Consider the following 57,671-nt stretch of genomic DNA (forward strand, 5'->3'; position numbering starts at 1 on the left):
TCATGACCGATGCCGATGTCGATGGTGCCCACATCCGTACACTGCTTCTGACATTTTTCTACCGGTTTATGAAACCGCTGATTGAACAGGGCCATGTATATATTGCCCAGCCGCCGTTATACCAGGTACGCAAGGGAAAACAGGTATGGTATCTCTATACGGATGAAGCGATGAATGCCAAGTTGGAAGAATTGGGAAAAGACAGCTCGGTTGTCGTACAGCGGTACAAAGGGTTGGGTGAAATGAATCCGGAACAGCTCTGGGAAACGACGATGGATCCGGCGAATCGCACTATGCTTAAGGTACACCTGGAAGACGCTGTAGAAGCCGATAAGATTTTCTCCGTCCTCATGGGAGATAAGGTGGAACCGCGTCGTAAATTTATTGAAGAAAATGCAAAGAAAGTCCGCAATCTGGATTTGTAAGAGATTTCCTTGAGGGGGGGATGTCTGATGAAACGAATTTGGCATGTAAGTCTTTGCACAGCGCTGTGGTGCGCCTGTACGCTTTCTGTGCTGGCGTCTGGTACGGTGTTGCCGGCTGAGGCGGCACCGTCTGTGGCAGAACAGATACAGCCGGTCGTCATTACCGATCCGGCTGTACATATGAAAAATACAAACAAGTATTATGTTACATCAGGCCGCGTATATAATGCCGTCACAGGAGCTGTTGAGGGAATTTCCCGTGAAAAGACAGGACTCCCACAAGATACGGGACGATACTATTACCGGGTAGAAAAAAATCTTACTGGTGACTATTTCTATAGTGTCAAAGCATATGATACGGACAGTCACATCCTTATAGGCAGTTATTTTGTTGCTAAAGATGATTCCTGTGTCTGGAAATTACAGGATAATGATGATGCCGTACTCATTCTGGGAACGCCGGAAAAGTTGCTCGATAAGGCAGAAGTGACGGTATATCCAGGTAAAATACCGATGGGAAGCTATGGCATCCTGCGCGTCCGCATGCCGGGACGACTGCCCTATGATATCAAAATTACCAGTCTGAATCCTTCTGTAGCCGATATTTCTGAAAAAATGAATATCGTGTCTAAATCGGAAGGGAAGGCAGACCTTGTTATCGATTTACGCATGGGTAACACGGTACGTACCATTACCCGGACCGTTAAAGTCATTGAGCCTGCTGATTCATCGAATCACGATTCCGGACGCAGGCCGATTGGCATCGGTATCGGTGTCGGATGGGGCGGCGGATGGCATCACCATGGCCACGGCGGCATTGGAATCTGGGTATGATAAAAAAAATTGAGACCGCTCATTCAGCGGTCTCTTTTTTTGTTACCAGAATTTTATCGACGCGGAGATTATCCATATCCATGACTTCAAAAGTGAAGTTTTTCCAGCTGCATGTATCCGTTTCAGTAGGGATACGGCCTATTTTATACGTAACGAATCCGGCCAGTGTTTTGTATAGATCGTCTTCTTCTCCGGGAAGGTCTTCATCGAGGTCAAAGAAATCTTTAAATTCTTCGATTGTGAGCAGACCTTCCATGAGCCATTCGCCGGGGCCGCGGCGGATGATGCGGTTGGCTTCTTCCTGCTTTTCCTCTTCACCGGCAGGCATGATTCCCAGTAGTTCTTCCAGAATGTCATGGAGCGTGACGATGCCGCTCAGGCTGCCATATTCATCGAGGACCGCCGCTTCATGGACACCGTGTTCGCGGAAAGTCTGGACGACTTTCATAATATCCATCGATTCGGGAACATAGATAGGCCGGCGCAGGCTGTCCTCCAGAATCTGTATCATCGACGGTGTATGCTGTTTAAGGACGGAAGCGTGATATTTGCCAAAAACATCGGTAATGGATACGACGCCGACAAAATCGTCGAGTGACCCACGTCCTACCGGCATGATCAGATGATGGCAGTCTAACATTTCTCTGATGACCGTTTCTTCCGGATCTTCCAAATCAATCCAGTCCACCTGGGTACGGTTAGTCATGATATCGCTTACATCCATATCGCCGAGACGGAATACGCGGTCTACCAGTTCCGGCTCTTCTTTGGCAAAGGCACCCAGCTCGGCTCCCTGTTCGAGGAGCAGCTTGATTTCGTCTTCTGTGACGGGTTTCTTTTGTGGATGACCGGCCCCCATGAGTTTCATAACGGCTGCCGTCGAAGCAGACAGAAACCATACCAGCGGTGTACAGAGAGAAGAAAAATACAACATGGGGCGGGCCAGAAAACAGGCAATCCGTTCTGGATTATCAATAGCCAGACGTTTAGGAACCAGTTCTCCCAGAATCAATGTCAGATAGGTAATGGCAATGACCAGCGTTGTCAGGCTAACTGAGTAGGCATAAGGAGCTATAGGCGGATAGAGGTCTATGAGAGAATGGGACATGGGCTCTGCCATGGCTGTACCGCCATAGACACCGGTGAGCAGGCTGACCAGAGTCATGCCGAATTGTACGGTAGAAAACATTTTATTCGGGTTTTCCCGCAACCGGATGACAATACGGGCAGAATTGTTTCCTTCCTCTACCAAAGCCTCCAGACGGGCCTGACTACAGCTGACGATGGACATTTCCAGCATAGAAAAAATGCCATTCCCGATGATGAGCAATACGATGACCATAAATTGTTCCCCTAGCGAGACATCCAAATCTGATAGCAACTCCTTTTTAAATTCAAAATATGGGTATTTGATGAGTATTATAACGTGTTTATTCTGTTTAGGCAAGGTGATAGCGGAAACATTCCGTTTCATTATTCTGGTCTATACTGGCAGGCCGGGGCAGACTCTGGTATGATAGAAAAAGAAACATTATTTCAAGGAGGATGATAGGCGATGATTTATACAGGGGATGAAATGGAAAAAAAAGCCGTTCTGGAAACGGCGGCCCGCATGTGTGCAGCAGCCAGGACAGCGCCGAAAACGCGGCATATTGATGGTATCCATACGCTGGTCGTTACGGGAGAAGAAAAGGATGCGCTGGCTGATAAAATGGAAGAAATCGGAAAGAAATATTTTGGTGATTCCTGGCAGCACTGGTATGGACGGGATGCAGGCAATGTACGGCAGGCCGACGCCGTAGTTCTCATCGGTATTGAAAAAAGCTACCGCGGCCTGGCTCACTGTAATTTCTGTGATTTTGGCGATTGCGGCAGCTGCCGGGAAGCCGGTGGCAATTGTGCGTATATCTACGTCGATCTGGGCATTGCCTTGTCTTCCGCTGCGCTGGCGGCACACCGGGAGCTGACCGACAGCCGGATTTATGCGTCTATTGGAAAAGCGGCAGGTGAAATGCCCTATGGTTGTGAATATAAGTGGCTGGGTATTGCCATATCCGTTTCTGGAAAGGATCCCTTTTTTGACCGGTAAAAAGTATAAACTGATAGTTCACATTTTTTCTGTATCTGCTATACTAGATACGGATTGAAATACAGGGAAAGAAGGAAGTATCATGAAGTTTCAGCAGATTTTGAAAAAAGTATGTATTCTCGTTACAGGAGCCGTTATGAGCGCCTCGGTCTGTCTGGCTGCTATACCATATGACCAGGTCCTTGTCGGTGGCATCGGTCCCGGCTCGGCTGTTAGTTATATGAAGAGCCTTTATGGCCAGCCTGATTCAACGAATTTTGATACGCCGACGCAGGCAACCTACACCTATGGCAATTCTTTTGTCGTTACATCGAATCCTTCTGATGTCAGCACTGTTTTTACTGTCCTTTCTTCAGGGCATAATGGACTGAATACGCCGGCTGGTGTCGGCGTCGGTATGGATGAAGCCGTCATTACAGAAAAATACGGCCCCTGCGAAAGAAAAGGGGAAGTCAATGGCGTCACCTACTATCATTACGCTATGGAACCCAATCCGTCCCTGCCCAATGCGTTTGGCGGATATAGTTTCGGTGTAGAAAATGGCAAAATCATTTCTATCTGGGCTGGTGTCGTAGCCGATGACAATGGAGCGGCGGCAGCGGCGGCAGTAGCAGGCGGTACAGCAACTACCGTGGATGGAACAGCACAGGCTTCACAGAATACCTCTACACAGGAACCAGCACCTACACCGGTCGTTGCTCCTGTCAGTCCGGCTGATGCCAAGACGATAGCGGAACATAATGCGCCGGAACAGAAAGAAACGGCTCCGGATACGACATCCAAAGTTACAACAGACAATGGCACGACGGTCACTATAGAAAAGACGGAATAAGATATTTGTATACCGTTGGATATAGTTTCTGTGCATTATAAAAACAGGCTGCTGCATGAAGCAAATACTGCTTTATGCGACAGCCTGTTCTTTATGACCGTAATCCGGGACTTATTCTTCTTTCTGGGAACGAAGGAAGAGCGTACGCAGTTCTTCTGCCGGATCTTTGTGCTGGAAAAGGATATCATAAATAGCCTGTGTAATAGGCAGCTCTACCTGCCATTGAGCCGATAAATCCATGAGTGCTTCACAGGTATATACTCCTTCGGCTAATTTATGAAATGGTTTCTGTAAAATGAAATCTTCACCGAACCGCCGGTTGTTGCTGTGCTGGGAAAAAAGAGTCGCTTCGTAGTCTCCCAGGTGGCTCAGGCCGTATACGGTCATGGCACTGCCTCCCATAGCGGCGACGAGCCGGGATAATTCATGGGTACCTCTGGCCATGAGAGCGCCTTTGAGGCTGCTGTAGTGGAACCCGTCGAGCATGCCGGCAGCGATGCCATAGACATTTTTAGCGGCTGCACCGATTTCCGTGCCTAATAGATCCGTGCCATAATAAAAGCGGATCAGGGGACTGCTAAAAATATCGGCAATGCGCCGTGTCCGTTCTTTATTATCTGATGCCATGACCATGCAATTCGGCATACCGGAAAGGAAATCCTGTACATGACCCGGACCCACCCATACGACAGTACGTGCGTCTTCGCCCAGTTCTTCTTTCATGATTGTAGAAAGTCTCTTACCTGACCCTGTTTCCAATCCTTTCATGCAAAGGACGAAGGGCATGTGGGTCAGGCGCGTAGCCCTGATCTGTTTGGCCAGACTGCGCAGCTGCTGGGCGCTGATACTGATAATGACGATATCGGCACCGGCCAGGGCGGCGGTCAGGTCGGCCGTAAGAGCAATGTCAAGAGGCATATGAAGGTATTCATTCTGACGTTGTGAAATAAGTTCTGCCAGATGGGGAGAACCGGGACGGCCCCAGAGAGTGACATTATGGCCAATGCGGTGAGCATACCAGGCATGAAAAGTTCCCCAGCGGCCACAGCCTAAGACAGTAATATTCATAAAGAGAAAACCTCCGGATGATACAATATTCGACATAACAGGATATATCCCTGTGCTTTTATATTATACCATGAATCATAAGCAGGTTAAAATTAGGCAGGGCATAGGATTCATGATACAATACGTATGTAGACATTTCTGAACGACGAAAGGAGTCCTTATTATGAGTTTACATATTGAAGCCAGAGATGGAGAGATTGCAGACCGTATATTACTTCCCGGAGATCCTTTGCGGGCAAAATATATTGCTGAAACCTTTTTGGAAGGCGCCCGGTGTTTTAACAGGGTGCGAAATATCCTGGGATATACCGGCACCTATAAAGGGCAGCGTGTTTCTGTCATGGGAACGGGTATGGGGATTCCGTCTATTTCTATTTACGTCCATGAACTCCTTGAAAGTTACGGTGTAACGAAATTGATCCGCGTCGGTACATGCGGTGCCATGCGGGAAGATATCCATCTTCGCGATGTTCTCATCGCCCAGGGAGCGACGACGGACTCATCGATTATCCGGAATATCTTTGGCCCGTCTATCAACTATGCTCCTTTGGCTGATTTTGACCTTCTCCGCACAGCCTATGAAAAAGCCAGAGAACATAACCTTTCGGTCCGCGTCGGCAATATCGTCTCCGTAGACCGGTTTTATGATGAAGAAATCGATAATAAAAAACTCACCGATTATGGCATCATGGCCGTAGAAATGGAAACGGCCGCTCTGTATATCATGGCGGCAAAATATAAAGCCCATGCCCTGGGGATTTTTACGGTCAGTGACCATCTCCTGACGGGGGCTGCCTGCACGGCAGAAGAACGGCAGACTTCCTTCAATGACATGATCCGCATTGCCCTCGATACGGCAGTAAGCGAATGAGATGATTAGTTCGGCAGAAGGCAGTGATATGACTATGTTACATGATGACCTGATTTATGAAATCCTTTCTGTGGTCAGCGAAATACCGGAAGGACGGGTCGCTTCTTACGGACAGATTGCACGGCTCATTGGCAGAGATAATAATGCCCGTCTGGTAGGAAAAGTCCTGAGTATGGCGGAATATTATGGCAGATATCCCTGCCATCGGGTTGTCAATAGTGCCGGCAGACTGGCACCTTCTTTTTCATCACAAAGGAAACTTTTGGAGAAAGAAGGCGTTGTATTTAAGAAAAATGGCTGTGTAGATATGAAAATATTTCAATGGAATGAAGGTATGACTTAAAAAGAAAATCACGATATAAAAAAGCGATGTATCTGTCATGATAGCCATTACAGATACATCGCTTTTATCATATCTTCTGTTTTAAAACTTGGCGATGATAGCGTCGCGGTATTCTTCCGTTTTAGCTGTTCCACCCAGGTCAGGAGTAAGGTATTTCCTTTCGGCCAGCACGTCGTCAACGGCACGGCGGATAGCTTTGGCCGTGTCTGTTTCGCCTATGTATTCGAGAAGCATGCAGGCCGACCAGAGAAGGGCTGTCGGATTGGCGATGTGTTTGCCGGCAATATCGGGAGCACTGCCATGGACGGCTTCGAACATGGCATAGTCACTACCGATATTCATGGACGGAAGAAGTCCCAGTCCGCCGATGAGGCCGCTTGTCAGGTCGGAAATGATATCGCCGTATAGATTGGGCATGACCATGACATCGAAATTTTCCGGATGCATGACCAGCTGCATGCACGTGTTATCTACGATTTTGTCATCACTTTCAATCTGGGGATATTCTTTGGCAATTTCGCGGAAAATAGACAGGAACATGCCATCGCTGAGTTTCATGATATTGGCCTTGTGGACACAAGTCACTTTATGGCGGTTGTGGGACAGGGCATATTCAAAAGCGGCGCGGATGATGCGGCTGCTGGCATGACGGGTGATGATTTTGATGGAATGCATTTCATCATCACTTATCTTTTCTTCCACGCCGGCATATAAATCTTCTGTATTTTCACGGAATGTTACCAGATCGACGTTGGGAAATGGTGTCTTGACGGCCGTATTGGATTTTGCCGGACGGATATTGGCAAAAAGATCGTATTTTTTGCGCAGCATGACGTTGATGGAACGGAATCCCGTGCCAATAGGCGTTGTAATTGGTGATTTGAGCAGGATATGCGTCTTTTCAAACGACTGGAATGCGTCATCTGGTACGAGGGCACCGTGCCGTTCGTATTCGGCAGCTCCTACGTTGAAACATTCATATTCCAGCGGTGCCTTGGCAGCTTTCAAGATATCTATGACAGCGTCAGTGATTTCAGGGCCGATGCCATCGCCTTTAAATACAGTAATAGTTTTCATGGTTATCGATCCTCCATAGGAATGTATTCGCGGATTTCGCCGACATACTTGGCAGCCGGGCGGACGATGCGGTCGTCGTACTGTTTGTGTTCGATATTATGAGCCAGCCAGCCGACGAAACGGCTGATGACAAAGAGTGGCGTGTACAAATCACGGGGGATGCCCAAAAGCTGATAGGCAAAGCCGCTGTAGTAATCGACATTGCTGCACATATGGGTCCCTTTTGCTTCGGAAAGAGTCTTTATGGCTACCTTTTCAAAGCGGCGGTAGAAATTGTATATTTCATCCATGCCCTTTTCTTTGGCGACGATGCCGCAGAAGTGACGCATGATTTCCGCACGGGGATCGGAAAGAGTATAGACAGCATGACCAAACCCGTAGACCAGACCGCTGTGATTCTTGAATTTTTTCTGCAGGATTCTATGTACGACATCTTCCATCTGGGCATCGGTCGCTTTGATGCCGATGGCATCAATGATGCGCTCCATCATGATGGAAACTTTGACATTGGCACCGCCGTGACGAGGTCCCTTGAGGGCTGCCACAGAAGCGGCCATGGCAGAATAGATATCTGTATTGGTAGAGGATACGACGAGGTTGGCAAAGGTCGAGTTGGTACCACCGCCGTGATCGGCGTGGAGAAAGAGAAGAATATCGAGAAGATGTGCTTCTTCTTCGGTAAATCTGCCATCCAGGCGGAGCATGGAAAGAATATTCTGAGCCGTCGAGTAATCTTTGCGGGGATAGTGGATGACCAGACTCTGCCTGTTGTAATAGTGTACTTTGGACATATAGGCGTAAACCGCAATAGAGGGCAGTTTACTCATAATATTGAGCCCTTTACGCAAGGTCTGATAGACATCGATATTGTCCGGATCGGGGTCATAATTGTACAATGTGATGAGCGCATGCTGTAATTTATTCATCAGGTTTTTGCCGGGCAGACGCAGGAGATTCATTTCCAGAAATTCGTCAGGCAGGTCGTAGCCGCTCTGCAGGACTTTACAGAATGCATCGAGTTCTTCCCGTGTCGGCAGATAGCCGAAAAGAAGGAGAAAACAAGCCTCTTCATAGAGAAAACCGTGGTAATCTTCCCGTTCGATGAGAGTACGAATATCAATTCCGCGGTAGTACAGGATACCGTCACAATCTATTTTATTGCCATCGGCGTCGCGTTTATAGCCGACGACATCGGCAACCCGGGTCAGACCGACTAATACGCCTGTATGGTCTTCATTACGCAGACCCCGTTTGACGCCAAATTTAGGGAACCAGTCACGCGGAATCTGTGTGTAGTTTTGTGATTTGCCATAAAATTGCGCCAGATAAATATTCTTATCCATGAAATTCCTCTCTTTCCGATACGGTATAAATAACGAAATGAAAATTTTTAAATATTTATCATTTTTTTATATTTATACATTCATAGATTTACTCCGCCAAGCTCTCTGAGAGTATAAGTTATTATAGCATAATTACGGGAAAAGTAAAACGAATGACGAAAATAATTTTCCCATTTCTGACACTAGGCAGGATAAGAATAATTATGATATAATATGGACGTAACGAATAATATTTTCACTATATGAAAATTATTTACGTTAATTTCAATATCAGCAAACACAAACAATTGTACAATAAGGGAGGAATCAAGGCGATGATAAAGCTATTTGACGGTGGTGCCTGGCTCATCCATGGGACAGAAGTCGTTCCGGAACAAGAAGAAAAAAGGGCAGAGACTTTGGCCGGTCATGCTCTTTCTAAAAAAGAAGGAAAGAAAGGGACTATTGCCTATTCTATTTTAAAACAGCATAATACGGCTCCGGATATGGATCATCTGAAAATAAAATTTGATGCCATGGCTTCCCATGACATTACCTTCGTAGGTATTATCCAGACTGCAAAGGCATCGGGCATGACGAAGTTTCCACTGCCGTATGTCATGACCAACTGTCATAATTCCCTCTGTGCAGTCGGTGGCACGATCAATGAAGATGACCATCTCTTTGGACTGTCAGCGGCTAAAAAATACGGTGGAATCTATGTACCGCCCCATATTGCCGTCATCCATCAGTATATGCGGGAAAAAATGGCCGGCTGCGGCCGCATGATCCTGGGCTCAGATAGCCATACCCGGTATGGTGCCCTGGGGACGATGGCTATGGGGGAAGGTGGCGGTGAACTGGTCAAACAGCTTCTCTGTGACACCTATGATATTGCCTATCCCGGTGTCGTCGGCGTATATCTGACGGGCCGTCCCCGTCCCGGCGTAGGGCCCCATGATATTGCGATTGCCATTGTCGGTGCCGTGTTCAAAAACGGCTATGTCAAAAATAAGGTCATGGAATTTGTCGGACCGGGTGTCGCTTCTATGACGACGGATTACCGCAACAGTGTCGATGTCATGACGACAGAAACGACGTGTCTGTCATCCGTATGGCGTACTGACGACGATACGAAAGCCTATCTTACCCAGCATGGGCGTCCCGATGCGTATAAAGAATTAAATCCGTCTGATGTGGCATATTATGATGGGTTTGTCGAAGTAGATCTTTCAACGATCAAACCGATGATTGCCCTTCCATTCCATCCGAGCAATGCCTATGAAATCGACGAATTCAATCAGAATGCCGGTGATATTCTGAGGGAAGCAGAAAAACGGGCACAGGAACTCATCGGAGACAGGGATATTCCCTTCAGTCTGACCGATAAGCTCGTCGATGGCCGGTTGCATGTCCAGCAGGGCGTCATAGCTGGTTGTGCCGGAGGCAACTATGTCAATGTCATGGCAGCAGCTCACATTTTGAAAAACGCGTCGTGTGGCAATGGCGTATTTTCTCTCGATGTGTATCCGTCCAGCCAGCCGGTCTATATGGACCTCGTAAAAAAAGGCGCCGTTTCAGAACTTCTGGCAGCGGGGGCTGTCTTTAAGACAGCGTTCTGCGGTCCCTGCTTTGGCGCAGGCGATACGCCAGCTAATAATACACTCAGTATCCGTCATACGACGCGGAATTTCCCGAACCGTGAAGGCAGTAAGCCAGGTCAGGGACAGTTTTCTGCCGTGGCGCTGATGGATGCCCGTTCTATTGCGGCAACAGCTGCCAATGGCGGTGTCCTCACATCAGCTGAAGTGTATGCTGATGACTATGAAGTACCTCCTTATGACTATGATGACAGTGCCTATGCAGCCCGCGTATACCACGGATTTGGCAAAGCGGAAACCAGTGCAGATCTCATTTATGGCCCGAACATCAAAGACTGGCCGGCTATGGAATCGCTTGCTGATGATATCCTTCTCCGGGTATGTTCCAAAATCACTGATGCGGTCACGACGACAGACGAACTGATTCCGTCTGGCGAAACGAGTTCATACCGTTCCAATCCTCTGGGACTGGCTGAATTTACTTTATCCCGCCGTGATCCGGCATACGTAGGACGGGCCAAAGAGGTCCGGAAACTGGAACTGGCACGTCTTTCCGGACAATGCCCGGCAGGAGTAGATTCTGATATAAAAGCTGTTTATGAAAAAATCGGTCAGCATTTTCCGAAAGCTTCCATGAAGACGACGGAAATCGGCAGTATGATTTACTGTACCCGTCCCGGTGACGGTTCTGCCCGTGAACAGGCAGCCAGCTGCCAGCGCGTCCTCGGAGGACTGGCCAATATCTGTCAGGAATATGCGACAAAACGATATCGTTCCAATGTCATGAACTGGGGTATGCTGCCGTTCCAGATGCGGGGAGAACCGGAATTTGAAGTGGGCGATTACATCTTCATTCCTAATGTACGTCAGGCCCTTTCCGGTGATCTGCAGCATATCAGGGCTTACGTCGTCGGATCGTGGAAAGAGATGGATCTCTACATTGCGCCTATGACGGATACGGAAAAAGAAATCGTCAAAGCCGGATGTCTTATCAATTTCAATCGCAACCGCTGACATATCCATAGTATGTGAGATTATTCCGTAAAATCTGAATCGAGGATTTGATTGCCGTGTTTGGGAGCAATGGCATATTGCTTTTTCCAGGCCCGGTAAAACGTGGAATAATGAGTGAAACCGCAGTCGTAACATACGGTCGTGAGAGCCCGCCCCTCTTCGATGAGGTGGCGGGCTTTTTGCAGCCGTTTCGTCGTTATATATTGGCCGATGGAAAGTCCCGTTTCTTCTTTAAACAGATGCATAATGTAATCCGGACTGAGAAAACAGGCCTGGGCAATAGATGGAATGGTCAGTTTTTCTGTCAGATGGGCGGTTATATAATCCATGACTTGTATGATTTTTTCATTTTTTTTGTTCTGATGGACATAGCCTATTTTCTTTTCGTTGACGGCCTGGGTAAGATATATGAGAAATTCCGTAAATATGGCTTCTTTCAGGATATCACCGGCTGTTCCGCTGACCATCCAGGCCTGGCGGAGCCGGCAGGCTGTACTGTATACGCTGCCTGCTTCCTGATGCTGACGCAGAATCGGTGAAGGTGTCTGAAATACAGGAAGGACGGGAAAACCGCGGCGGGCAAAGGTATCAATAAAGGAAGGAGACAAATAGGCGATGATCCGTTCATAGACGGCATCACCGGCGATGACCGGACGGTGAATCTGACCGGCAGGAATGACGACGACATCGAAGGGCTGCAGTACATACGATGTGCCTTCAATATCATATGTGACATGTCCCTGTAGGAACAGCGTGATTTTATCGAAGTCGTGATAATGGTACGGACAGGTCCAGGCCTTTTTATCGCAGACGTGGAACAACCGGAACTTTTCATGAAGATATCCTGTTTTTTCTGCCATCACTTTCTCCTTTTTTTTAATGAATGTATTTTCTTCGACTAAACAGTATTTGCAATATATATAGCATTATTTACATATACTTGTCACTTTCGGTTATTGTATAATACTAGTTGTGAGATTTCAAGAAAAAGTGAATGTGTCTGTATAGGAATAGATAGAGTTTGGGAGGTATATCCTATGAAATTTGTAAAAATGCACGGCTTAGGCAATGATTTCGTATTTCTGGAAGATAAAAATGGCGCCGATAAAGATTTTTCCGGTCTTGCCAGAAAGATGTGTGCTCCTCATACGGGAATTGGCGCTGATGGCATCATCGTGATCGTTCCCAGCGATATAGCCGATGTACGCATGCGGATCATCAATGCCGATGGCAGTGAAGCGGAAATGTGTGGTAATGGTATCCGCTGCTTTGCCAAATATGTGTATGATCACGGCATTATCCAGAAGAAAGAATTTGCTGTAGAAACACTGGCAGGCATTATGAAACCGAAAGTGACCATAGGAGAAGATGGCAAAGTCAGCCTGGTCACTATCAATATGGGTAAACCGTTTACAGACCGTGCCCAGATTCCTATGGAAGGCCCGGCAGGCCCCGTCATTGATGAACCCGTTGAAATCGATGGCAAAACCTATCATATTACCAGCCTTCTCATGGGCGTACCCCACACGATGACCTACGTCAAAGATGTCGAAGCCGTCAATCTTCCCGAACTGGGGCCTAAATTTGAAACGTACAAAGCTTTTCCCCGTAAGACGAATATGAATTTTGTACAGGTCATTGATGACCATACAATCAAAGTCCATACATGGGAACGCGGCGCTGGCGCTACTCTGGCCTGCGGGACCGGTTCCTGCGCCTGTGCAGTCGGTTCTTTCCTCAATGGCTTTACCGGACGCAGTGTCGATGTCCAGTTATATCTGGGTACGCTTCATATTGAGTACAATGAAGAAGATGGCAACGTATATATGACGGGTCCGGCCGCCGTTACCTTTACCGGTGAATGGCTTGAAGATTAAAAGAGTATAAGAGAAATGAAAGGGCTGTCTTAGGGATAGCTCTTTTTTCGTGTCTCCGGGGCAGGAAATATGCTATACTAGAAAAGAATGCCAGTCAGATTTTACCGATATGGGAAAGGATGTGTGCCTATGAATTATATATGTGCCGATATCCGCACGGATGTGGTTGTTTATAGTCTGTCCGATGAAACGGGACAGATGTCGGAATCCAGGGAAATACCAATAACGGAGGGAGATTGGAAATCGGTAGTACAGGCACTCCATGCTATTGTCCGTTCCTATGACGGGGAAGAAACACTGGGCGGTCTGGCTTTATCCGTTCCCTGTTTGGTCGAACCGGGAGAGGGAATTATTCTTTCGGGAGAAGAAACAGACATAGAACAGGATTACCCACTGGCAGAGTCCATGTCGGCAGCCTGTGGACTTCCCTGCAGCGTGGAAAATACAGTCAAGTGCACGGCTCTGGGGGAATACTGGCTCGGTGCCGGACAGCGGTCTCATCTTCTGTTCTGCCTGAGTATGGGAAATCGCATCAGCGGTGCCGTTGTCATCGATGGATGTGTGCTCCACGGCGCCTCGTTCAGTGCCGGAGAAATCGGCTATATGAAAATCGGTTCATCCGCAACTTTTGGTGAGGCTGCTTCTATACAGGCACTGCTTCAGAACGTCGCTGCAGCCCGTCAGGTTCCGGCAGCATCGCTGGATGAAAAAAAACTATTCCGTCAGGCAAAAAGCGGTGATGTCGTGGCAGTCATGGCAATCCGCCGTCTTATCGATCATATGGCCGCCGGAATTGCCAATATCTGTTATCTTTATAACCCCGATATGGTCATCATCGGTGGCAGTCTGGCTGCTCAGATGCGGTATATCCGCCCTCTTTTGACGGAGGAACTCAAAAAACGTCTCCGGCCAATAGTATATGAGCATACACGCGTCACCTTTGCCCATTTGGGAGAAACGGCAGCTCTGAGTGGCGCTTTATACTGGTTATTACAGAAAGTACGTCATCATGATATATAACGAACCTGTAGAAATTGGATATTTTATCAGCCGTCCCAACCGGTTCATCGCTTTTGTGTCTATTCATGGCAAAGAAGAACGCTGCCACATGCCTAATCCGGGACGGATGTGGGAATTATTGTACCCGGGTACAAAGCTCTATGTCCGGCACAGTGCCAAACCGGAACGGCGGACGGCCTGGGATGTAGTGGGCGTAGAACGAGACGGTGTGCCCATTCTCCTCGACACACAGTACAATAATGATACGGCAGCCCGCCTGATTACCGAAAAAAAGGTTCCAGGATGGGAAGACTGGAACCTTTTGCGCCGGGAAGTAACGGTCGGGGACAGCCGGTTTGACCTGCTCCTGGGCCGGGGGAAAGAATTATTTTATGTAGAAGTTAAATCGTGTACTCTGTTCAGCCGCACGGGAGCCATGTTTCCCGACGCTGTCACGGCGCGGGGGCGCAAGCATATTTTGGAACTGGCATCCATGCATCGTCAGGGTATTCATACAGGACTTTTGTTTCTCGTACACTGGGACCGGGCCCGATGGTTCCTGCCGGATTATCATACGGACCCAGATTTTGCTTCGGCATTCATGGAAGCAGCACCGGAACTGGACTGGAAGGCACTGGCCCTTTCCTGGACTCCGTCCTTTACGGAACCGGTGCCTGTGCGCCTTCTTTCGTATCCTGAAGCGGTACTTGTAAGAGAAAATCATGATAGTGGTGACTATCTCTTTGTCATGCATCTGGAAGAGACGATGGATATAGTCATTGGAGCCAGGGGGAACCTGCACTTTCCAGCTGGATATTATGTCTATACAGGATCGGCCCGGAAACATCTCACAGCCCGGCTGGCCCGTCATACAAGGCGCCGTAAGAATATGCACTGGCACATCGATTACCTGCGCCAGTATGCTGATACGGTTGCAGCTATTCCCATCCGTACATCTCAGGACCTGGAGCATGATCTGGCTCATGCTGTCGATGGCATTGCCGGATGGCGGATAGATGGTTTTGGCTGTACCGATTGTGATTGTGCCAGTCACTTATTCGGTTTTTCAGAGAATCCCATCCACCTGCCTTACTTTATCCAGATTGTCGAAGATTTCCGCATGAATCGTCTCAATCCGGATGTAGATGCCTGTATATAAATTAGAACTATGTTCTAAAAGTATAGAAGCCGTGGCAAAAAAATGCTGGCCACGGCTTTTTTCTATGATATAATGAATACTAATCTGATGTAAACACAAGGGGGTATATATAATATGGAAAGATCGGATGCAATTGCATTACTTCGTAAATATAACGGGGAACCGTTCCATATCATGCACGGCCTGACCGTTGAAGGCGTTATGCGCTGGTATGCCCAGGAACTGGGATATGGTGATGATGTTGATTTCTGGGGTCTCGTAGGCCTTCTCCATGATATTGATTTTGAAAAATATCCGGAACAGCATTGCAAGAAAGCGCCGGAACTCCTGGCTGAAATCCATGCCGATGACAAGCTCATCCACGGCGTCGTCAGTCATGGATACGGCCTGACGGTCGATGTCAAACCGGAACATATGATGGAAAAGGTACTCTATGCTGCGGACGAACTGACAGGCCTTATCTGGGCAGCTGCCAAGATGCGCCCATCGAAAAGCACCAAAGATATGGAAGTCAAGAGCCTGAAAAAGAAATTCAAGGACAAACGGTTTGCCGCCGGTTGCTCCCGGGACGTCATCAAAAACGGTGCAGAAATGCTGGGCTGGGATTTGAATGACCTTTTTGAAAAGACGATTCTGGCTATGCGTTCCTGTGAAGATTCGGCACGGAAAGAATGCCTGGAACTGACAGGAGTAGAAGAATAACTATCGTTTATGAATAGGGAGGAGATTGTCTGATGCCACGGCATCGGCAGTCTCTTTTTTATTCACTGTAATCCGGTACAGGCAGTGTCTTCAGGAAGTAGTATGAAGGCAGGGTTGCCAGTTGTTTGTCTTTTTCACAATCTTCATCAAAAATAGCAAAGAAAGAGGCCCGCACGTTTACGTTTTCCAACACGTTATGGATGGCAATAAAGGTTTTTCCCGTACTCGATACGTCGTCGAGAACCAGGACTTGTTTCCCCGCCATCATCCGGGCTTTATCTTCTGTCAGATAGAGGTGTTCCGGCCTGTTATGCGTACGAGACTGGTAGGTTCCGCTCCAGAAGGGACGCTGCTCTTCATCGGCAGACAAGGATTTACGGAGCATGATGACTTGGCAGCCGTTCATGAAAGCCAGCTGTGTTGCCAGGGTAATGCAGCGGCATTCCGGTGTCACGATGATATCAATATGATTGCTGATATTGTGATTCATGTAACGGTTAGCTTCCACTGCCGCATCGTACATTAAATATGGATTATGTATAAAATCGACTTTTACCAGGCTGATGCCGCCGGCTCCCGGGCAGACGGGCAGCGTATATGCGTGATGATTAAATTCTACTTGATATGTTGATTCTGATGCATAGACCATATTTTATCACCTCCTGGAGAATTCTATATTCAGTATACATTTTTTTTAATAATTATGCCATAGAAATGATAAATTTGTGGCATTTATTTTCTATATGTCCTATAATAAAAATATGCTATGACAATTGCTGGCATAGATGTAATATACTGCTGCGGAAAGGACCGTATGAAACAAAAAAAAATTTTTGGATTTGATTATACAAACAACGAATACATGAAATTGTTCATGTATCTTCTTGTCGGCGGCAGTGCAGCTCTCTTGGAATGGGGCCTTTTTTATTTGATTTTTCAGGTACTGACAGGAGCATCCATGTTTCCTCTGCAGACGCAGAATGTATTGGTGGCGACGACACTGGCTTTTGCCTTTTCGACGTTGTACCATTATATTCTCTGTAACGTCTTCGTGTTCGATAGTGGCAGCCGTTATCAGCGCGGTGCAGAAATTTCTCTCGTATTCCTCGTCAGTGTCATCGGGTTGGGATGGAATCTGCTCCTCATGTGGATTTTTACATCGCCATCTATTTTGGGACTGCCGCCGCTCCCGGCAAAGATCATGGCCAGTGCTATTGTAACCGTATGGAATTATTTGTCACGAAAAAAATGGATTTTCAAATAAAAAGGGGATGGGGTTATGGAAAAAAATCAGCGTGTACTGGATATCCTGAAAGAAATGATTGCCATTGACAGCGAAACGAATACGGAAAAAGAAGTCGATATGGAAAAATATCTGCAGAAAAAACTGTCTTCCATGGGGGAAATCGTAAGAGTCAGCCTCATGCGCGTTCCCAACGATCCGGCCGGCCGGTCTGTCGTCTGCGGGTTTATACCGGGGCGGAAAAAGGATACGGTCATTTTCCTCAATCATCATGATGTCGTCGGTACGGAAGCGTATGGCATTTTGCGGGATGACGCTTTTTCTCCGGAAAAACTTCTGCAGGAACTGATACAGTTCGAAAAAGACGAATCCGTCCTTTCCGATTTAAAGAGCGGAGAATGGATGGTCGGACGCGGTTCCTGCGATATGAAAGGCGGAGCGGCTGCCCAGCTGGCTGTTTTCGAAGAATATGCTGCCCAGGGTGGTGGTGAAGCCGGCCTGCTTTTTGTCTCCCTGCCTGATGAAGAATCATATTCGACGGGAATGCGGACAGCCGTTCCGGTATTGAAAGATCTGCGTGATACGTATGGGCTCATTTACCGCGTTCTCATCAATAGTGAACCTAACGAAAAGAAAAATGGGAAAATCGTGGCATTTACCGGGTCGGTAGGAAAGCTCCTACCTGTCGTCATCGTACAGGGAAAATCGGTCCATGTCGGCAATTATCAGCAGGGAATCAATCCACTGGGGGTATTGTCCCGGATCGTGGCGGAAACGGAAGGTGATGCGTCTCTGGCTGATACTTGTGGTGACGAAATGACGCCGCCGCCAGCCTGGATTTTCCAGCGGGACCGCAAGGATAAATACGATGTATCCCTGCCACAGCGTGCTGCAGGCTGTGCTAATTTCATGACTTATACGAAGACGCCGGAAGATGTCATGTATCTGTTGCGAAATGTGGCGCAAAAAGCCGTTTCCGATGCTTTGAGCCATGTCAGTCCCGCCCTTTCGATGGAAGTCATGACCAGTGCCGAACTACTGAAACAGGCAGAAGATTACCCGGGATTCGATGTATTCTATGAAAATGCCAAAAATAACAGCTTTATCCGATTACAAAAAGGTGAAACGTCTTATGCCCAGGAAACGATACGCCTTCTGGAAGCGGTCCTCGATTTTACCGGCATGAATCAGCCTATGGTCGTCATTGCCTTTGCACCGCCTTATTACCCTGCGGCAGACAGCCTGATTCTTCATGACACGCGGTATGACGGACTTCGGCAGATTATCGGCGAGATGACCGATGTTCGCTATGATCATTATTTTAATGGTGTCTCCGACTGCAGCTACTGCTGTGTCAATCCGGACATGGATGAATCCCTGCTGGAACATAATCTGCCGCTGTGGGGAAAATCCTATGGGTTTGATTTTGGCGCCATGGAAGAAATGCAGATTCCCTTCCTTCTTCTCGGCCCCTGGGGCAAAGACCTGCATGAACGGACTGAACGGGTCAATATAGACAGTGTATCCTCCCGGCTTCCCAATATATTGCGCAAAATTATAAGCTATGTAGGAGAAACGGCAGAATAGAGCAAACTGTAATTCTTTTTTATCGTACTTTCCAGAAAATTGTAACAAAACTGTAACAATCAAGTGGTAGTATAAAGACGTAACAAAGGTCCGTAATGATTTTTTATTAGAAATTGTTATGAATCAATGATGCATTTATTTATGAAAGCGTGGGATACTTATGATGAAAAAGAAAGTATTGACACTCGTTGCTGCTGCAGCGTGCGTATCTTCGTTTGCCTTTGCAACTCCGCAGACACAGTTTGAACAGGGCCAGTGGCAGATTGACCTCGGCGCCTGGAATCCGAAGGCTGAAGTAGATTCTTCCAACTGGGGTGCTAACAGTGGAGATGTAAGCTCTGATTCCAAATGGAATTTCCAGGGCGGCCTTTCTTATGCCTTTACGGACAAACTGGCCTTACAGTATAATTACTATGGCCTGAAAACTGAAGGCAATCATGAAACAGCAGGTTATAAGACAGACGGTGACGAACACGAAGTCAACCTCGTCTATGGCCTCAATAAAAACTTTGCCGTATTCGCCGGCTGGAACCGTATCAATAACGACCTCGGCGGTTGGAGCGACACCAATAACGTAGCTCAGATCGGCCTTATCGCCAAAGCACCGCTTGCCAAGAATTTCGACATCTATGCCAAGGGCGCTCTCGGAACGAAGAGCACATCCATGTGGGAAGCCGGCCTCGGCTACAGCATTACGCCGGACCTCGACATCAGCGCTGGTTACCGTTACCTCAACACGAAACTGGCTGACAAAGGCGAAATCGATCTGAAAGATGATGCCAATATTTCCTATAAAGGCTTCATCGCCGGCTTGTCCTACCGCTTCGGCGGCGGCCACAAAGCAGCTCCTGTAGAAGAAGCACCGGCTCCTGTCTATGAAGCTCCGGCACCGGCTCCTGTAGAAGCTCCGCATGTATACAATGATTACTATCTCGACAGCATCCACTTCGGTTTTGATGAAGATCAGCCGCTGGCTTCCGAACAGGGCAAACTGGACAACTTCGTATCCGTTGCCAAGGCCAACCCGACAGAACAGTTCAAACTGACGGGGAATACAGACTCTAAGGGCAGCGATGCATACAACACGGATCTTTCCAAACGCCGTGTAGATAATGTAGCTCAGTATGCTGTCAATAATGGCGTACCGGCTTCTCAGATGATCCTGGATTACAAATCCTTCCATGATCCTGTATCCAGCAACGACACGGATCAGGGCCGTGCTGACAACCGCCGCGTTGATATCTGGGAACACAAATAAAAATACGATGTACTCAAAAGGCCTGCCTATTGACAGGCCTTTTTTATGCTGATTTTACAATGTAAAAATGCTTGCTATTTTTCCATTTATACGATATAATTACATAGCTAACAGAATAAAAGTACTGGTGCGTGGCAATCCGTCGGGACTTGTGCAATGGAAACCTATGAACCTCGTCAGGTCCGAGAGGAAGCAGCGATAAGTAGTCATTTCCATGTGCCATGAGGCAACCTGACGGGTTGTCATACACGAGTACTTTTCAGTTGGTCAAAGCAGCTATGCCGTTAGCTGCTTTTTTTTACATCTTTCCGAAAGGACTATCATGGCATATATTGCGCTATATCGTAAATGGCGTCCCAAAACCTTTGAAGACGTAGTGGGTCAGCGCCAGATTACGGAAACTCTGCAAAAAGCAATAGATACGGATAAAGTAGCTCATGCCTACCTGTTTTCCGGTCCCCGTGGCACAGGTAAGACCAGTACGGCTAAAATCTTTGCCAGGGCCATGAATTGTGTCCATGGGCCGACGTCCCACCCATGCAATACGTGCGATGTATGCCGCCATATCCTTGCCGGGGAATCCCTCGATGTCATAGAAATCGACGCGGCATCCAATCGCAGTATTGAAGATATACGGAATTTGCGGGAAACGATTAAATTTATGCCGGCTGAAGGACGCAAAAAGATTTACATTATTGATGAAGTGCACATGCTGACGACAGAAGCCTTCAATGCGCTTCTAAAGACACTGGAAGAACCGCCGGCCCATGTGATCTTTATCCTGGCCACGACAGAACCGGAAAAAATTCCGATGACCATCTTGTCCCGCTGTCAGCGTTATGAATTTCGCCGCATTACCAGTCAGGATATAGCAGAACGGATTCTTTATATAGCCGATAAAGAGCATATTGATATTAGCAAGGGAGCTGCCCATATCCTTTCCGTGCAGGCAGACGGTGGCATGCGCGATGCTCTGAGTCTTCTGGACCAGTGTGTCAGCAATGCTGATGGGACTATCGATGAAACCCTGGTCCGGAATCTTCTGGGGCTGGTTGGCCGGGACTGGTTGTTTTCCCTGGCCGATGCCGTATTTTCCCATAAGGGAGATGTCATCATCAGTGCCGTCGATGATATTGTCCGCATGGGAAAAGAACCCCGGGTCATACTGACTGAATTATTGGAACATCTGCGGGCGCTCATGCTGTATCAGGCAGCGCCTGAATCAGATACACTTTCGGCATATGCCGATTCGATGAAAGAACTGGCAGAACAGGCAGGACGCGTCGAACCGGGACAGGTTTTCCGCATTCTCGGAGTGCTTCAGGAAGCACTTATGACGGCAAAAAATTCGCCGGCACCGCGTGTTGCCGTGGAAATGGGGCTGCTCATGGCCAGCCAGGGAGGAAGCACCAGTACTCATGCCGTATCGGATACCTCGGCAGGTGCGGCGCAGATCCAGGCACTGACCGACCGGGTGACGCGGCTGGAACAAGCCTTATGCCAGATCAGGGTGCCAGCGGGAAGTACTAAAAAAGAAAGAGAAGAAATTCCCCTGCCAGACGATGAATTTTCTCATTCCGGGGATTTGCCAGACGAACCGTATGACGATGCCGGATTTTTCAGGACGCCTCCTGCAGGCGTATCATCTGTTCCGCCTATACAGGACAAGGAACCGCCACCGGCGTCCGTACAGCCCGTATCCAGAGATATTCCGGCAGCACAGGCTTCTTCTGCCAGTGCATCGCCATCGCCTGTTCCCATACCAGAAACGGCTTCGTCCCATTCGCTGCCGGTGCCGGAAAATTATGATGCCGTCTGGAAACAGGTTTGTCAGATATTGGAAAAAAAGAAAAAAATGCAGGTCGTATCGTGTATACGCCTGGGCAGGGTCCTATATATTGGAGAAACAGAAGTCATCCTGGTATTAAAATCGGCCTTTATGGTAAAGCGGGCCAACCGGGAAGATTATTATAAATACGTTGATGAAGCTCTGGCCGGTATTTTGGGCAAGGGCTATCACATGAGAGCCTATCAGGAAGGAGATCCCGAACTGGAAGGCTACGAAAAAAAAAACAGTGAAATCACGGTGACCCGATCTCCCGCTTCTCCGGAAAAAACAGAATCCGATACAGTATCTGTATCGGAAGAAGATGCGGTCATGACATCTGTGGCTCCCGGGGATATCCCTGCGGCAGCGCGTCAGGTTTTGAACCCACTGCTCGAGAAGCTGGGAGACTGTCATATATATGTAGAAACTAAAAAATAATCAGAAAATCAGGAGGATATGAATATGTTTGGTGGAAATATGCAAGGCATGATGAAGAAAGTACAGAAGATGCAGAAAGACATGAAAAAACTGCAGGAAGAACTGAAACAACGTACCGTGGAAGTGACGGTTGGCGGCGGTGCCCTGACCATTGTCATGAACGGGGAAAAGAATGTGGAAAGTGTCAAAATCAATGATAAAAATGTTATTGATCCGGAAGACACGGAAATGCTGGAAGATCTCATTGTCGCCGGCGTCAATGAAGCCAGTAAAAAAGTCGATGATCTCATGGCTCAGGAAATGAGCAAAATAACGGGCGGCATGAAGCTGCCGGGCATGTTCTGATGGATACGCCTCTGGACCGGCTGACAGAACAATTCCGCCGTCTGCCCGGTATCGGCATCAAGACAGCGCGCAAGCTGGCTTATTATATGGTACAGCAGCCGGAAGAAAGCGTGGATGCCTTTATCGGAGCTATCCGTGATGCTAAATCGCAGATGCATTTTTGTTCAGTCTGCTTCAATTTATCGAGCACCGATCCCTGCCCTATCTGCAGTGATCCCCGGCGCGATCACTCCATTATCTGCGTCGTCGAAACGCCGCAGGATGTGCTGGCTATCGAACGCAGCGGTGATTATCACGGCCTTTACCACGTCCTGCACGGTGCACTGTCGCCCCTCGACGGGGTGGGGGTCGATGATTTGCGGATCAAAGAACTCCTGCAGCGCCTGCAGGATACAGAAGTCAAGGAAGTCATCCTGGCAACGGATCCGGACGTAGAAGGGGAAGCGACGGCCCTGTATCTGGCACGCCTGCTGAAGACGGCAGGCATCCGGGTTACCCGTATTGCCCGGGGCCTTCCCATGGGCGGAGATATTGAATATGCTGATGAGGCTACTCTGGCCGGTGCCGTAGCTAATCGGCAGGAAATGTGAGGACTTTATGGATTTCTACGGCATTGGCATCGGTATCGTCATTCTCGTGCTGGTGCATAAACTGATTCTGGCACCGCTTCGCCATCTTCTGGGAAACGTCGTTATCGGATTGCTGCTCTTATATGGGGTCAACCATTTCGGCTATCTCCTGGGCCTGGCTCATGTGCCTATTACTCTCATAACGGGAATTCTGGTCGGTATTTTCGGCCTGCCCGCCGTAGCTGTTCTTACGTTGTTCTATACGTTTTTCTGAAATTCCGAAAGAAGGAAATATGGTGCGAATCAAAAAATGGGCAGCAGCAGCCCTTGCTGCCGTCTTCGCTGCCGCAATCCTTTCTGGTTGTGGCAACAGCGTGACTACGAAAACGGAAAGTGTAACGAAATCGGAACATCCTGTGGCCCTGACACTCGATGCAAATATTACGGCCCTGCACATGACCAATGTAGTGCCTAAGCTTTCGGGCAAACTCGTCTCGACGCCCCTTACGGTAGGACAGGAGGTCAAAGCTGGCGAAGTAGTCGTACAGGTCGATTCGGCTCCATACCAACAGAGCGTCAGTGATGCCGAAGCACAGCTGGTAGCAGCGTCTTCTGCTGCCGCAGCGACTCCGGTATATCAGGCTCCGGCTGCCAGCAGTGGAGGTGACAGTGGCCAGCGGGCAAAGCTCGATGTCTGGTATAATGAAGGAGCTATTTCCAAAGTCGAATACAACCAGATGATGGCCCGTACGGCTCCTCCGGTTCAGTCTGCTCCTGTTCAGGAAGCCGCGCCGGCTGTCGATTCGGGGCGCATTGCCCAGCTGCAGCAGGCTGTCCAATCGGCCAGGGAAATGCTGAGTAACGCTACGATTTATTCGCCTATTGACGGGCGTGTCACCTCTGTAGCCGATAATCCGTCTGTTGCCGTTGCCGGCAATGTCCTGGCCACGATTCAGCAGATGACGCCGTTGGTAGCGACGTTTGCCGTACCGGAAGATTATATAGAGGCACTGCAGACTGCCAAGAGTAATGGCACCATCAAGGTATCTATCATTGCTCCGTCTGGCGAGTCGGAAACAGGTGAGCTGACCTATCTTTCTGAAGTGAAGGATCCGGCAACGGGCTCCTATATGGCCAAGATTACATTTAATAACGACAAGAATCTGTTCGTGCCCGGCGAATTTTATCATGTCCGCCTTTCGACACCACAGGAAGTATCCCAGATTACTGTACCCAAAACAGCTGTCAAGACGAAAGACAGTGGAGATTTTGTCTATATCGTTAATGACAAGGGGCTGGCCGATGCCAGGTCTGTCCTGACGGGGGATGAAGAAGCCGGACGGGTAGTCATCCTGAACGGCCTTAGTGAAGGAGAAAAGGTAGTCATTGATCCGCCCGATTCACTGGAAATCGGTATGAAAGTCAATACGTAGGAAGAAAGCAGGCGATTCCATGAATATAGAAGACACAGGTAAAAGAGGGCGGCAAAATAGTCTGCTCAAATCATTGGAAAAAAGTCTCGATGTCCTCGATATTTTTGTCGAATGCAATACCGGTCTGACTTTGAAAGAAATAGCGGCCCGGACTGACCTCAATACTTCGACGGCTTTCCGCATCGTCAATACGCTGGAACGTCGTCAGTATCTGACGCGCAACGAAGCATCCAAACAGTACCGGCTGGGTCCGAAAGCACTGGCTCTGGGATATTCCTCCCATTGGACAGAAAACGTCGTGACCCTGGCTAAACCGTATCTGCGGCGGCTGCAGCAGATTTTCAATGAAACGGCCAGTATTTATGTGGCCGAAGGAGACAGTCGTATCTGCCTGGATCATGTAGAAAGCACCCATTCGTTGCGCCGCGTTATTCCCATGGGCGAATCGCTGCCTATCTATAAAGGTGCTGCCGGCAAAGTGCTTCTGGCCTGGGCTAGCAAGGCCGAACGGAACCGGGTCATCGTCCAGTATGGCAATTTGTCGGAAAGTGAGTTTGCCTCTATCCGGCACAATGGTTATGCCATTACCCAGGATGAAAGCGAACACGGTCTGTTTGCTCTTTCCGTTCCGATTTTCAATTTTGAGGAACAAGTCATTGCTTCACTGACCATAGCCGGTCCGAGCATGCGGTTTTATGATTCTATCCGGCAGAAGATGCTCTTTACCATGAGCCAGTATGCCTATGAAATATCCTATTCACTGGGTTATCGCAAAGACAAAGATAAGGATAGATAAATGAATAGCGGAATGATAGGATCGAAGTGGCCGGAAAAATGGTATGAAGAAGATGTCTGTCAGGTTGCCCGGCATCTTCTGGGGGCTGTTCTGGTACACGTTACAGAGAATACAGTCTATGCCGGCCGTATCGTCGAGACCGAGGCTTATGGAGGAACATATCATGGCTGGCCTGATGATGCGGCCCACAGTTACCACGGCAGGACGGCCCGGACAGAGCCGATGTTCCAATCCGGAGGCTGCAGCTATGTCTATCAGATTTATGGCATGTATTACTGTATGAATGTTGTGACCGGTCGTGCCGGCAGTGGGGAAGCAGTCCTCATCCGGGCTGTAGAACCTCTTTCCGGTCTGGATGATATGTTCCGCAACCGTAACATGGATAACCGTACCCGGAGTCCGTATCATCTGACCAACGGACCGGGAAAACTCTGTCAGGCCATGGAAATCACAAAATCACAGAACAAGCTGGATCTCTGTGGCGATGAATTGTACATTGCTGAGCCGGTTATGCGCCAACCACTGCAGATAGCATGTTCTGCGCGCATTCATGTAGACTATGCCGAAAAAGGGAAGACTTTTCCCTGGCGTTATTATATTGAAAATAGTAAATTCGTATCCCGGCCATGAATCGATGGTACTTGAGGATCGGCGTTCATATACTTAGGGGGAGATTATTATTATTGAATTTAGAGAAATCCGTCTGGAAGATAAACCGATTATAGATGATTATTTTCAGCAGAAGCGGTATGAACAGGCTGATGCAACATTCATGACGCTGTTTGCCTGGCAGAAGCCCTATGAAATCCAGTGGGCTGAAGAAGACGATGTCATGTATATCCGTTCCGGCCGTGGCAAAAAGCAGTTCTGGATTCCGCCATTTGCCAAAAAAGACGGCAGCTTTTTAAAGGGCGTACAACGGATGCACGAATGGTTTGATGAACATGGCTATCCTTTCCTCATGAAAGGGGTAACGCCGGCAGCTGCCGAACGGATCCGGACACTCTGTGAAGACTGTTATGAATTTACGCCGGACCGGGATAACTACGAATACGTGTATCTCACACAGGACCTCATCAACTTATCAGGAAAGAAATTCCGTCAGAAAAAGAATAACCTCAATCATTTCCGCAATCAGTACATCGGAAACTGGGAATACGTGCCTATTACAGAAGAAATTTTTGATAAATGTATGGAAGCGGAAAAGACATGGTATGACCAGCATGAAGAACAGGATGACGATGAAGAACTTCTGGGTGAACGCCACGCCATCGAAGAAGTATTCAATAACTGGGAAATCCTTCAGCCGACGGGCGGCGCCATCCGCATGTATAATAAGATCGTCGCTTTTTCCATTGGTGAAATGCTCAATGATGATACGGCAATCATCCATTTTGAAAAGAGCGATCCAAATATCCGTGGCCTGTATCAGGTCATTAATCATGAATTTGTCGTTCATGCCTGGCCTCACACGACTTATATCAACCGGGAAGAAGATATGGGTATACCCGGTCTGCGTCATTCCAAGGAATCATACAACCCGCACCATTATGTAGAAAAATTTGATGTGACATTGAAAAAATAAAAACGGAGGCTGTCCCTGCATGACAGCCTCTTTCTTATAGAGAAAGGGGAGGTTTCTATGAATTTCCGTTTAGCTGGCGAACAGGACAGAGGGCTGGTGGAAAGTCTATGGGATTACTGTTTTGAACATCGGGAAGATCCGTTTTTCCAGTGGTATTTTAAAAATTTCTATAAACCGGAACAGGTTCTCATGGGGTTTCAGGGTGATCAGATGGCCTGTCTGACCCATCTCAATCCCTATACACTGAATCTCCGGGGCAGACAAGTGCAGACATCCTATATTGTCGGATTGGCAACGCATCCGGCAGCCCGGCGCGGCGGTGTCGGTGGCAAACTGCTCACGGCAGCCCTGGAAGAAATGAAACGGCGCGGTCATTATGTCAATATCCTCATGCCCAGCAAGGCCGGTTTCTATCAGCCCTACGGTTATGAATTATACTGTCATCAGTGGAAAGAAACGCTTCCTCTCGATGCTCTGCGCCCTCTTACGGACCGGACGCTCCACTATGGATTTATTACCAGCCCGGATGAATGGACTTATCTGGCGCCGGTATACGATGCCTATACGCGCAATCTTTCCGGTTATGCCGTCCGGGATGAACAGAGCTGGCGCAGCCATATCAGCGCCCAGCTGGCGGAAGGCAATATCGCCGTCTGCCTCGATGGTGACCGGGCGGTCGGATATCTCTTTTATCAGCTCGGTGAACCGACTATCGTAAGCGGGGAATTCGTGTATGCTACAGCCAGGGGCAAGAAGGGACTTCTGAATTATATCTATAACCACCGCTCACAGGGCGATACATTCCAGTGGAATGAAGGAATTCACGACCAATCATACCGCTTCTATCCCGATGGCAAACAGGGCCATGAAACGATGCCCTTCATGACCGGCCGTATTGTCGATGTCAAAGGAGCGCTGGAAGAACTGCCATACCGGGCGGAAGGAAGTCTGACATTCCGGACAGATGACCCTCTGGCCGATTGGAATACAGGGACATGGCGTCTGACTGTGCAGGATGGTACAGCCAGCGTAGAAAAACGGCCTGATGGAGAAATGACCGATGCTATCATGCCTATTGGCACCCTGGCTCTCCTCGTATTTGGGGCGATGGACGTCGATGATCTCGTTTTCAACGAAAAAATACAGGGAACAGATCGGGCACTGGAAATATTGCAGGCCTTGTTCCCAAAAGAAAAATGCTATATCAATGAATGGTATTGATTACAGTCTTGTTCTCCTGCAGGACAGTGGTGATGAGCAGATATGCAGGAATAGTAATTGACTTTTATAAATCGGATGGGTATAATAAATCCGTGATGAATTACATAATAAAGACTCCAGTGGCGCTGGAGTCCGGGAAAAAGGAATGGCTGTTGTACGCTGATAGCGTGCGGCAGCCTATTTTTTTTGTTGGTTATTCATCATATGTCTATGTGTATTACAAACGCATGGATGTATCATTTTTTGTTTTTATGATAACAGGAGGTCTATCTATGGCTACAGAAGTCACGAAAGAATTTATCGTAGGCATGCCGAAAGCAGAATTACATTTGCACATCGAAGGTACTCTGGAACCAGAATTAAAATTAAAACTGGCTCAGAAAAATCATGTAGATATCGGTCAGACTACGATCGAAGAAGTACGGGCATCATATCAGTATGACGACCTGGCTTCATTCCTGGCTGTATATTATCCTGCCATGAATGTATTGCAGACAGAAGATGATTTCTATGATTTGGCCATGGAATATATTCATCATGCCGCAGAAAATAATGTCCGTCATGCTGAAATTTTCTTTGATCCCCAGGCACACACGAGCCGTGGTATCGCTTTTGAAACCTTCATCAACGGCTTATACCGGGCTACTGTCGATGCCCGGGCACTCAATATCGATGCCAGACTGATTATGTGTTTCTTACGGGATATGTCCCGTGAATCGGCCCGCAAAACGCTGGAAGAATCCCTTCCGTACCGCGATAAGTTCATTGGTGTCGGCCTCGATTCAGACGAACACAATAATCCGCCCATGAAATTTTTCAATCAATTTACCCAGGCTGAACAGTATGGCCTGCATCTTACGGCACATGCAGATATCGACCAGAAAGATTCTATTGAACACATCCGTGAACTGCTGGAAGTTATCGGTGTCGAACGGATAGATCATGGCACCAATATCGTTGAAGATCCTGATTTGGTTGCCTACGCAGCCAATCATCATATCGGCTTTACGACATGCCCGCTGTCCAATACGTTCGTACGGCCTGAAATGAAGGGACCGGAAGTACTGGAATTGCTCGATAAGGGCGTCAAGATCTCGGCACACTCCGATGATCCTGCGTATTTCGGCGGATATATCAGTGATAATTACTATGCCCTGGCAGATGCTTTCAACCTGACGAAAGAACAAGTAGTGATGCTGGCGCGGAATTCTTTTGAAACATCCTGGATCAGTAAAGAACAAAAGGCTATTTATATCGCCGAACTGGAAGAATATGCAAGAACCCATTAAGAAAATCGCAGTGCAACAGCGTGTCTATTTATTTATATAATGAGGGGTACTTATTTTTATGTCTAGCAACCAATCTATGGGAATTTTGGATAAAGTCTTTCATTTATCTGAAAACAATACAACAGTAAAGAGGGAATGTCTGGCAGGTCTGACGACATTTGTCTCCATGGCGTATATTCTCTTTGTCAATCCGATTATCCTGGGAGATGCGGGTATGGATGCCGGTGCTGTTTTTACGGCTACGGCCTTATCAGCTATCATGGGCTGCCTGCTCATGGGTTTTTTGGCTAATTATCCGATTGCTATCGCCCCAGGTCTGGGTGACAACGCCTTCTTTACTTATTCAGTCGTCCTTGCCATGGGTATTCCCTGGCAACAGGCCATGGGCGGTGTTTTCATCGCGTCCATTTTGTTTACGCTCGTTTCCTTTTTTAAGATCCGGGAAATCATCATCGATGCGATTCCTCAGGATTTGAAATATGCTATGGCTGCTGGTATCGGCATTTTCATTTCCTTCGTGGGATTGCAGGGAGGCGGTATCGTCATTGGCGATCCTTCTTCTCTGGTAGCAATCGGGTCGTTTAAAGTTCCGACGACCTGGCTTACTATCTTTGGTGTTTTCGTAACGGCTATCCTCATGGCAAAGAAAGTGCCTGGATCCATCTTTTACGGTATCGTCCTGACGGCTGTCATGGGACTGGTGACACAGATAATACCGCCTCCGGAAAGCATTATTTCCATGGCGCCGAGTCTGGATCCGACGTTCGGTGTAGGCGTGACGAATATGGCGTCTATTCTTACAGATCCTCAGATGTGGGCCGTAGTGATCATCTTTTTCCTGGTGGCCTTTTTCGATACGGCTGGCACGCTCATCGGACTGGCACAACAGGCCGGAATTATGCATAATGGCAAAATGCCCCGCATCGGCCGGGCTCTCATGGCAGATTCTCTGTCCATGCTCGGTGGTGCTGTTATGGGAACGACTCCTACGGCAGCTTATGTCGAATCTTCGGCCGGCATAGCTGTCGGTGCCCGTACAGGCCTGACAGCCGTTGTCGTAGCGATTCTCTTCGCCTTTAGTATGATTTTTTCACCTCTTCTGGCCGTCGTTACGGCTCAGGTTACGGCTCCGGCCCTGATTATCGTCGGCGTTCTCATGACATCGTCTCTTAAGGAAATCCACTGGAATCAGTTTGAAATCGCCTTCCCGGCTTTCATGGTCATCATCGGCATGCCACTGACATTTAATATTTCGTATGGCATCGCCTTCGGGTTCCTGTTTTATCCAATCCTGATGACTATTGCCGGACGGCGCAGAGAACTCAATCCACTCATCTGGGTCATGTTTGTTCTCTTCCTCATTCTGTTGTATACGCTGACTATTCTTAAATTTTAAGGAGATTATACATGCTTACGAAAGAACTGTTATCTGATTATATCGATGCTGGTGCAGCCCGGATTAAAGCCGATATGGCTGTTATCGGCGGTACGCTGATCAATGTCAATACGGGTGAATACTATAAGGCAGACGTGGCTGTCTATAAAGGGAAAATCGTCGCCGTTGAAAGTGATATTTCTGACTATATCGATGAACATACGCAAAAAATAGACGCGACAGGAACCTATCTGGCTCCGGGACTTATTGACTGCCATATCCATGTAGAATGCAGCAAAATGAGCATGACACGTTTTGCCCAGGCCGTCGTTCCCCACGGTACGACCAGTATTGTCAGTGGTCTCGATGAATATATTTCCGTCATCGGCGTCGATGGGCTGGAAGCCATTTTCAAGGAAGTCGATGCATCTCCTATGAAAGTATTCTGGGCACTGCCTTATAAGACACCGTATACGATTCCCGTTTCGACCATTGCGTATAATGTGACAGCTAAAGATCATGCAAAATATCATCAGGATCCTCGCTGTTATGGTATATGGGAACTGGTACGTGAAGCTGTCCAGACTAAGGATCCGGATACGATGGAAGCACTCGTCCTGGCCAGAAAATATCATCGGCCTATTTTTGGCTGCAGTCCCCTGGCTAAGGGCAAGGCTCTCAACGAATATCTCATGAGTGGTGTCCGTGTCGATCACGAAAGTTATGACCACCAGGAATTCCTGGAAAAAGCCCGCAAAGGGATGCACACGATTATCCGGGAATCAGCAGTCACGAAATTCCTTAAAGAAAATGTCCGCGCTATTACCGAAGGCGCACCGGGCATAGCCCGTCATACCAGCTTTTGCTCTGATGATGTAAACGCCCGGGGCATTCTCAAAGAAGGTCATATCGACCATATGGTACATCTGGCCATCGCCGCGGGAATCGAACCGATGACGGCCATCCAGATGGCGACAATTAATGCGGCAGAAGCTTATGAAATCGACGACCGTGTCGGTTCTATTGCACCAGGCAAGGATGCGGATATCCTTCTCGTTGATCAGCCGGGGACTTTCCGTGTACAGACAGTCATCAGTAAGGGGATACTGGTGACAGAAAAGGGAGAAAATAAATTCGAGTATACTGTACCCAGACGGGATGATTCCCTGTTGCACACCGTACAGCATGCACCGCTGACGGCAGATGATTTTGCCTATCATGTAGATATGGATGAAGGAAAGGCTGTCGTAGAAACGATAAACAGTATCGGGCCGTTCATGCGCAGACGCCGTGACGTCGAACTGGATGTCCGCGGAGGTATTGTCCGTCCCAGTGCCGAAAAAGACGTGGCCCTCGTATCGGTCATTGAACGTTATGGCATAAATGGTAACATGTCCAAGGGTTTCATTTCCGGATGGTCATTTAAGAAAGGTGCTATTGCCACGACGGCGGCTCCTGACGATAATAACCTCGTCGTCGCTGGTGCCAATTATGATGATATGGCACTGGCTGCCAATACACTGATCGAACAAGGCGGGGGACAGGTCGTCGTCATTGATGGAAAGATTGTTTCGTTCCTGCCGCTGCCCATTGCAGGTATTGCATCAGACCTGACACCGGAAGAATTGGCACAAAAAGAAAATGAACTCGACGAAGCGGCCAAAGCGATTGGCAGCCGTCTCCCGGATCCGATTTTTTATCTGTCCTTCCTGCCCATCACGGCGATTCCTGACCTGGCAATTACCGATGGTGGCAACGTAGATTATACAAAGCTATCTTACTTTGATCCTATCCTGGAATTGAAGGATAGATGATTTTTTTAAGGACATAGCTAAAAAGACTGTGCATGATGTTTTCATCGTGCACAGTCTTTTTAGCTTATATTCCTGCTTAAATTTTTCCGTTCGAGTACCTATTATGGAGTTAATGATATATGAAATAGACGGCCGTACTGGTCAGGATACCGGCACCTATATATACGGCCATAAGGGTCAGGATGAGATGACGCCGGGCAGAAAATACGGGCCGGAATGCACCATGTATAGAACCGGCAAGCATGACATAGGTGTCACTTCCTGTTGCCGGTACGTCCTGTCCGGTATGAGGTGTCGTCGTGCCGGGCAGTGATCCGGAAGTTGTGGGAGCCTGGTGGGAACCATGATAGGACAGGTTATTTTCGATGATTCCGTCAGGATTGGAGCGTATGTAGTCATGGACGTATTCCGTGTGGCCGTCCGGTGCGATACGCGTATAACCATTGACATGATGGTAACCCGATGGCGCTTTGATGAATCCGTCATGACTGACGGCGCTGTCGGGAGCAAAAGCCCCATCGTGGGTAAAGTCGCCAGATATACCGTCAGCTATGGCCCCGTCTACGGCAGCTGCTTTTAAGAAGGGGAGAATCAGGGCGATGATGACAAGGGGGATGCTTCCCATGATGCTAAGGGCTCCGGAAGCGGTATAGCCATTACGGTACAACCAGTACAGCAGCATCTGGAAAATAAAGGCAATGACTATAGCCAATGTTGTAAAAGCCAGACAGGTAAAAAAGAAAGCAGGCCTGTTTATCAGATGGAGTAGTGATTGAGGCAGGAGAAGCACAATCTGGCGCAGTCCACTAAAGATGTAATGGTATCCTGTATAGATCCATTGTATTTTAAAATACAGTGTCAAAGCCAGACCGCAGACGAACATTCCGGCAATGACGGCCCGCCAGTTTTTGAGGATAAAGCCGATACGGGCCAGAAATAAAACGACCATGATAATAAAGGCGACCGGTGCCAGAAAAGGAAAGGCCAGACAAATACCGGAGGCAATGACCGATACGACAACCATAGTCAGCAGCATGCGCCATGCCGTCAGAATGAAAAAGGCGCAAAAAAAGCCAATAATGACCATGGGATGATGGCCTTTGATAAAAATATACATGATAATGGAAAAAATAGCGATGGCACTGATCGCATTGTGCCATGTCAGAAGTTGGGATGAGACCCATTCGGAGCGCGTCATAGTTTGCTTATTCATATTATCCCCCGTTTATACTATAATCATTCCTATATTACGTGAGGTTATAGAAAAAAGCAAGAAAAAAGAGACTGGATACAGTCTCTTTTAGGATAGGAATGGAACATAAGCCTGCAAGGCAGGAAAAAACGCTATGTTCAGGCTTTTTACGATTTTGTCAGGATACTTCAGCGGATGAAATTGGTCATGACTTTGGCTTCCGTTTCCGGTGCGGAGATACCGGCCTTTTTACCGGCTTCAATGCACTTCAGTATCCACGCCATGTTGCGGCCTAGGACGCGCATGATTTGAAGACCTTCGGCATCCTGACGGACTTCATCAGGCGTATTGCCATGTACCATGGGCCAGTAGTTGGAAGCGACGCTTACCATCTGATGATAGGCCAGGTATTTATTGAGGACATCGAGAGTAGCAGTCGTTCCGGCACGACGGGCAGATGCAACGGTTGCCCCAACTTTGTGTACGAGGGCCGCACCGGCTTTTCCGGCGAGCTGATCCATAAAGGAAACGATTTCTCCTGACGGGGAAGCCCAGTATACGGGAGAACCGATGACGAGACCATCGGCGGTCTTCATTTTTTCAGCAACGGCATTGACTGTAGCCGTATCCGGAATAGCATGGATGATTTCTGCATCAATTCCGTTTTCTTTCAGCGTATCAGCGACGACGGAAAGGGCCGTATAGGTGCAGCCTTTTTCGCGGCGGCTGCCATTGAGTAAAATAACTTTCATAAAAATCCCTCCTGTATGTCATTGCAAATTTTTATCAATTTTACATATCTACTATATCACGCAAAAGGCAAATAGTCAAACGAGAAAGATTAAATGGAATTATATGGAAATAGAGATGTTTTTTACTGCGAAAAAGTATATACTAAAAATAAAAGCTAGTACTATTATAATCGTATGTATCAAACAAAGAAGGTGAGTGTCATGGCCTATCGGGAATGTCCCGGATGCGGTTTTTTCTATGTCAGTGATGAAGAGGATACGTGTCCTGAATGCGGTTGGCCTGTGCCGCGGAAATGCCCGTTTTGTGGCAGTGAATATGAAAGCCGGGATGTTATCTGTCCAGGATGCGGGAGACAAATCGATACGCTCACCCATCAGGTACTACCTGAATCCGATGAAGGGACCGATGACTTTGATACAGGATATGACAGGGGCTTTGACATAGGTTTTGATAAAGGCTATGATTACGGCCATGACCGGGGGTTTGAAAAAGGGTTTGAAGCGGGCCGTAATAATGATCTGGCAGCTCTGGAAACTGTGCAGAAACGAAGACAGGACCGGAAAACGGGGCAAACTATGCAACAGACAGATACAGTTGTGACAGAAGATACAGAGGATGCTCCTACAGAGGAACCATCGGCGATGGATCCAACATCAGCACAGGAGACCCCGATGCCATGGATCTCCAAAGTGATTGGCGTCCTGCTCGTTCTCCTGTGTCTGGCTGTCGTCATCGCTATTATAGGACTGCAGCCGGTAGTCATTATCTTTGTTCTCCTTGTTTTATACGCCCTGCTCCGCTGAAGAATTCAGGTACTATGGAGCAAGCGCCATAATGTCGTACGGCTCATATTCAGTTTTTCAGCGATTTCTTTATACGTACAGCCGAACAGGGAATGGAGCTTTTGAATACCGGCACGGAAGTTTTTCAAATCGGTGACAGGTGTTTCCATCAGTGCCGGATATTGGAGATATAGATCTTCTTTTACATTGTTTTCACCGATGGCTTCCATCAGAAGCTGATAGCGGTAACGCAGGGTTGGACTGGCTGCTGTTTTTAGCTGCAGGGCATAGCGGATACTGACGCTGCGCAGTTCAATGATATTGCCGGGCCAGCTGTATGTGGTAAGCAGTTGTGTCATATGTTCACTGAGATGGGTATGCCGTTTTTGCGGCAGCTGTTGATGGACGTAGTTCACAAAGAGCTCACAGATATCTTCCGGCCGGTCCCGGAGTGGCGGCAATGTCAGACAATGAATAGACAGAAGCCGGCGCAGCCCTATAGGCAGCTGCCGGTATTCCTGATCGGTGGCTACTGTATAAAATAAAATATCCAGCACTACGGGTTCTCCGTTTTCCGGGGAGATGTATTGCTGTTTTGTCAGAACTTCCTGCAGGATAGCCAGGAGTCGCGGACCGGCCAGACCGGGATGAATGATAATGATACTGCCACCGGCGGCATGAAAAAAGAGACCGCTGCGTGTGTATCCGTTCTGTGTACGTCCGTAAAGGGTGGAAACGGCCTGTTCGTCTGTTGTAGAAGAACAATCCAGTGTCATACAGGGATTGCCCGAACGGCGGGATGCATTGTGCAGGCAATGAGCCAGCTCTTCACCACCACAGCCGGCAGGACCGATAAGAGTGGTGGCGTATTCGATGGGAGAAATATGACGGCAAAGCTGTACAAGATGACTCATGACAGGTGAATACGCGGTGATTTTTTCCAGTTTATAAACCGGGGCAATAGTATACCGCTGTTGCTTCCGGTCTTTTTTTGTGTTGTGCGGGGTGGGATGAAACGTGAGTAGAACGCCACCAGCGTGAAAACCAATTGTGATGCGGCTGAAGACACAGCGCATCATGGTACCATTGATTACGTGGTAACTATCTTTCTGGCTGAGTCCGCTTTTCAGAAATGTATCCAAAGGCAGGTTGGGAAATATCTCTGTCAATGTCCGGCCACTGACCTGATGCAATGTCAGTCCTGTATAATTCTGCATGGTACGATTAAAAAATTCGATGACCTGTTCTGTATTAATAATGACGATACCAAGCTGGGTTGTTCCCAGTAACGATTCAGTAATGACACGATGGCGCCGTGCTGCATAGATTCTTTTTATCTGTTCACCAGCAGCCAGACAGGCATCGCGGATGGCTTCTCTTCCTGCATAGACGAGGAGTGATGCTTTGCCGGCTGCATCGGCTGCGTCCTGAGCAGCTGCCGGACCAATCAGTATATCGCATTGCGTTTTTCTGGCGATGGAATAAATCTGTGGAATCGCATCGTAAACGAGTTCTGTAAGACGGATCTTCATCAATTGCTGAAATACATCCAGATGCAGAGGGGCTGCGTGACGGTAACGCATGATGCCAATGTGCTGGTATCCCTGATCCAGCGCTGTGCGGATGGCCCGGAGATAATCTATATCCTGAACCTGAAAGGGAATGACGGGGTAACTGTAGTGGTTGGCAAATAGTGTTGCTCCGGCGGGACCAGCTACAAATATTTCACATCCCTGACGGATTGCTCTGGTGACGCAGGCATCCTGATCGGCCAGGCCGGCTTCAATGACGATATATTCGACTCCTGTGTCAGGTAACTGGCGAATGACATCATGGACTATGTGAAGAATACGGCTGTAGGCCAGTACACAGATACGAAAGGAACGGGTATCAGCTGAAAATGACATGTAAGTCTCCTTTCAAAATAGTCCTGTAAAACCGCACTATATGAAAATTATGGGAGAAAAAATAATAGAAAAATATATATATGTTTCAATTTAGGTAAAATATAGCATTTTTTGAAACAAATAACAATAGATTACCTTTGTTTACTCATAAATTGGCAGATAAGATAAAACCATGTACAATCAAAGAACTAAAAGAAATACGATATCAGAAAGGATGAATGGAACCTATGGATAAAATGCAGATACGACAGCTTTTACAGAATACCCGGTCTGTTTGTTCTATCTGGCCCGATTACATCATGGTGACAGACGCACTGAGTGACAAAACGATAGATGCCATTCTGTCAGAACCGACGATTCAGAGTGAGAAAATCATTGTTTGTATTGACCATGATACGCCTAATAGCTCCATCGATATAGGTGCCAGACAGCGCCGGCTGATTCGCTGGGCTGTAGAAAAAGGGTTGGCTATAGAATCGTGCCAGGGCATCGGGTATATTCGTTTAATAGAAAAATATGTACAAGAAGGACAGATTGTTGCTGGTACTGGGAGTCATATGGCCGGCCTGGGATCGGCAGGGGCCCTGGGAATTACTGTTTCGGAAGAAGTATTGCCTTCTGTCGTATCGGGTGGGCCCTTACAGCTTACCTGTCCACCTATACAGCGTATTGCCATACGAGGCAGCATGGCTGAAACTGTATCTGCACAGGATGCGGCACTGGCATTGCTGAAAATGTTGAAACAGAGTGGCAGGACAGGAGATCTATTCCTTTTTGCAAAGAAGGATATGGCGGTTTTTTCACAAGATCAGTGTTATGATTTCTGCCATCTTCTGCAGCAGGCCGGGGGAATCAGTGCCATAATCATGGATACAGAACAAGCTCCTTCTATGACGTTCGATGTATCGGATGTATGCCCTCTTGCCGTTCAACCGGGAAATCAGACTCATATCGTCCCCCTGCAGGAACAGGTACCTGTTCCTGTGCAAGAGGTATTTATTGGCGGCTGTCGTGGCGGTAAATTATCCGATTTACGAGCTGCTGCCTCTGTTCTCCAGGGGAAACGGATTGCTTATCGTCTGCGCCTGATTGTCGCGCCTGCAACGAGTACTGTGTACCTGCAGGCTTTGCAGGAGGGTCTGATTGATATTTTCCTGGATTCCGGTGCCATCGTCATGAATCAGGGGTGCAGTGTCTGCTGGGGCCGGGCGCAGGGAATACTTGACGCGGGTGAGACCCTGGTTTCTACGGGATCCTATCACTATCCCGGCTGCTCCGGGGATGTATCGGCAAAGGTCTATCTGACGTCACCGCAGGTGGCAGCCAGGTGCGCCCTGAGTGGCATTCTGCAGGAATAGGAGGTGTTTGCATATGGAAATGCGTTTTGAAGGACGAATATGGAAGTTAGGAGATGATATTGATACGGATATCATCATGCCGACCCAGTGGCTGACACTGGATACGATGGACGAAGTCAAAAAACACGCCTTTGAACCACTGCGGCCGGAACTGGCAGCTGCGATAAGACCAGGAGATATTATCGTGGCAGGACATAATTTCGGCTGTGGATCTTCCAGGGAACAGGCTCCGGAAGCGTTGAGTGCATTGAAAATCCGCTGTATTATTGCAAAATCGTTTGCCCGGATATTTTTCCGTAATGCTATTAATAACGGACTCTTATTGATTGAATGCAATGAATTGGCAGATCATGTCGTTGAGGGTGATGTCGTAACCGTAGAAATAAACCGGTACGTGTCTTGTCATGGGAAGAAATATGATATTCCCCACATACCGGATAATATTTTTCAGATTATTGAAGACGGCGGCCTTGTCAAAAGTATGCAGAAACGCAATGGAATCATAAAGGGGTAAGAAAGGAGAGACACATATGGAAACGACAAAAAGACTGCAGATTTTGAATATGGACTGGCCTTATTTCATACTAGCTTTTGTTATTCTCAATCTGGCCCTTTTCTTTAAATTTCTACCGGGAAGTCTGGCCGGTGTATTGCCATTGCTCATCGTATACGGTGAAGCATTCCGGTTCATTGGCGACCGCATTCCTATCGTCAAAGATTATCTGGGCGGCGGATCCATTGTTGTATTATTTGGTACATCAGCTATGGTGATGTATGGATTGGTGCCGGATGATTTTGCCAAAACCTGCAAAACGTTTATGACCGGGACTTTTATTAATTTTGCATTGGCAGCTCTCTGCTGCGGCAGTATTTTTGGTATGGACCGCAAATTGCTTATCAGAGCTGCTATCCGGTATTTACCCTGTATCATAGGTGGCTTTATCCTGGCCATCCTTTTTGGCGGTGCAGCGGGACTTCTCTTTGGAAATATTTTTTCAGAAACGACATTGTTTATTTCCGTCCCCATCATGGGAGGAGGGACATCGGCTGGTGCCGTTCCACTTTCCCAGATGTTTGGTGAAATCATGCAGCGCGATGTAGGTGAATTATTAGCCCTGATGACGCCGGCTGTAGCATTGGGGAATGCGTTTGCCATCATTGCAGCAGGGCTTCTGGACCGTCTTGGAAAAATACATCCCTGGATGACGGGAAACGGTCATATTATGCGTGACGAAGGAAAACAGGCAGAATCCGAAGAAGCAAAAAAAGAGGAACCAGTAACGAATTTATCTGTCTTTGCCGTCGGTATGACTTTTGCCGGTATTTTCCTGGCTCTGGGTATGTTGATTCAACGGTTCATTCCGAGTATTCATGCCTATGCCTGGATGATTCTGTTAATGATTGTTGTTAAAGTTCTGGGAATATTGCCAGCTAACATTGAACGATATTGCGCTCTTTGGTTCCAGTTCTTCATCAAAAATTTCACCAATACCCTTCTGGCCGGGCTGGGCTTTGGTCTGATCAGCCTGAGTGCCGTCATTCCTGCTTTGACGCCCAGTTATGTAATCATTGTAGCCGCAGTCGTATTAGGTGCCATCGTCGGAGCAGCTGTTGTCGGCTGGTTTGTCGGGTTCTATCCCATCGAAGCCGCTATTACAGCCGGCCTCTGTATGGCGAATATGGGTGGTTCCGGTGACATTGCTACACTTGGTGCCTGCAAAAGAATGGAACTCATGCCTTTTGCTGCCGTTTCATCCCGTCTGGGCGGTGCCCTCGTATTGATTGCAGGCAGTGTTATTTTATCCTTTGTCTTATAGTACGGAAGGAGACTGCTATCATGGGACATACATTAGCAGAAAAAATTCTGATGCATAATACAGGCGTAGCAGACTGCAGACCCGGTGACATCGTCATCACTCATCCGGACTGCGTCATGTTTCACGATATCTATACGACAAATGTATACCGGAAATTCAAGGAAATGGGATTTACGAAATCCTGGGATCCGGAAAAAGTCATCATTATGTTCGACCATCTGCTTCCGACCTGCCTTCCCCTCGATGGGGATCACCTGAAATACGGATATCAGTTTGCCGAAGAATTCGGCGCCAGAAAGGTCCATGCCGGCGACGGCATCTGCCATCAGCTTATGCCGGAACTGGGATATGCCCGGCCCGGTGACGTCGTATTTGTCACTGATTCCCATACGACAACCTACGGTGCTGTCAGCGCTTTTTCTACGGGCATCGGCTACACGGAAATGGCGGCCGTCCTGGGTACAGGAGAAATGTGGGTCCGCGTACCGTCAGCCATTAAAATCCAGATAGACGGCACACTGCCGGACGGAGTCTGCTCCAAAGACATCGCCCTGCGCATCCTGGGAGATCTGAAAGCTGCCGGCGGCACCTATAAATCCCTGGAATTCTGTGGCTCTACCATCGATGCCATGCCCGTCGACGAACGGCTGACCATTGCCAATATGGCCGTCGAATGCGGTGCCAAAGTCGGACTGTTCGCACCGACAAAAGAAAGTTGCGCTTACAGCAACGTAAAATATGATGACGTATCGTGGCTCCATTTTGATGACGATGCAGAGTACGAAAAAGTGCTGACGTATAAAGCCGAAGATATGGTACCGTATATTGCGGCCCATCCGTACGTAGATAACGTCAAACCGCTGTCCGAACTGGAAGGAATGAAAGTAGATAAAGTATTCATCGGTTCCTGTACGAATGGAAGGCTGCAGGATCTGGCAGCTGCCGCCCGCGTACTGGAAGGGCGTCACATTGCTCCCCACATGGAACTGCTTATCACACCGGCATCGCGGTCCATTTTTAAACAGGCCATTGCTCTGGGATACATACAAACATTTATTCAGGCTGGAGCTATGGTTACTCATCCCTATTGCTCGCTCTGTGAAGGCAGAAGTGGCGGGTTATTGTCTGATGATGAAGTATTACTTGGAACGAATAACCGGAATTTCCTGGGCCGTCTGGGCAGCCCGAAGTCCAAAACATACCTGGGTTCACCAGTTGTAGCGGCTGCCACGGCTGTTGCTGGTCATTTAATACATCCCGCTGATTTGAAACAGGAGAGAAATTATGGAATTTAATATACAAGAATGGAATGGCGTGTCATCTACATCGTTATCAGATGCCATGGCAGGATGCCAGACGATGGCTGCTGCTATTAAACCACTGGATAAACGGATGACCGTTACAGGACCGGCTTACACCATACAAGTCGTTAAAAATGATTGTTCTGTTGTATTTAAAGCATTGCGGGAAGCTCCCAAAGGCGCTGTCCTTGTCATCGCTGCCCATGGAACAACCGATGCAGCGTTCCTGGGAGAAATTGTCGTGACTATTGCCAGAAAACAGGGGCTGGCAGGTATCGTCATTGATGGATGCGTTCGTGATAGTCAGGCCATTGCCAGTGGTGATTTTCCTGTTTTTGCCCGCGGTATTACGCCGAAAAGTCCCCCTGTCAATTATCTGGGACGAGTACAACAGACAGTTGCCTGTGCCGATACGCTTATCCGTCCCGGAGACATTATTTATGGCGATGCTGATGGCGTCGTCGTCATTCCTGCCGATAAAACGGCAGAAGTCCTGAAAAACGCAAAGGCTAAAGAAGAAAAAGACCGTTGGAAGATGGATACTGTTATTCCTGATCCGGCCGCACTAGATGAATTTCTTGCTAAAGCCTGTGGAGAAAGGTAAGTATAGAGACGAAAAAGACTGTTTTTACCGATTTATTATGCTAAAATGGTAAAAACAGTCTTTTGATTTATATGTTGAGGGAGTGATGACTCATGAAAATCATGGTAACGGGAATTGGCGGTATCGGTGGATATATGGCATCTTTTTTGTGTGCCTACTATGATGATGTGACTCTGATTGCCCGCCGCAAGCGGAAAGAATCTCTCATAGAAAAAGGTCTTATTCTGCACAGTGATTTTTTTGGTGAACACGTAGCTCATCCGAAAGTAACCGATGACCCGTCGTCGTGCGGCATTCAGGATGTGATTTTTGTCTGCGTCAAGAATTATTCCCTACCGGCAGCATTACAGGCCGTGATCCCCTGCGTAGATGATCATACGATGATTGTCTGCATGCAGAATGGCGTCGATCATAGTGAGGTAGCCCGGTCTATTCTGCCGAAGGGAAAAATTATGGATTCGACTATTTACATTAATACAGAAGCCCAGGCCGATTTTTCAATCCGTCAGTCCGGGGCCTTTGCCCGCATGTATATCAGCAGTGCTGAAGGGGAATACAGTACAACTCTCCATGATCTTCTCGATCATCCGGGGCTGAAAATACGATATGCCGACGATATCCGCGTCGAAGTGTGGAATAAATTCATCACCAACTGCGCCATTAACGTGATTACGGCCTATTATGAAGATACCTTTGCCGGTGTATTTGCCCGTCCGCAGGGAAAAGAGGAATTCCATACCCTTCTCCATGAGGCCTATACGATTGGGAAGGCTCAGGGAGTTGATCTGGCCGATGACCTGGTCGATACGATTTATCATCGCGTCATAGGCCAGAAAAATCAGAATGTAACCAGCTCCCTTGCCCACGATGTCATGGCCCGCCGGCCCAATGAACTGGAAACGTTCAGTGGCTATCTCGTAAAGACAGCAGAGAAACTGGGAATAGACATTCCCTTGTCAAAGATATTTTATGAAGCGTTGAAAGAACGGATTTCTTCTGAATAACGGGTCTGTTTACTTGCTTTCAAAGAAGGCTTTATAAGCCAGGTATCCGCTATAGGCATCGGATTTGGCAACGATTTCTAAGGGTGCGTGCATGCTGTGCATGGCGACGCCGCAGTCTACGACATCGCAGCCCCAGTCGGCCATGATATAGGCGATGGTGCCGCCACCGCCCTGATCGACTTTTCCCAGTTCCCCAATCTGCCAGGGGACATCGGCGGCGTTAAAAATCTGGCGTACCTGGGATAAAAATTCTGCATTAGCATCGTTGCTGCCGGCTTTTCCGCGGGCTCCGGTGTATTTGCAGAGGCATATGCCATAACCGAGCCGTGCCGCGTTTGTTTCTTCATAGGCATCGGCGAATACAGGGTCCAGGGCAGCGCATACGTCGGCGGATAAGACCTGGCTGTTCCGCATGGTCCGGCGCAGCCATAGTTCTTCCGTATGGCCCTGTAATGCCAGGAGTTCGGCAACGAAATCAGGGAAAAATGCCGAGTGGACACCGGTATTGCCGACGGAACCGATTTCTTCCTTGTCAGCAAACAAGGCTACCTGCGTCTTAGTGCCGGCATGGGCTGTGAGGATGGCTGCCAGATTGCCATACGAGCATACCCGGTCATCGTGGCCATGGCTCATAATCATAGAACGGTCCAGACCGACATCGCGGCTCTTAATGGCCGGAATGATTTCCAGTTCGGCGCTGGCGAAATCTTCTTCTTCGATACCGTATTTCTTTTTCAGCAATTCCAGAACGGCCGGCTTTGTTTTTTCCTCTTCACTATTAGTCCCGACGAGGGGCATGAGCATTTCCCCGCTGATGGCTTCGGAAAGTTTTTTGGCTGCCTGGTCTTTGCCGAGGTGGGGGAGCAGGTCATTGATGAAAAATACCGGGTCATCAGGGTCTTCACCGATAGAGACGTCGATGCGCCGTCCGTCAGCTGTATAGACGACGCCAATCAGGGAAAGAGGCAGGCAGACCCACTGATATTTTAAAAGACCTCCGTAATAATGGGTCTTGAAATAGACGATGCCATTTTTTTCCGTAACGGGCATGGCTTTCAGGTCGAGACGGGGGCAGTCGATATGAGAACCAACGATCTTCATCCCCTGGGAGACAGGTTCTGTGCCGATGACGGCGAGGATGACGGACTTGCCTTTCTGATTCCAGTATACTTTGTCGCCGGCTTTAAGGGAGGTATAGTCGCTGAGCGGTCTGAAACCGGCAGCTTCAGCCTGTCGGATGATTTCTGCATTGGCCAGCCGTTCTGTCCGGGCCGTGTCGAGAAATTGGCGGTACTTTTTGCTGTATTCTTCCATTTCCAGGCGCTGTTCTTCAGAAAAACGAGCCCAGACGCTGTTTTCTCTATCAAATGCTTTCATTTATATTCCTCCTTATGGTATAATTAACCAAAATGGCGGGACAGCCATTTTTACATTATGCATGTATTCATGTCTAATATTACTATTATAGTGATATTTCCTGAGAAATAAAAGGGGGAACAGGAAAATGACACAAGATATGATAAAACAGTTAGTTGAAAAATATACGCCCCACGTATGTGAGCTCCGCCGTACGATTCATGCCCATCCGGAACTTTCATACCATGAAGAGGGGACGGCGGCCCTGGCAGCTGCGGAATTCCGCAGTCTTGGATTAGAAGTGCATGAAGAAGTAGGTGGAATACATGCTGTCGTGGGTATTCTCCACGGCGGGAAGGGAAAGGGGCTTACGATTGCCCTGCGGGCCGATATGGATGCCCTGCCGGTCACGGAAGAAACGGGACTATCTTTTGCTTCAGAAACACCCGGTATCATGCATGCCTGCGGCCATGACGCCCATACATCGATTCTCCTCGGCACGGCCCGTGTTCTCACGGCGATGAAAGATACCTTTGCCGGTACGGTTATTTTTATTGGCCAGCCGGCAGAAGAAAAATCTCCCGATGGCGGGGCTAAAGCCATTGTCAAGTCGGGAATCCTCGAAGGTACTGATGCCGTGTATGGCCTTCATGTGTGGCCCGGACTTCCCACTGGTCAGGTCGGGATTCTGGCCGGTCCTATGATGGCGGCTTCAGATCACGTGACGGTCACTATCTGTGGCAAGGCCAGTCACGCCGCTATGCCGCATCGCGGTACTGATGCAATAGTGGCGGCCGGTCAGTTTCTGACGGCAGTACAGAACATCATCAGCCGTCAGATCAACCCACTTTATCCGGCAGTACTCACCTTTGGCACCATCCACGGCGGCACGCGCTATAATATCGTGGCTGATGAGGTCGTCATCGAAGGAACCTGCCGGACTTATCACAAAGAAGCTCAGGATATGGTGGAAGATAAGCTGAAGCGTCTGCTGAGCGGACTCGATACGATGCTCGGCACGGACAGTACGCTTCAGTACGACCGGGGGTATGATGCGGTCTTTAATGATGCAGAGCAGGCAGAGTTTATCAAAGATGTCGTGCGCACCCGGTTTGGGGGGGATGCTCTGGGAGATGTAAGGGAACCGGCTATGACGGCAGAAGATTTCTCCGGTTATCTCAAAGCGTATAACGGTGCTTTTTTGTGGCTTGGGGCAACGGCTCCGGGAAAACCTGTGTGGCCGCTCCATAATTCTCATTTCGTTGCCGATGAAAACTGTCTGCCTTTTGGGATGGAGCTCATGACATCGCTCACGCTGGCAGCGCTTTCCAATCAGGATGCTGGCATCATTGCACCGGATGCGGCGCATAAAGCATAGATAAGTTAGAAAAAAATCATAAATAAAAAAGGAAATCGCCTCCTCATCACGAATATATATAATAACGTGATTTTTAGGAGGCGATTTATTTATGAAAGAATATGCTAGTGACAAGATCCGCAACGTGGCTGTACTCTCCCATGACGGAGCCGGCAAGACGGCCGTCGTCGAATCCCTGTTGCTTGCCTGCGGAGCCGTTGATGCCGTCGGTGTGGGCAAGGACAACAAACACATCATGGACTTTGAACCGGAAGAAATCAAGCGTAATGTGACGATCCAGCTCGGTATCGCGCCCTGTGAATGGCAGGGATACAAGCTGAATTTCATTGATACGCCGGGGTATTCCGAATTCTGTGGTGAAGTCCGTGCTGCCCTGCGGGCTGCTGATGGCATCCTCATGGTCGTTTCGGCTGATGCCGGTGTAGAAATGGATACGGAACGCGCCTGGGATTACGGCGTAGAACTACAGTTGCCGCGCATGATCTATGTCAATAAAATGGATGCTGAAAACGCCGATTTCTTTGGCTGCCTCGAAAAGATGCGCGCTGTTTTCGGCAAATCTATTATGCCCCTTCAGATTCCGATCGGAGAAGGCAATGATTTCCGCGGCATCATCGATGTCTGCAAAATGATTGCCTGGGAATGGAAAGAAGGCAAGGCCGAAGAAATCAAAGTGCCGGCAGAATATATGCCTAAAGCCCGTGAAGTTCGTGAAATGTGCATGGAAGCCGCTGCAGAAGGCGACGACGAACTGTTGGAAAAATACCTGGAAGGGGAAGAACTGACCATCGACGAACTGCGCCAGGGCCTGCGCCAGGGCATGCTGACCGGCCGGGTATGCCCGGTCATGTGCGGCAGTGCAGTCCATCATATCGGAACGACGGAACTTTTGGGGCGCATCATCCGTTATATGCCGGACGCATCCCAGAAGGTCATGATGGGAACGGATAAAAAGACGGGCGAACCGGTTATGGTATATCCTAACAAGCTGTTTACGGGATTTGTATTTAAGACACTCATCGACCCCTTTGCCGGGAAACTGAGTTATGTCCGCATTTTCTCCGGCGAACTCAAAGAAGGGGATAAGCTGTATAACGTGACCCAGGATACGGAAGAAAAGCTGGGCAAGATGTTTACCTTGGTCGGCAAGGAACAGGTACCGGTCAAAGACGCCATTGCTGGTGATATCGTCGTCATTCCGAAACTGGCTCATGCCCGTACAGGTGATACTTTTGCTACGGCAGAATTCCCTGTTGAATATGATCCAATCCGCTTCCCCAATCCGCTCCATACGGTCGCCATGGTTCCGGAAAAGAAAGGCGACGAAGAAAAACTGATGACGGCTCTTTCAAAAATCAGTGAAGAAGATCCTACCTGCCAGGTGGAAAAGAATGCCGAAGGCAAGCAGATACTCGTTCGCTGCATGGGCGACGTCCATCTGGAACACATCATGAATAAGATGGAACGCAAATACGGCGTCAAAGGTATCCTCAAACCGGTATATATTCCGTACAGGGAAACCATCAACGGCGTTACGGAAGTAGAAGGCAAGCATAAGAAGCAAAGTGGTGGTCATGGTCAGTACGGTCATGTCAAACTCAAACTGGAACCCCTTACCAATGGGGAAGACTTCGAATTTGTCGACGCCATATTCGGCGGGGCTGTGCCGCGCCAGTATATCCCGGCTGTCGAAAAGGGCGTAAAAGAAACGTTGGAAAAAGGACTCATTGCCGGGTATCCTATGATCCACGTCAAGGTCACACTGGAAGACGGGTCCTATCATCCTGTCGATTCGTCGGAAATGGCCTTTAAAGTAGCGGCAGCACTGGCGCTGAAGAAAGGCGTGCCCGAAGCGAAACCGGCTATTCTCGAACCGGTTTATAATGTCGATGTCATCGTGCCGGAAGAATATATGGGTGATGTCATGGGCGACTTCAGCGGCCGCCGCGGACGGATCCTCGGCATGGAACATCATCCCAGCCATAAGAACCTGATTGTAGTCAAAGCGCAGGTGCCTCTGGCCGAAATGAGCGGCTATGTGACGATTTTGCGCTCCATGACACAGGGGAAAGGTACATTCAACATGTCCTTCTTTGATTATGAAGAAGTACCGAAAAAGACAATGGATGAAATCATTGCCGCTTCACAGGCTGGTAAGGAAGAATAAATCCCTCCTCACGTATCCTCGCCGCATATTGTGTGCGGCGGGGATTTCTTTTGGGTAGTGAAATCATAGCAATGCTGATTTTTTAGTGAAAGGAGAAATTATCATGGATGTAATGCAAGAATATGCCGATAAGAAAAAAACGCCGGAACAGATTGCCGCCTGTGTGGAATCGGGCTGGTCCTGTTGTGCTGATATTTCAGGAGCCATCCCGCCGGTTCTGGCCGATGCTCTGGGAAAACGGGCCGCTGCCGGGGATATACAGGATGTGACCTGTCATACTCTGCTCGATGTGACGCCTCTGGGGACGTTATCTTCTGAAGCCTATCCGAATATTACGCCTGTTACATGGTTTTCCGGCGGGGGACTGCGCAAAGCTGCCAACGAAGGACGCTGCGACATCATGCCCTGCTATTACCACGATGCGCCGGGACTGTTTGAACGATATATCGACATTGATGCGTTCTTTGCCCAGGTATCTCCTATGGATAAGCACGGGTATTTCAGCACCAGCCTGAGCGGTTCCTGCAGTGCTGCCATGATCCGGAAAGCCCGCCATATTTATCTGGAAGTCAATGATCAGCTGCCGCGGGTACTCACGGCGCCGCAAATCCATATTTCACAGGTCGATGGACTGTGTGAAACGTCCCATGCCCTGCCTATCGTGCCGCCGGTACAGATTGATGAAATCAGCCGTACTATCGGCGGTTATATTGCCGAAGAAGTGCCTGACGGAGCGACACTGCAGCTTGGTATCGGCGCTGTACCAGAAGCCGTGGGTCTGGCCCTCAAGGATAAGCATGATCTGGGAATCCATACAGAACTGTTTACAGACAGCATGGTAGAACTCATTGAATGCGGGGCTGTCACCAATACTAGAAAACCGATTCACCGGGGAAAGACTGTGGCAACCCTGACCTTTGGTTCTCAGCGTATTTACGATTTTATTGATGACAATCCGGCATTTCTCATGTTACCTGTCGATTATGTCAATGACCCGGCAGTCATCGCCCGCCATCCGGACTTTATTTCTGTCAATGCGGCTATTGAAGTTGATTTCTTTGGTCAGGCCTGCTCTGAATCGACAGGAACGCGGCATATATCTGGTACAGGTGGCCAGGCTGATTACGTGCGCGGTGCCATCTGCTCACCGGGCGGAAAAAGCTTTATTGCTTTCCCCTCTACGGCAAAAGGAGGCACTATCAGCAAAATCGTGCCGACACTGACGCCGGGAGCCATCGTTTCGACGAGTAAAAATGATATTGATTACGTCGTTACAGAATACGGCATCGCCAAATTACGGGGGAAAACCCTTTCTCAGCGGACAAAAGCCCTGATTTCCATTGCCCATCCGAAATTCCGGGAAGAGCTGACCTTTACTGCTAAAAAAATGCATATCCTGATCTGATATGCGAGCATTGCGTATAACACACAACATGAATATGGATTTTGCATAGATATCTTGCGTAAAACGTTTTAATAAGCTATACTGTACATGTGAATTTTAGAACAATATCTCTGTTGTGGTTGATGCGGTACAGACCGCATATATTGTGAAAGGTTTGGTGAACAGAATGTCAGAATGGACGGATATGTATAAACAAAAACTGACGACTCCGGAACAAGCAGTTACCCTTGTAAAAGACGGCGACTGGGTCGATTATGGCATGACGACCTCCCAGCCGGTACTGCTCGATAAAGCACTGGCGGGCCGCAAAGATGAGTTACATGATATTAAAGTACGGGAAACCATGTCCCTGTTTCCCCGCCAGGTATGCGAATGCGACCCCGATTGCGATACTTTTACCGTCATGAACTGGCATCTCAGCGGATATGACCGCAAGCTGGCAGCACAGTCACGCATGTTTTTTAATCCTATGTGTTTCCGTAATGAACCGTCGATTTACCGCAATATCATTGATGTCGATGTGGCGATGATTACTGTAGCGCCTATGGATAAACATGGCTATTTTAACTTTGGCCTTTGTGCGGCCGTGACCGAGGCTATTACGAAAAAGGCTAAAAAAGTCATCGTCGAAGTCAATCCGCATATGCCGCGCTGTCTTGGCGGCCGTGGGGAAGCCATCCATATTTCTGACGTCGATGCCATCGTCGAAGCGCCCGATGTGCCAGTGCCGACTATTCCTTTCGTCCTTGGAAACGATATCGATCAGAAAATCGCTTCTTATATCGTCGAAGCTATCCCCGATGGGGCAACATTGCAGCTGGGCATTGGCGGGCTGCCTAACAGTGTAGGCGCTATGATTGCCAAATCGGATTTGAAAGATCTGGGTGTCCATACAGAAATGCTCGTCGACGCATTTTACCTTATGGCTAAGGAAGGCAGACTGACGAATAAAGTCAAAAACCTGAACCGTGATAAAGGGGTCTTTGCCTTTGCCCTTGGCTCTCAGGACTTATATGACTGGGTAGATGACAATCCTGCTCTGGCAACCTTTCCCATCGATTATGTAAATGATCCGGCTGTCATCGGACAGATTGATAATTTCATTTCCATCAACAGCTGCATCGAAGTAGACCTCTATGGCCAGGTATCGGCCGAATCCATGGGGACCCACCAGATCAGTGGCAGCGGCGGCCAGCTGGACTTCACCGACGGTGCCTACCGGTCCAGAGGCGGTAAGTCCATCATCGCCATGCACGCGACCCATACGGATAAAAAGACCGGTACGGTTACGTCCAACATCAGCCCCATCCTGAAAGCCGGTACGACTGTCACCGATCCCCGTTCCCAGACGCACTGGATTGCGACAGAATACGGCATGGTCAACCTCATGGGTAAATCGACCTGGCAGCGCGCAGAAGCCCTCATCGGCCTGGCACACCCCGATTTCCGGGACGAACTCATCAAAGAAGCGGACAAGATGCATATCTGGCGCAAGAGCAATAAACGGTAATTAGTGTTAATTTTACAGAATCTGACAGAGACTGTAACAAAATGAGCTTTTAGGGCTCTTTTGCTGCAGTCTCTATACATTTGCTTTAAAATTCCTCCTAAACGGCCCGGCAAGGCGCTTTTTTGCTATTTGGGTTATTTACCTATCTATTTCCTCTGATTTTTGGTATAATAGTACAGATGCTCTATATATAGATATATAAGCGATTATTTTTTTATTATATATGAGGTGACATTGTGGACGAACAAAACGTTGATAAAATTTTGCCGGTTTGTCTGGAAAGTGAAATGCAGACCTCGTACATCGATTATGCGATGAGTGTTATCATCACGCGTGCCCTGCCGGACGTGCGCGATGGGTTGAAACCTGTTCATCGCCGTATTTTGTATGCGATGCACGAAGCCGGCATGACGCCGAACAAGCCATATAAGAAATCAGCACGTATCGTCGGTGAAGTTTTAGGTAAATATCATCCCCATGGTGACAGCTCGGTATACGATGCAACGGTCCGCCTGGCCCAGGATTTTTCTACCCGTTATCCCCTGGTAGATGGTCACGGCAACTTCGGTTCTGTCGATGGTGATTCGGCGGCTGCTATGCGTTATACAGAAGTCCGCATGGCCAAGATTACCGGCGAAATGCTGGAAGATATTGACAAGGATACGGTCGATTTCATGCCTAACTATGACGGGTCTCTCCAGGAACCGACGGTCCTTCCTTCTAAAATCCCGAACCTATTGGTTAACGGCTCGGCTGGCATTGCCGTCGGTATGGCGACGAACATCCCACCCCATAATCTGGGTGAAGTCATCGACGGCTGTGTCATGCTCATCGATAACCCTGAAGCCAGCCTGGAAGAATTAATGACGAAAATCCAGGGTCCTGATTTCCCGACGGGTGCTAAAATTATGGGCCGCGATGGTATCATCAAGGCTTATGCGACAGGCCGCGGCAGCATAAAGATGCGTTCCTGTGCGGAAATCGAACCGATGAACAAGGGCAAACACCGCATTGTCGTTTCAGAAATTCCTTATCAGGTCAACAAGGCCCGGGTCATCGAAACGATTGCCGAATTGTCCCGCAACAAGGAAATCGACGGCATTACTGCCCTGCGCGATGAATCGGACCGCAAGGGTCTGCGCATCGTTATCGAACTGCGGGCCGATGCCAATCCGGATATCGTCCTGAATAAATTGTATAAACATACACAATTACAGGAAACGTTTGGCGTTATTATGCTGGCGCTTGTCGATGGGCATCCACGCGTCCTGACGCTGAAACAAGTACTGCATTATTACTTGGCTCATCAGCAGGATGTCATAACCAGACGGTGCAAATTTGAACTGGAAAAGGCACTGGCCCGTGCCCACATATTGGAAGGTTTGCTTATCGCCCTCGACCATATTGACGAGGTTATCCGGACGATCCGCGAATCCCAGACGGATGAAATTGCCAAGACGTCTCTCATGAGCAAGTTCGGCCTGAGCGACAAGCAGTCCGTTGCTATCCTCGATATGCGTCTGCGCCGCCTGACCGGTCTGGAACGGGAAAAAATCGAACAAGAATACAAGGAACTGGAAGAACGGATTGCCTATCTGCGCGATGTCCTTTCCGATACGCATAAAATCATGGGTATTGTCAAAGATGAACTCCTCAATGCTAAGAAGAAGTTTGCTGATCCGCGGCGTACTCAGATTGTAGCTGATACGTCGGAATTCGGCGTGGAAGATATGATTCCTGATGAACGCATGGTTCTGACTCTGACGCGGCGTGGCTATATCAAGCGCATCAACGCCAACGTCTACCATACACAGAATAAAGGCGGCCGCGGCATCAAGGGAATGGGTACGAAAGATGAAGATGCAGTCAATCATCTGCTCTATACCTCGTCGCTGAACACGGTACTCTTCTTTACCAACCTGGGCCGCGTCTATCGTCTCAAGGCATATGAAATTCCCGAAGCCAACAGCCGGAATTCCAAGGGAATCGCGGCGATTAATCTGCTGCCTCTCGATAGTGGGGAAAAAGTAAATGCCCTGATTGATCTCGATCAGGTGGATCCGTCCATGAACCTCTTTATGGCTACGGAACAAGGCCGGGTCAAAAAGACGGAACTGCAGGAATTCAAGAACGTACGCCGCAACGGCCTCATTGCTATTTCCCTTGTCGAAGGAGATCATCTGGCTAAGGTACGCCTTACGACGGGAGGACAGAATATCATCCTGGCAACGAAACTGGGGATGGCTATCTGCTTCAATGAAGACGATGTCCGTCCTATGGGGCGCAATACCCGCGGTGTCCGTGGTATTGATCTGGCTCCTGGTGATATGGTCATCGGAGCAGATATCCTCGCACCGGGCTGCCAGGTCCTCACAGTCAGTGAAGAAGGGTTTGGCAAGCGCAATAACGTAGAAGCCTACAAGGTACAGAACCGTGGCGGCAAGGGCGTCAAGAACTTCAAGATTACTGAGAAAACCGGCGATGTCGTCGGCGTCGAAGTAGTCCGCGATGATCAGGAACTGATGCTCATTACCGGCAATGGTATCGTCATCCGCACCGATGTGGAAAGCATTGGCATCAAAAAAGGTAAGATTACCTCAGGCGTCAAAATCCAGAAACTGGAAGAAGACGACAAGGTAGCGGCCCTCGATACGATAGCCATCGACGGCGAAGATGAAGAATCACCATCTCAGGGAGATTTATTTCAACAAAAATAAGATATAGCGAAAGTGGCGCTCCTTGAGGCGCCACTTTTTCTATGCAAAAAATGAAACATTATGACTTGTTCTATGCCGATTTTGATACATTTGGATATACTGTGATTTCCTGACTCTTTTACCGGTACAGATTATGATAAAATAGTAACTGATTATAGCAGTAATGGGGTGAACAAAGTGGACAAGCAGTCGGTCGAACGTATGAGGAAACGAAATCCATTCTTATCTCTCAGTGATATAGTGTATGACATTTTACTGCAGGAAATTGTCAGTTTCCGTATGGCTCCGGGCAGCCGGGTCAATGAAAGTACCATTGCCGAATTACTGGGTGTCAGCCGCTCTCCTGTCAAAAATGCCCTGACCAGGCTCATGCACAATTCATATGTTGTCCGCCAGCCGGGATACAGGGTCGCCGCGTTTTCGGAAAAGGAATATACAGATATTGCTGAATTATCGGAACTGATTGAGCCCTATGCAGCAGGCCGGGCTGCTGTTGCCATAAAAGATACGGATCTGGATGTATTGTATGATATAGCAGGACAGCTTCAGCACATCTGTGTAAAGAGCGGGAATTTGCAGCACCGGTATATAGATGTTGTAGACCTGGAATATCAATTTCATTCCCGTATTGTCCATCTGGCGGATCATCCTTTGCTGGAAGAGTTTTATGAACATATTAAATACAAGTTGTACCGCTATAGGAGCTATCTGAATTATGATCCACCGGCAGGATATTTTGAAGTCGTCGGAACGGAACATCTGACGATTTGTGATATTTTAAAAATGCGGGACCAGGGAATGGCGGAAGCGATTATGCGGCGGCATCTCGCTCTGGCCCGTGCTGAGTTTAAACGCAAGTTTCCTGCTGAAAACAATCAGGAATTCAATAAAAAAGGCCTATTTTCACCAACATAAAATAAAAAAATAAGAAATTATCTGGCAAAATATTAATTTATTTAGACATTTTGCCAGATTTTTTTATTGAAAAATGAAAGAAAAACAATCAGAATGTAATAATTTATACGAAAATGGACGAAAAAAAGGCCCAAATGAGAAAAATAAAATGAACACAAACGTCATACTGGTCAGAGTTTGACTCTTTAATTGGATAATGTTAACATAAACGCATAAAAGAAATTCGATACGGTAATAATTAAATTCAGTAAGGATTTATGTTTTCAGGTATCATTTTATGTGTAAGGAGGTATGAAGCATGACTGGGTTCGAAAAGTTCGTAAAATTTGTAACTAAGTATGTAACGCTGTGGGTCATTTTATGTGCCGTATTTGCATATTTTGTGCCGACGCCATTTAAACCCTACGGCGGGACGATTCCCTGGTTCCTGGGCATTATCATGCTGAGCATGGGTCTTTCTATGACGCCTAATGATTTCAAGCTGGTTCTGACCCGGCCAAAGGATGTTATCGTCGGTATCGTGACACTGTATGCGTTTATGCCTCTCGTCGGATTGGGACTGGGAACCATATTCAATCTGGACCCGATGCTGACTGTAGGTCTCGTACTTCTGGGCTGTACGCCGACGGGGACGTCTTCCAACGTCATGACATTCCTGGCTAAAGGCGATAAGGCTCTGGCCGTGACGGTATCGAGCCTGAGCACCATCGTAGCGCCTGTCGTCATGCCTATGCTGCTTCTCTTTTATGTCGGCAAATACCTGCCTATTGATGCGGTAGGCCTGTTTATGAGTATCATTAAAATCGTCATTATTCCGATTGCGCTGGGACTTCTGATTCATAAATTCTTTGAAAAACAAATGCCGGTCATTCTGAAAGTCGTGCCGCTGGCAACGGTAGCTGCTATCGTTTGTATTATTTCCGTCATTGTAGCACTCAACGTAGAACGGCTGCAGGCTGTAGCCGGAATGGCTGCCCTGACATTGGTACTGTATACAGGTATTGGCCTGGCTATCGGATATACTGTAGCCCGCCTGCTGCGCATGAAAGCTCCGAAACGGAAAGCGATGACTTTTATCGTTGGCGTACAGAATACGGCGCTGGCAGTTACCCTGGGGATTACATATTTTGATCCCATGTCGGCAATTCCGGGAGCTATCGGTGTTGTCTGGACGACTGTATTTTGCTCCTTTGTTGCATCACTTTGGGGGAACAAAACAGAAGATGCAGCGGAAGCAGCTCCCCCTGCACAGGGAACCGCTCATTGACATGGATATTATGCCGCAGTATATGAGGCGTTTATATAGGAAGGAGAGATAGGTTATGGCAAGATTTAATAAGGTATCGGCAGAATTATTGGACGAACTGAAACAAGTACTGGGAGAAAAAGGCGTAACGGTAGATCCGGAAAAATTGCAGACGTATCAGACCGATGAAGAAGGCAATCCCTATTGGTTCCGTACTCCCGAAGTAGTCGTATTCCCGAAAACGACGGAAGAAGTAGCAGCTGTCATCAAACTGGCGAACAAGTACCTCGTACCGATTACGCCCCGTGCTGCTGGTTCTGGTGTTGCTTGTGGTGCCATTCCTGTCTATCACGGTATCGTCATGGAACTGGATAAGATGGATAAGATCCTCAAAATCGATGAAGATAATCTCTATGCTGTTGTCCAGACCGGTGTCCGGACGAGCGTTATCCAGCAGGAATGCAAACAGCGGGGGCTCTTATATGCCGGCGATCCCTGCAGTGCTGACAGCTGCCAGATCGGCGGTAACGTAGCAACCAATGCCGGTGGCAACAAGGCTGTAAAATACGGGACGACACGGAATCAGATTTATGGCATGAAAATCGTTACCCCGACGGGTGATATCGTAGATGTCGGAGCGCGGTTGCAGAAATGCTCGACCGGCTACTGCCTGGAACAACTTATTTGCGGGTCGGAAGGTACGCTGGGCGTTGTAACAGAAATTACGCTGAAATTACGTCCTCTGCCGCCGTATAAATTTGACCTGGTAGCAATCTTTAATGAAGATGCCAAAGCATTTGCTCTGCCGAATAAGATTTTGAAGGCCGGTATCGAACCTACCAGTATCGAATACATGGATAATAAAGCGCTGAAGATGTGCAGCAATTTCTGCAAAGTAACGTTGCCCCATGTAGAAGAAAACTGCTGCTATGTCATCATCACCGTAGAATCGTTTGATGAAGATGAACTAGACAAGAAGATGGAAAAAATCAGTGATCTCTGTGATGATATGGGCGCCGTCGATGTCATCCAGGCGGATGACCGTATCTGGGGATGCCGCCGGCAGTTTGCTGAAGCAGCCCGCGATATCGACATCATGTTCGTAGCAGAAGATTTCGTCGTACCTCTCGACAAGATTGCTGAAATTACGGCGGAAGTACCAGGACTGGAAGAAAAACACGGAATCTATACGGTAACATCGGCTCATATCGGCGATGGCAATATCCACGTGCTGCCGCTTAATAAAGATGGTTTATCACCGGAAG

At 48.2% G+C, this 57,671-nt stretch carries 50 protein-coding genes, 1 other RNA gene and 1 pseudogene (1 of these 52 running past the window's edge); 42 read left to right on the forward strand and 10 right to left on the reverse strand.

All coding sequences use genetic code 11. From position 1 onward, the window contains the following. Both B2U90_RS02055 and B2U90_RS02060 read left to right on the forward strand, forming a co-directional pair. A pseudogene (locus tag B2U90_RS02055) lies at nucleotides 1-425 on the forward strand (DNA topoisomerase IV subunit B); the annotation flags it as partial. A 27-nt stretch (nucleotides 426-452) separates the two neighbouring features. After that, on the forward strand, nucleotides 453-1,259 hold the full coding sequence (locus B2U90_RS02060; RefSeq protein WP_292016986.1) for a hypothetical protein: 807 nt from the start codon (nucleotides 453-455) through the stop codon (nucleotides 1,257-1,259). 19 nt (nucleotides 1,260-1,278) lie between these two features. Here the strand turns inward: B2U90_RS02060 and B2U90_RS02065 are convergent, their stop codons facing one another. After that, a complete protein-coding gene (locus B2U90_RS02065; protein ID WP_292016987.1) occupies nucleotides 1,279-2,601 on the reverse strand; it encodes a hemolysin family protein in 1,323 nt (440 codons plus the stop codon). A 213-nt stretch (nucleotides 2,602-2,814) separates the two neighbouring features. Here B2U90_RS02065 and B2U90_RS02070 point away from each other — a divergent pair, with 213 nt between their 5' ends. Both B2U90_RS02070 and B2U90_RS02075 read left to right on the forward strand, forming a co-directional pair. Next, nucleotides 2,815-3,348: a DUF2148 domain-containing protein gene (locus B2U90_RS02070; protein WP_150824823.1), complete on the forward strand. Its 534-nt coding sequence runs from the start codon at nucleotides 2,815-2,817 to the stop codon at nucleotides 3,346-3,348. Nucleotides 3,349-3,430: 82 nt separating this feature from the next. Continuing rightward, nucleotides 3,431-4,180 carry a hypothetical protein gene (locus tag B2U90_RS02075; RefSeq protein WP_059076217.1) on the forward strand — a complete coding sequence of 250 codons (750 nt, stop codon included), beginning with the start codon at nucleotides 3,431-3,433 and terminating at the stop codon, nucleotides 4,178-4,180. Between the two features lie 111 nt (nucleotides 4,181-4,291). Here B2U90_RS02075 and B2U90_RS02080 read toward each other — a convergent pair whose 3' ends face one another. Further along, nucleotides 4,292-5,248, reverse strand: a complete 957-nt coding sequence (locus B2U90_RS02080; RefSeq protein WP_059076216.1) for an NAD(P)H-dependent glycerol-3-phosphate dehydrogenase — start codon at nucleotides 5,246-5,248, stop codon at nucleotides 4,292-4,294. 163 nt (nucleotides 5,249-5,411) lie between these two features. Between B2U90_RS02080 and deoD the strand changes: the two genes are divergently transcribed. Together deoD and B2U90_RS02090 are read left to right on the forward strand one after the other, a co-directional pair. Beyond that, nucleotides 5,412-6,119 (forward strand): purine-nucleoside phosphorylase, encoded by a 708-nt coding sequence (gene deoD / locus B2U90_RS02085; protein ID WP_292016988.1) that lies wholly within the window; start codon nucleotides 5,412-5,414, stop codon nucleotides 6,117-6,119. A gap of 28 nt (nucleotides 6,120-6,147) precedes the next feature. After that, on the forward strand, nucleotides 6,148-6,462 hold the full coding sequence (locus tag B2U90_RS02090) for an MGMT family protein (protein WP_236699646.1): 315 nt from the start codon (nucleotides 6,148-6,150) through the stop codon (nucleotides 6,460-6,462). Nucleotides 6,463-6,543: 81 nt separating this feature from the next. On the opposite strand, the gene B2U90_RS02095 is transcribed toward B2U90_RS02090, so the two are convergent. Both B2U90_RS02095 and B2U90_RS02100 read right to left on the reverse strand, forming a co-directional pair. Continuing rightward, nucleotides 6,544-7,539, reverse strand: coding sequence for an isocitrate/isopropylmalate dehydrogenase family protein (locus tag B2U90_RS02095; RefSeq protein ID WP_292016989.1), 996 nt, complete (start codon nucleotides 7,537-7,539; stop codon nucleotides 6,544-6,546). Nucleotides 7,540-7,541: 2 nt separating this feature from the next. After that, the gene (locus tag B2U90_RS02100; protein ID WP_292016990.1) at nucleotides 7,542-8,882 is read right to left on the reverse strand and encodes a citrate synthase; all 1,341 of its coding nucleotides are present in this window, start codon (nucleotides 8,880-8,882) and stop codon (nucleotides 7,542-7,544) included. A 314-nt stretch (nucleotides 8,883-9,196) separates the two neighbouring features. Here B2U90_RS02100 and B2U90_RS02105 point away from each other — a divergent pair, with 314 nt between their 5' ends. Further along, nucleotides 9,197-11,476: a hydratase gene (locus B2U90_RS02105; protein WP_292016991.1), complete on the forward strand. Its 2,280-nt coding sequence runs from the start codon at nucleotides 9,197-9,199 to the stop codon at nucleotides 11,474-11,476. 20 nt (nucleotides 11,477-11,496) lie between these two features. On the opposite strand, the gene B2U90_RS02110 is transcribed toward B2U90_RS02105, so the two are convergent. Beyond that, nucleotides 11,497-12,336: an AraC family transcriptional regulator gene (locus B2U90_RS02110; protein ID WP_292016992.1), complete on the reverse strand. Its 840-nt coding sequence runs from the start codon at nucleotides 12,334-12,336 to the stop codon at nucleotides 11,497-11,499. 177 nt (nucleotides 12,337-12,513) lie between these two features. Here B2U90_RS02110 and dapF point away from each other — a divergent pair, with 177 nt between their 5' ends. The 4 genes from dapF (at nucleotide 12,514) to B2U90_RS02130 (ending at nucleotide 16,213) form a co-directional block, all read left to right on the forward strand. Continuing rightward, the gene (dapF, locus tag B2U90_RS02115; RefSeq protein WP_170087349.1) at nucleotides 12,514-13,353 is read left to right on the forward strand and encodes a diaminopimelate epimerase; all 840 of its coding nucleotides are present in this window, start codon (nucleotides 12,514-12,516) and stop codon (nucleotides 13,351-13,353) included. A gap of 129 nt (nucleotides 13,354-13,482) precedes the next feature. Continuing rightward, nucleotides 13,483-14,373 carry an ROK family protein gene (locus B2U90_RS02120; protein WP_292016993.1) on the forward strand — a complete coding sequence of 297 codons (891 nt, stop codon included), beginning with the start codon at nucleotides 13,483-13,485 and terminating at the stop codon, nucleotides 14,371-14,373. Next, complete coding sequence (sfsA, locus tag B2U90_RS02125) at nucleotides 14,363-15,511, forward strand: DNA/RNA nuclease SfsA (protein WP_292016994.1); 1,149 nt, start codon at nucleotides 14,363-14,365, stop codon at nucleotides 15,509-15,511. Before B2U90_RS02120 ends, sfsA begins: the two co-directional genes overlap by 11 nt. Nucleotides 15,512-15,625: 114 nt before the next feature. Further along, nucleotides 15,626-16,213, forward strand: a complete 588-nt coding sequence (locus B2U90_RS02130) for a hypothetical protein (protein WP_059076207.1) — start codon at nucleotides 15,626-15,628, stop codon at nucleotides 16,211-16,213. 58 nt (nucleotides 16,214-16,271) lie between these two features. Here B2U90_RS02130 and B2U90_RS02135 read toward each other — a convergent pair whose 3' ends face one another. Beyond that, on the reverse strand, nucleotides 16,272-16,862 hold the full coding sequence (locus B2U90_RS02135; protein WP_059076206.1) for a phosphoribosyltransferase family protein: 591 nt from the start codon (nucleotides 16,860-16,862) through the stop codon (nucleotides 16,272-16,274). 165 nt (nucleotides 16,863-17,027) lie between these two features. On the opposite strand from B2U90_RS02135, the gene B2U90_RS02140 reads away from it, so the two are divergent. The 16 genes from B2U90_RS02140 (at nucleotide 17,028) to B2U90_RS02215 (ending at nucleotide 32,994) form a co-directional block, all read left to right on the forward strand. Next, nucleotides 17,028-17,477 carry a GtrA family protein gene (locus tag B2U90_RS02140; protein WP_059076205.1) on the forward strand — a complete coding sequence of 150 codons (450 nt, stop codon included), beginning with the start codon at nucleotides 17,028-17,030 and terminating at the stop codon, nucleotides 17,475-17,477. Between the two features lie 15 nt (nucleotides 17,478-17,492). Then, nucleotides 17,493-19,043: a M20/M25/M40 family metallo-hydrolase gene (locus B2U90_RS02145; RefSeq protein WP_113855135.1), complete on the forward strand. Its 1,551-nt coding sequence runs from the start codon at nucleotides 17,493-17,495 to the stop codon at nucleotides 19,041-19,043. A 160-nt stretch (nucleotides 19,044-19,203) separates the two neighbouring features. Beyond that, complete coding sequence (locus tag B2U90_RS02150) at nucleotides 19,204-20,301, forward strand: OmpA family protein (protein WP_292016995.1); 1,098 nt, start codon at nucleotides 19,204-19,206, stop codon at nucleotides 20,299-20,301. 52 nt (nucleotides 20,302-20,353) lie between these two features. Further along, nucleotides 20,354-20,573, forward strand: an RNA gene (ffs, locus tag B2U90_RS12595) — signal recognition particle sRNA large type. A gap of 50 nt (nucleotides 20,574-20,623) precedes the next feature. Continuing rightward, nucleotides 20,624-22,567 (forward strand): DNA polymerase III subunit gamma/tau, encoded by a 1,944-nt coding sequence (gene dnaX, locus B2U90_RS02160; RefSeq protein ID WP_292016996.1) that lies wholly within the window; start codon nucleotides 20,624-20,626, stop codon nucleotides 22,565-22,567. 24 nt (nucleotides 22,568-22,591) lie between these two features. Continuing rightward, complete coding sequence (locus tag B2U90_RS02165) at nucleotides 22,592-22,912, forward strand: YbaB/EbfC family nucleoid-associated protein (protein ID WP_059076201.1); 321 nt, start codon at nucleotides 22,592-22,594, stop codon at nucleotides 22,910-22,912. Then, a complete protein-coding gene (gene recR, locus B2U90_RS02170; protein WP_059076200.1) occupies nucleotides 22,912-23,502 on the forward strand; it encodes a recombination mediator RecR in 591 nt (196 codons plus the stop codon). Before B2U90_RS02165 ends, recR begins: the two co-directional genes overlap by 1 nt. A gap of 7 nt (nucleotides 23,503-23,509) precedes the next feature. Beyond that, on the forward strand, nucleotides 23,510-23,755 hold the full coding sequence (locus tag B2U90_RS02175) for a pro-sigmaK processing inhibitor BofA family protein (protein WP_059076199.1): 246 nt from the start codon (nucleotides 23,510-23,512) through the stop codon (nucleotides 23,753-23,755). 19 nt (nucleotides 23,756-23,774) lie between these two features. Beyond that, nucleotides 23,775-24,914: an efflux RND transporter periplasmic adaptor subunit gene (locus B2U90_RS02180; RefSeq protein WP_292016997.1), complete on the forward strand. Its 1,140-nt coding sequence runs from the start codon at nucleotides 23,775-23,777 to the stop codon at nucleotides 24,912-24,914. Nucleotides 24,915-24,933: 19 nt separating this feature from the next. Beyond that, a complete protein-coding gene (locus B2U90_RS02185) occupies nucleotides 24,934-25,710 on the forward strand; it encodes an IclR family transcriptional regulator (RefSeq protein ID WP_083237081.1) in 777 nt (258 codons plus the stop codon). Continuing rightward, the gene (locus tag B2U90_RS02190) at nucleotides 25,711-26,340 is read left to right on the forward strand and encodes a DNA-3-methyladenine glycosylase (RefSeq protein ID WP_292016998.1); all 630 of its coding nucleotides are present in this window, start codon (nucleotides 25,711-25,713) and stop codon (nucleotides 26,338-26,340) included. A 91-nt stretch (nucleotides 26,341-26,431) separates the two neighbouring features. After that, entirely contained in the window at nucleotides 26,432-27,295 is an 864-nt protein-coding gene (locus tag B2U90_RS02195) for a DUF2156 domain-containing protein (protein WP_292017007.1), read from the forward strand. A 57-nt stretch (nucleotides 27,296-27,352) separates the two neighbouring features. After that, on the forward strand, nucleotides 27,353-28,516 hold the full coding sequence (locus B2U90_RS02200) for a GNAT family N-acetyltransferase (RefSeq protein WP_292016999.1): 1,164 nt from the start codon (nucleotides 27,353-27,355) through the stop codon (nucleotides 28,514-28,516). Nucleotides 28,517-28,788: 272 nt separating this feature from the next. Beyond that, the gene (gene add / locus B2U90_RS02205) at nucleotides 28,789-29,805 is read left to right on the forward strand and encodes an adenosine deaminase (RefSeq protein WP_059076196.1); all 1,017 of its coding nucleotides are present in this window, start codon (nucleotides 28,789-28,791) and stop codon (nucleotides 29,803-29,805) included. 58 nt (nucleotides 29,806-29,863) lie between these two features. Beyond that, nucleotides 29,864-31,201: an NCS2 family permease gene (locus B2U90_RS02210; protein WP_170087357.1), complete on the forward strand. Its 1,338-nt coding sequence runs from the start codon at nucleotides 29,864-29,866 to the stop codon at nucleotides 31,199-31,201. An 11-nt stretch (nucleotides 31,202-31,212) separates the two neighbouring features. Continuing rightward, nucleotides 31,213-32,994 (forward strand): adenine deaminase C-terminal domain-containing protein, encoded by a 1,782-nt coding sequence (locus B2U90_RS02215; RefSeq protein ID WP_059076194.1) that lies wholly within the window; start codon nucleotides 31,213-31,215, stop codon nucleotides 32,992-32,994. A 109-nt stretch (nucleotides 32,995-33,103) separates the two neighbouring features. Here B2U90_RS02215 and B2U90_RS02220 read toward each other — a convergent pair whose 3' ends face one another. Together B2U90_RS02220 and B2U90_RS02225 are read right to left on the reverse strand one after the other, a co-directional pair. Continuing rightward, on the reverse strand, nucleotides 33,104-34,207 hold the full coding sequence (locus B2U90_RS02220) for a hypothetical protein (protein WP_292017000.1): 1,104 nt from the start codon (nucleotides 34,205-34,207) through the stop codon (nucleotides 33,104-33,106). A gap of 167 nt (nucleotides 34,208-34,374) precedes the next feature. Next, complete coding sequence (locus B2U90_RS02225; RefSeq protein ID WP_292017001.1) at nucleotides 34,375-34,938, reverse strand: flavodoxin family protein; 564 nt, start codon at nucleotides 34,936-34,938, stop codon at nucleotides 34,375-34,377. Between the two features lie 201 nt (nucleotides 34,939-35,139). On the opposite strand from B2U90_RS02225, the gene B2U90_RS02230 reads away from it, so the two are divergent. Continuing rightward, nucleotides 35,140-35,742, forward strand: coding sequence for a hypothetical protein (locus tag B2U90_RS02230; RefSeq protein WP_113855128.1), 603 nt, complete (start codon nucleotides 35,140-35,142; stop codon nucleotides 35,740-35,742). 5 nt (nucleotides 35,743-35,747) lie between these two features. Here the strand turns inward: B2U90_RS02230 and B2U90_RS02235 are convergent, their stop codons facing one another. Beyond that, a complete protein-coding gene (locus B2U90_RS02235; RefSeq protein WP_075581693.1) occupies nucleotides 35,748-37,628 on the reverse strand; it encodes a PrpR N-terminal domain-containing protein in 1,881 nt (626 codons plus the stop codon). A 227-nt stretch (nucleotides 37,629-37,855) separates the two neighbouring features. Between B2U90_RS02235 and B2U90_RS02240 the strand changes: the two genes are divergently transcribed. The 6 genes from B2U90_RS02240 (at nucleotide 37,856) to B2U90_RS02265 (ending at nucleotide 43,712) form a co-directional block, all read left to right on the forward strand. Then, complete coding sequence (locus B2U90_RS02240) at nucleotides 37,856-38,986, forward strand: aconitase family protein (protein WP_292017002.1); 1,131 nt, start codon at nucleotides 37,856-37,858, stop codon at nucleotides 38,984-38,986. A gap of 13 nt (nucleotides 38,987-38,999) precedes the next feature. Continuing rightward, a complete protein-coding gene (locus tag B2U90_RS02245) occupies nucleotides 39,000-39,500 on the forward strand; it encodes a 3-isopropylmalate dehydratase (RefSeq protein ID WP_075581691.1) in 501 nt (166 codons plus the stop codon). A gap of 16 nt (nucleotides 39,501-39,516) precedes the next feature. Then, nucleotides 39,517-40,803, forward strand: coding sequence for a 2-hydroxycarboxylate transporter family protein (locus B2U90_RS02250; RefSeq protein WP_059076187.1), 1,287 nt, complete (start codon nucleotides 39,517-39,519; stop codon nucleotides 40,801-40,803). Between the two features lie 20 nt (nucleotides 40,804-40,823). After that, nucleotides 40,824-42,098, forward strand: a complete 1,275-nt coding sequence (locus B2U90_RS02255) for a 3-isopropylmalate dehydratase large subunit (protein ID WP_075581690.1) — start codon at nucleotides 40,824-40,826, stop codon at nucleotides 42,096-42,098. Next, on the forward strand, nucleotides 42,088-42,708 hold the full coding sequence (locus B2U90_RS02260; RefSeq protein ID WP_075581689.1) for an RraA family protein: 621 nt from the start codon (nucleotides 42,088-42,090) through the stop codon (nucleotides 42,706-42,708). Before B2U90_RS02255 ends, B2U90_RS02260 begins: the two co-directional genes overlap by 11 nt. 92 nt (nucleotides 42,709-42,800) lie before the next feature. Continuing rightward, nucleotides 42,801-43,712 (forward strand): ketopantoate reductase family protein, encoded by a 912-nt coding sequence (locus B2U90_RS02265; RefSeq protein WP_292017003.1) that lies wholly within the window; start codon nucleotides 42,801-42,803, stop codon nucleotides 43,710-43,712. Between the two features lie 9 nt (nucleotides 43,713-43,721). Here the strand turns inward: B2U90_RS02265 and B2U90_RS02270 are convergent, their stop codons facing one another. Then, nucleotides 43,722-45,089 (reverse strand): aminopeptidase, encoded by a 1,368-nt coding sequence (locus B2U90_RS02270; RefSeq protein ID WP_170087367.1) that lies wholly within the window; start codon nucleotides 45,087-45,089, stop codon nucleotides 43,722-43,724. A gap of 127 nt (nucleotides 45,090-45,216) precedes the next feature. Between B2U90_RS02270 and B2U90_RS02275 the strand changes: the two genes are divergently transcribed. From B2U90_RS02275 to B2U90_RS02310, 8 genes are all read left to right on the forward strand, one after another. Further along, entirely contained in the window at nucleotides 45,217-46,446 is a 1,230-nt protein-coding gene (locus B2U90_RS02275; RefSeq protein WP_292017004.1) for a M20 metallopeptidase family protein, read from the forward strand. 91 nt (nucleotides 46,447-46,537) lie between these two features. After that, on the forward strand, nucleotides 46,538-48,613 hold the full coding sequence (fusA, locus tag B2U90_RS02280; protein ID WP_075581685.1) for an elongation factor G: 2,076 nt from the start codon (nucleotides 46,538-46,540) through the stop codon (nucleotides 48,611-48,613). 103 nt (nucleotides 48,614-48,716) lie between these two features. Further along, nucleotides 48,717-50,018: an acetyl-CoA hydrolase/transferase family protein gene (locus tag B2U90_RS02285; protein ID WP_059076180.1), complete on the forward strand. Its 1,302-nt coding sequence runs from the start codon at nucleotides 48,717-48,719 to the stop codon at nucleotides 50,016-50,018. Nucleotides 50,019-50,202: 184 nt separating this feature from the next. After that, entirely contained in the window at nucleotides 50,203-51,528 is a 1,326-nt protein-coding gene (locus tag B2U90_RS02290) for an acetyl-CoA hydrolase/transferase family protein (RefSeq protein WP_338086621.1), read from the forward strand. 236 nt (nucleotides 51,529-51,764) lie between these two features. Continuing rightward, nucleotides 51,765-54,245 (forward strand): DNA gyrase subunit A, encoded by a 2,481-nt coding sequence (gyrA, locus tag B2U90_RS02295; protein ID WP_075581682.1) that lies wholly within the window; start codon nucleotides 51,765-51,767, stop codon nucleotides 54,243-54,245. 168 nt (nucleotides 54,246-54,413) lie between these two features. Continuing rightward, entirely contained in the window at nucleotides 54,414-55,160 is a 747-nt protein-coding gene (locus B2U90_RS02300; protein WP_292017005.1) for a GntR family transcriptional regulator, read from the forward strand. Between the two features lie 298 nt (nucleotides 55,161-55,458). Next, complete coding sequence (locus B2U90_RS02305) at nucleotides 55,459-56,427, forward strand: bile acid:sodium symporter family protein (protein WP_059076176.1); 969 nt, start codon at nucleotides 55,459-55,461, stop codon at nucleotides 56,425-56,427. A 55-nt stretch (nucleotides 56,428-56,482) separates the two neighbouring features. Then, nucleotides 56,483-57,671 carry the 5' portion of an FAD-binding oxidoreductase gene (locus tag B2U90_RS02310; protein ID WP_059076175.1) on the forward strand. It continues 227 nt past the right edge of the window, so 1,189 of the gene's 1,416 nt are visible here — the first part of the coding sequence; the start codon lies at nucleotides 56,483-56,485; the stop codon falls past the right edge of the window.

Origin of the sequence: Megasphaera sp. UBA4233, assembly GCF_002395615.1 — a bacterium.
GTDB classification, from domain to species: Bacteria; Bacillota; Negativicutes; order Veillonellales; family Megasphaeraceae; genus Megasphaera; species Megasphaera hexanoica.

What these genes read in the sequence shown, in the direction of transcription:
- B2U90_RS02190 (WP_292016998.1), top strand. Translation starts at nt 25,711, where the DNA reads ATGAATAGCGGAATGATAGGATCGAAGTGGCCGGAAAAATGGTATGAA.
- B2U90_RS02080 (WP_059076216.1), bottom strand. Translation starts at nt 5,248, where the DNA reads ATGAATATTACTGTCTTAGGCTGTGGCCGCTGGGGAACTTTTCATGCC.
- B2U90_RS02090 (WP_236699646.1), top strand. Translation starts at nt 6,148, where the DNA reads ATGACTATGTTACATGATGACCTGATTTATGAAATCCTTTCTGTGGTC.
- B2U90_RS02185 (WP_083237081.1), top strand. Translation starts at nt 24,934, where the DNA reads ATGAATATAGAAGACACAGGTAAAAGAGGGCGGCAAAATAGTCTGCTC.
- dapF (WP_170087349.1), top strand. Translation starts at nt 12,514, where the DNA reads ATGAAATTTGTAAAAATGCACGGCTTAGGCAATGATTTCGTATTTCTG.
- B2U90_RS02060 (WP_292016986.1), top strand. Translation starts at nt 453, where the DNA reads ATGAAACGAATTTGGCATGTAAGTCTTTGCACAGCGCTGTGGTGCGCC.
- B2U90_RS02100 (WP_292016990.1), bottom strand. Translation starts at nt 8,882, where the DNA reads ATGGATAAGAATATTTATCTGGCGCAATTTTATGGCAAATCACAAAAC.
- B2U90_RS02175 (WP_059076199.1), top strand. Translation starts at nt 23,510, where the DNA reads ATGGATTTCTACGGCATTGGCATCGGTATCGTCATTCTCGTGCTGGTG.
- B2U90_RS02245 (WP_075581691.1), top strand. Translation starts at nt 39,000, where the DNA reads ATGGAAATGCGTTTTGAAGGACGAATATGGAAGTTAGGAGATGATATT.
- B2U90_RS02135 (WP_059076206.1), bottom strand. Translation starts at nt 16,862, where the DNA reads ATGGTCTATGCATCAGAATCAACATATCAAGTAGAATTTAATCATCAC.
- dnaX (WP_292016996.1), top strand. Translation starts at nt 20,624, where the DNA reads ATGGCATATATTGCGCTATATCGTAAATGGCGTCCCAAAACCTTTGAA.
- deoD (WP_292016988.1), top strand. Translation starts at nt 5,412, where the DNA reads ATGAGTTTACATATTGAAGCCAGAGATGGAGAGATTGCAGACCGTATA.
- B2U90_RS02215 (WP_059076194.1), top strand. Translation starts at nt 31,213, where the DNA reads ATGCTTACGAAAGAACTGTTATCTGATTATATCGATGCTGGTGCAGCC.
- B2U90_RS02065 (WP_292016987.1), bottom strand. Translation starts at nt 2,601, where the DNA reads ATGGTCATCGTATTGCTCATCATCGGGAATGGCATTTTTTCTATGCTG.
- B2U90_RS02145 (WP_113855135.1), top strand. Translation starts at nt 17,493, where the DNA reads ATGGAAAAAAATCAGCGTGTACTGGATATCCTGAAAGAAATGATTGCC.
- B2U90_RS02255 (WP_075581690.1), top strand. Translation starts at nt 40,824, where the DNA reads ATGGGACATACATTAGCAGAAAAAATTCTGATGCATAATACAGGCGTA.
- B2U90_RS02130 (WP_059076207.1), top strand. Translation starts at nt 15,626, where the DNA reads ATGGAAAGATCGGATGCAATTGCATTACTTCGTAAATATAACGGGGAA.
- B2U90_RS02290 (WP_338086621.1), top strand. Translation starts at nt 50,203, where the DNA reads ATGTATAAACAAAAACTGACGACTCCGGAACAAGCAGTTACCCTTGTA.
- recR (WP_059076200.1), top strand. Translation starts at nt 22,912, where the DNA reads ATGGATACGCCTCTGGACCGGCTGACAGAACAATTCCGCCGTCTGCCC.
- B2U90_RS02225 (WP_292017001.1), bottom strand. Translation starts at nt 34,938, where the DNA reads ATGAAAGTTATTTTACTCAATGGCAGCCGCCGCGAAAAAGGCTGCACC.
- B2U90_RS02165 (WP_059076201.1), top strand. Translation starts at nt 22,592, where the DNA reads ATGTTTGGTGGAAATATGCAAGGCATGATGAAGAAAGTACAGAAGATG.
- B2U90_RS02285 (WP_059076180.1), top strand. Translation starts at nt 48,717, where the DNA reads ATGGATGTAATGCAAGAATATGCCGATAAGAAAAAAACGCCGGAACAG.
- B2U90_RS02075 (WP_059076217.1), top strand. Translation starts at nt 3,431, where the DNA reads ATGAAGTTTCAGCAGATTTTGAAAAAAGTATGTATTCTCGTTACAGGA.
- B2U90_RS02305 (WP_059076176.1), top strand. Translation starts at nt 55,459, where the DNA reads ATGACTGGGTTCGAAAAGTTCGTAAAATTTGTAACTAAGTATGTAACG.
- B2U90_RS02260 (WP_075581689.1), top strand. Translation starts at nt 42,088, where the DNA reads ATGGAATTTAATATACAAGAATGGAATGGCGTGTCATCTACATCGTTA.
- B2U90_RS02120 (WP_292016993.1), top strand. Translation starts at nt 13,483, where the DNA reads ATGAATTATATATGTGCCGATATCCGCACGGATGTGGTTGTTTATAGT.
- B2U90_RS02095 (WP_292016989.1), bottom strand. Translation starts at nt 7,539, where the DNA reads ATGAAAACTATTACTGTATTTAAAGGCGATGGCATCGGCCCTGAAATC.
- B2U90_RS02150 (WP_292016995.1), top strand. Translation starts at nt 19,204, where the DNA reads ATGATGAAAAAGAAAGTATTGACACTCGTTGCTGCTGCAGCGTGCGTA.
- B2U90_RS02200 (WP_292016999.1), top strand. Translation starts at nt 27,353, where the DNA reads ATGAATTTCCGTTTAGCTGGCGAACAGGACAGAGGGCTGGTGGAAAGT.
- B2U90_RS02220 (WP_292017000.1), bottom strand. Translation starts at nt 34,207, where the DNA reads ATGAATAAGCAAACTATGACGCGCTCCGAATGGGTCTCATCCCAACTT.
- B2U90_RS02140 (WP_059076205.1), top strand. Translation starts at nt 17,028, where the DNA reads ATGAAACAAAAAAAAATTTTTGGATTTGATTATACAAACAACGAATAC.
- B2U90_RS02180 (WP_292016997.1), top strand. Translation starts at nt 23,775, where the DNA reads ATGGTGCGAATCAAAAAATGGGCAGCAGCAGCCCTTGCTGCCGTCTTC.
- B2U90_RS02110 (WP_292016992.1), bottom strand. Translation starts at nt 12,336, where the DNA reads ATGGCAGAAAAAACAGGATATCTTCATGAAAAGTTCCGGTTGTTCCAC.
- B2U90_RS02235 (WP_075581693.1), bottom strand. Translation starts at nt 37,628, where the DNA reads ATGTCATTTTCAGCTGATACCCGTTCCTTTCGTATCTGTGTACTGGCC.
- B2U90_RS02265 (WP_292017003.1), top strand. Translation starts at nt 42,801, where the DNA reads ATGAAAATCATGGTAACGGGAATTGGCGGTATCGGTGGATATATGGCA.
- B2U90_RS02270 (WP_170087367.1), bottom strand. Translation starts at nt 45,089, where the DNA reads ATGAAAGCATTTGATAGAGAAAACAGCGTCTGGGCTCGTTTTTCTGAA.
- B2U90_RS02105 (WP_292016991.1), top strand. Translation starts at nt 9,197, where the DNA reads ATGATAAAGCTATTTGACGGTGGTGCCTGGCTCATCCATGGGACAGAA.
- fusA (WP_075581685.1), top strand. Translation starts at nt 46,538, where the DNA reads ATGAAAGAATATGCTAGTGACAAGATCCGCAACGTGGCTGTACTCTCC.
- B2U90_RS02210 (WP_170087357.1), top strand. Translation starts at nt 29,864, where the DNA reads ATGTCTAGCAACCAATCTATGGGAATTTTGGATAAAGTCTTTCATTTA.
- B2U90_RS02240 (WP_292017002.1), top strand. Translation starts at nt 37,856, where the DNA reads ATGGATAAAATGCAGATACGACAGCTTTTACAGAATACCCGGTCTGTT.
- B2U90_RS02250 (WP_059076187.1), top strand. Translation starts at nt 39,517, where the DNA reads ATGGAAACGACAAAAAGACTGCAGATTTTGAATATGGACTGGCCTTAT.
- B2U90_RS02275 (WP_292017004.1), top strand. Translation starts at nt 45,217, where the DNA reads ATGACACAAGATATGATAAAACAGTTAGTTGAAAAATATACGCCCCAC.
- B2U90_RS02230 (WP_113855128.1), top strand. Translation starts at nt 35,140, where the DNA reads ATGGCCTATCGGGAATGTCCCGGATGCGGTTTTTTCTATGTCAGTGAT.
- sfsA (WP_292016994.1), top strand. Translation starts at nt 14,363, where the DNA reads ATGATATATAACGAACCTGTAGAAATTGGATATTTTATCAGCCGTCCC.
- add (WP_059076196.1), top strand. Translation starts at nt 28,789, where the DNA reads ATGGCTACAGAAGTCACGAAAGAATTTATCGTAGGCATGCCGAAAGCA.
- B2U90_RS02070 (WP_150824823.1), top strand. Translation starts at nt 2,815, where the DNA reads ATGATTTATACAGGGGATGAAATGGAAAAAAAAGCCGTTCTGGAAACG.